Below are 41,422 nucleotides of genomic sequence, written 5' to 3' on the forward strand. Positions count from 1 at the left end.
AATAACTGAGTTAAAAACTGAAAGAACCAAAATCTTCAAAATATAAAAGACCGCCTAAATTGTTTTTAGACGGCCTCATTATTTTTGCTAAATTTTATTGACTTAATGCTATCATTATTAGTGATCATATTTAGGTAAAGATTTGAAAATCGAACGTAGAGCAATCCATTAAAAGTATCCTCTTAAACTCATATAGTGTTTTAGGACGCCACAGCAGCTCCAAACTAACTCGTTAGACAACTATTCTACTACAACAGAATAAGTGTTCTAAAATATGTCCTAAGGGCAAAACTCTTGAGTTTTATTCAAAGGAATTAGATCAACTAATTTGAAGATTCTATTTTGAATATAAAATACGAAGGTGTTATCTAGAAAATAACGGATACACTTTTGAAGAATATATAACCCTTTGTATCGACACCTTTATTTTAGAAAGATATCTTATACTAAAATTAACGTGAGTTCGACATACCTTTTCTTCTTTTTCTCTAGTATACGACAGAATGTAAGTTCTGGGCGAGATGAGGCGGTGGCAATTTCCGTTAAAAAATTTTGAAGCCTTGGAAACGACAAAGCGTGAACTTTAGGCATGGAGGAGCGACGGAGGAAACTCCTTGTAGTTTTTCGCTTTAAGCGAAAGAATACCTAATATGCCGTAAGGTTCTCCATACGGAAAACTTAAAATGATATAAAATAATTACCAAGTTATAAGTTAGTTAACTTCGCTATGAAATGATCTGTATTATTCTAATATGCCCAAGTTCTAGCCCCTTCATTAGTCGCTGTACAAGGACAACTACCTCTGCCTTGAAGAAAGTCAAAACCTATTGTAATAGAATGTGTTCCAGAATTTAACGTTATGAAGTCATTAAGTGTAATTTGATAGGCATACGACACGAAGAAAATTGACCTTTTTACACCTACCATTGGACCTATCCCTAATGGATTTCCAACTTGATCATTAAGGAAACGATAGGTAGCTCCCGCCCAGTAATAATCATTTCTTCTATTATACTTACGGTACTTTAGATTAATATCTGTGCTCGATCTCCCGTCACTCATATATCGTTGATAAAATATAGACGGCTCCCACTGTGAGTAATTATTAGTTTTATAGGTATAGCCTGAATAAACTTGTAAGTTGAATAACAAATTAGGTTCAAAACCAGAAAACTTGTCAATATCCTTTGGGAGAATGTTATTGGCATTTACACTAAGAAAAATCTCTCTAAAACGATACAACGCTCCTACATCAAAGTTTAGATTTGTTACAGCACGATTATCTGTAACAAATGGATCTATAAAAGGCATATCTATGGTAGGTGAAAAATTTTGTATGTCAATACTAAAACTATTTGTATTTACTGATAAGCCAAAAGAAAGATACTGTTGTGTCTTATAATCAAGCGTGAGATGGTGTGCGTATGATATTTTAAATCCTTGTTGACGCGTATTTCCATTTCTATCGTTGTATAATGACACGCCTAAACCAGATCGATCCGCAAAACGCAAATCTGCATAAAGAGCTTGGTTATCTGGCGCATTAGCAATACCTACCCATTGTGTGAGTGCATTGAGACGTATACGAAAATTATCACCTATACCCGCAAAGGTAGGTGCTACTACAAAATTACTATCTGCTAGGTATTGACTAAAAACAGGTAAATTAAGTTCCTGAGTAAAACCTTGCGTAGTACTACACAGAAATAGCACATAAAGGATGTATTTTATTAATGTTTTCATAGGTTAAGTTTTTAAGTTGCTTCGGTATTATCTATACAGCGTAAAGTGACCAACAAATTGTCGATCATTCTCTGAAAGACCCAGGGTTACTACATACCAGTAATCACCAGAAGGCAGTTCTTTGCCATCATATTCTCCATTCCAAGTGTAGCCAGGGCGTATAAATGCAACCACACGTCCATAACGATCAAATATTTTAGTTTTAAGGTTCGGATAGTTGTCTACGCATCCTGGGGCCCAGGTATCTGCTACTCCATCATTATTCGGGGTAAAATAATTTGGGATACATACATCAACAAATTCAATAAAAATTTCTGCTTCAGCAATACATCCAGCTTGATCAGTTACCGTCACCCGATACGTACCTGTTTCAGAAATAATAAATACGTTCTCACTACCTGTGGATATATCATTAAATGTATACTCATAATTACCAAAACCTCCTGTTGCAGTCGCTATGATTTCATTATAATTCCCCTCTACAACAAAAAGTGATAAAGGATTGATCAGATCAATATCAAAGAAATCTGTGCTCTGGATACATCCATTAGCATGTCTAACCAAAATATAATTTGCCACGCTAAAAGGAATATCTGTAAACACATTACTGCTTTGATAAGGACCTCCATTTAGCGAGTATTCCAAAAGTGTTAGATCTGTTATACTGTCATCTACCGTTACGGTAACGACATTACTTGGAAGATTATCAATACATAAATATTCAACGTCAACTAATGGATTAAGGGTTACAGATTCTGGAAACGATATATTCCAAACAGATTCACATCCCTGATTATCTCGAATATAAACTATGTGATCCCCTCCCGAGAGATTAGTAAATGTAAATACAGTTTGCAAAGCTTCTCCTGTAGTGTAAGGACCATTTTCATTGTCAAGACTTACAGAATACGGAAGTGATCCTCCTGAAATGTCTACACTAAATGAACCGTCTTGTTCTCCTGAACACTGTTCTGGAAATATAGAATCTGCGACGATGCCAAGTATAACTGCTTCTGGATCGATCAATGTAAATTCTAGGGTTAAGAAACACCCTAATTCATCTTGAACAATTACAACATAATCTCCAGGTTCTAAATTTTCAAAGACATTAATGTCAAAAAATTGATCTAAATTAGGCGAAATGGCATATTGAATCATTCCAGTTCCTCCAGTTGTGGAGATTTCTAGTATCCCATCATTTGCACCTCTACAGGTTATTTCGGTAATATCTAATGTAGCATCCAGTCCGTTTTCAGGCTCAGTAATTTCTATAGTTTCAGAAATCGCTTCGCAATCTCCACTTTCTACAAGTACTATATAAATACCAGCTGAAAGTCCTTCAAAAGTGCCAGGTGGATTTTGACTTATTGGAATGGTAGCACCTGTACTATCCTGTAACGTATATATATAATCCCCTACTCCTCCTTGAGCTGTTGCAATTATACTACCAGTGCTATCACCAACACAATTTATAGCTGGATTCAAAGAATCAAAATTAACTTCTAAGGGTAGTAAAGGATCTATTGTTATCTCATTAAAAACACCATCGATACAACCATTTGCATCTCTTATGTAGTATTGATACGAACCTACAGGTACAGTAAAGCTAACGCTGCTTGTAAAGGTTCCTAAAGGATTACTGAAATCACTAGTTTCACTATAAGTGTAAGGCGCTATACCACCAGATGCTGTTAATGTAAGTGTTGCTTCAGTAGCGCATGTCTGAGCTGTATTTAAAACAAGACTTGCTTGAATTTGATCTGGTTCGGTAATGGTAATATCATCAGAAATAAGTTCACAACTATAAGGATCTTGAATCGTAACGGAATACAGACCTGCACCTAAATTTGTGAACGTATTGGAAGTTTGAGGACCAAATGTACTTGGGTTAGGAAAAATTCGATTAAGTGTGTAATTGTAATCAGCTCCTTGACCTCCAGTAACGTTAGTAATAGTAATAGAGGCTGACTGATCTCCAAAACAAGTAACTTGAGTAGTACTTGGAACAAAAGTTGCATCTATAAGGTCAGGAACTTCTAATAATATAGTTTCACTATGTAGACATCCATTTGCATCACGTACAGTTACATCATAAGAACCAGCGCTTAAGTTTTCAAATGTTCCATTACTTGAAAAAGGTACAGTGCTCGCTCCATCAAGTTCATACTCATAAGGTGGTGTTCCTCCAGAACCAATTGCTGTTATAATTCCTTGATCATTCGTACAAGTTACATTGAAGCTTTCTGAAGCACTCAAGGATAAGGCCTCGATAGGGGTTGCTATATTTTCAGTATTTGAAGTTGCAACACAAAATGGACTTTCAGTAGCTGTGACACTTATTGTATAATTGCCTGCCTCTAATCCAGTAATGAGTTGCGGATTATTGCTCGTATTAGAGGTTTGTATTGGGCCGACCGGTGTACCTGTACTATCTAATACTTGATACTCATAATCGCCTGTATAGCCACTTACCGTAAGTTCCATCTGACCAATAGTATTTTCAAAACAATCAATGTCCTGAATAGTGCTTATTGTTGCCTCAATAGTATCAAAAGGATCTATCACAAATGGGTCTGTTAAGAAATAACAATTCGTATCCAAGTCATTTACCTGAAAGAAATAGGTTCCTGGATTAGCTAGAGCAAAAGTATTTGATGTTTGAGGTGTTCCATCAGGAAGCAACTGGTAGTTAAAGTTTCCAGAACCTCCAGTTACATCTATTGTTACCTCACCAGTGCCATTACAATCGATCGGATTGATTGTTGCTATTGCTGCGGCTGTAATTGTAGGTAAAGGATTAATAGTTACCGTATTTGATCCTGTACAACCATTAGCATCGGTAACAAATACATCAATTGTTTGAACACTACCCGTATCTAAAATTGTAAATGTATTTGTAGTGGAGTAATTAGTTCCATCTATACTATATGAATATGGAGCGGTACCTCCAGACCCTGTAATAGTTACCATTGAAGAATTTACAGAATTATCTGGTGCACACATAAATTCGGTAGCTATAGCAGAAGCTTCTAAAAGAGAGGGTTGATCTATAGTGATGTCTGCCATTTCAAAACAACCTCTTCCAGAGTTCACTTGTACAGTATAAGTGTCTGCTGGAAGATCAAGGAAAATATTTGAATTTTGAGCAGGTACAATAATAGGCGCAATAATCTCGTATGTATAGATTGGATTGTCATTTCCAGCTAATAAAGTCACTGTAATACTACCATCGTTTCCAGCAAAACAACTTACATCAGTTACGTCAGTTTCAAAAGTTACAGGAGTAGGCGCATCGAGAGTTATTTCTATTGTCGCTGTACAGGTACTTAATGGATCTGCATCTCCTACTGTGATGATGTACGTTCCAGATGGGACTCCAGAAAATATGTTGCCAGTGAGTGTCACTGAAGCAGGATTTGGAGCAATTGTATACGTATAATTTCCAGAGCCACCACTAGCATTCACTTCGATTTCACCATCATCGTCATCACAAGATGACAATGCTATCACTTGTACACTCGGGGCAAGTGGAGCTAAAATATCCAACGATATGGAATTACCACATCCGTTTGCATCTTGAACTTCTACCGTATGCGTTCCAGAACTTAGTCCTGAAAGCGTAAAAGGAATTGTTTGTACTTGAAAAGCGCCACCATCAATACTAAAACTATAAGGTGGAGCTCCAGCCGTGGTTAGTGTTACATCAATTTCAAAATCACCTTCTGGTGTGTTACAAGAATTTGCTACAACTGCGTTTACCACTGGAGAAGGATCCATATCAACTATTTGAGCTGGACTCGTCACGATACACCCATAGGCATCTTGTACGTGTACATAATAGGTTCCTGCATCAACATTAAAAACACTCTGATCAGCCCAGGATGGATCTGTTGCCAAAGGAGCAGTAGCAGTTGTAGTAATTTGATATTGGTACGGTGAAGTTCCATCTTGACCTATTGCAGTAATAATACCAGAGGCTAGATTACAATTTGCATCTTGATCAATATTTACAGATAAGTCGAGAGGTATTTGTGACTCGTTGATATTAAACGATGCCGTAATGACACCACAACCTGAGTTAGATCCAGAGGTTTCACTTACCAATACATAATAGTTTCCTACTCCTAAAGGACCTAAATCAGAAACGGTTATTGAAGAATTAGCAGAAACTGTATCCATACCTGAGACTCCAGTGGTAATTTGATTTAGAGAATTAAAAATCTCATAATCAATAGCTACATCGGTACCATAAATGCTGGTTACAGTAAAGGATACATCACCGTCACCATTTCCTGTACAGGTAATATTATCAATATCTGGTGCAGAAACTGATAGCGTTGAATCTGTTGGTATAGGAATATCTGCTGTTTCAAAATACGTACACATGGTCGCGGCATCATAGACCATAAATGTATACGTAAGTCCTGGGGTTAGACCTGTAAATATTACGCTTCCTGGAGACGATTCTGGAAACCAATCTCCAACAGGATTAGGATATACTGGAACAGGATCTGTATATATAGCAAAGAAAAATGGTCCTGAACTACCTAAAACGGTACTCACAGAAACCTCAGTAGTTCCGCCAGCTGTACAATCTACCGTAGAATTAACTATAATATCTAAATCGTTAGGTGGCGATGCAATAAGTATATCTTGAGTCAATAAAGAACAACCGTTTTCATCAATAACATTTACTTGATAAAGACCAAACTCAATAACATCAAAACTGATAGCAGTGGTTCCTGTTACATCTAGTGCTTGATCCATATAACCGCTTGCACCTGTAACATAGATGTCATACAGTCCTGTACCTCCTATAATGCTATTTACGCGAATTTCACCGAGTGAAATTCCTCCTGCTTCACATGTGATATCAAAAGGTTCAATGTCTACGATAATAGGATCTGGTTCACTTATAGTAATTGTCTCTATATCCGTACACTCATTCCCATCTGTTAATGTAATGGTGTAATCTCCTGCAGGAAGTCCCGAAGTCTGGGTACCGTAATCCGTACTTGAAGTTGTGTTGAAAACATTAATAAGAAAAGGAGGTGTTCCTGCGGTCATATCAATAGTTACATCAATAGTTCCATTTTCATCACCATTACATCGTATTGCTTGCGCTACCACAACAAGGTCTATTTCGGGAGGAGAAAGAGGATTAACAACCACAACATTTGATTCTGCGGTACATCCCTCATCATCAGTAATTCGAAACTGATAACTTCCAGCTGCTGCTGTATTGTAGGTAAATGGAGAAGGAGTCGACCCTTGGTTGCTATAAGGATTCCCATCCACAGCAACTTCATAGCTAAAAGGTGGCGTACCTCCGCCTACTGTTACTGTTATTTCAGCATCTGTAGATACTGTACAATCCAAGTTATCACTTAATACTGCAGAAACAGTAATCTCTGGTGCTATAATTGAAGCTGGCAAAGTGACGGTACATCCATAAGCATCACGTACTACTATGGTATAACTACCAGGGATTAAATTGTTAAACACATTGCTTGATTGGAAAGGTGCACCATTCATACTGTATTCAAAAGGTGCTACTCCAGAATTCACTGTCACTTCTATAGTTGCAGCGTCGGTACCATCATAACATAAATCTGAAACATTACTTATCTCAGCTTCAACATCTTCTGGGATGGTTAGATTAAAAGTTGTCGATTCTTGACAACCGTTAATATCTTCTACAGTTACCGTGTAAAGTCCTGCGAGACTTAAGCTGGTAAACGTATTATTAGATTGGGGTCCTACTATGGAGCTATCTGGTTGTGTAAGCGTGAATGTGTATCCTCCCCAACCTCCAGAAGCAGCTAGTAGCACACTTCCACCATCATTACAAGTTATTGGATTTTCATCTGCAGTAAGTTGCAGAGGTGTTACTGGCTCATCAATAGTCTCAATGTTACTGGTCGCTTGACAATTTGTTAGTAAGTCCTGAATGACAATAGTGTAGGATCCTGCAGCAAGTCCTGTAAGTAATATAGGAGAGGTTCCAACTATTGAAGGAGCACCATTAACGCTATACTCAAAATTTGTAGTTCCTGAAACGGTTACTAAAATCGCTCCATCAGAACCACCCACACAAGTCACGTCATTTTGAGTTTGAGCACTTACACTTATTACAGATAAAGCATCAATAACATGTTGCTCACTGTAGATACATTCATTAGCATCTCTAACTTCAAAAGTATAGATATCTGGTGATAGTCCAGTAAATATATTAGACGATTGATATGCTGTAACTGCCGATACGGGCGCAATGATTCTAAATTCCAACGGACTCACACCACCCGTTGCAGTGATCGTTACATCACTTGTATTTGATGGACAAGTGATCGGCGTATTTGTAAAATCCAAATTTGTTGGAGGATCCAATGGTAATACAACTACCGCCTCAGTGGTAAATGTACATCCATTGGCATCTTGAATGACGATGGTATATGATCCTTCTGTCAATCCAGAAAAAACAGTTCCCGATTGAAAATTAACACCGTCAATACTATATGTATATGTTGGTGTTCCGCCACTTACATCGGTTACTGTGATCTCAGCAGCACCAGTTGTACAAGTAAAGTTTTCTGTAATAGATACATTACCTATAATAGGATCTGGAATTTCTATAATTACAGATTGAGGGTCTGTGGTACACGATGAAGGACCAAAAGTATAACGAATAAGCGTTTCATAAGTTCCAGGTGCAAGATTTACAAATACTGAAGAGTTAGAATAACTTATACCATTATCAATACTATATTCCAAACTACTTCCATTTGTATTGGTTACCATAAACTCAATAACTCCACTATTGCCAGAGTCAGAACATAGAATATTAGTAGAAGATACAGTAAAATCTGGAGGTAGAATTTCTTCAACTTCCAAGGTGGTAGTCGCCTCACAATTATTTGCATCTACAACTGTAATATTATAAGTTCCTGCACTGTTTATTAAATAAACGGGATCACTTTGAAAAACAGTCGTACTATTTATAAAATATACATAGGGAGGCGTTCCACCATTTGCATTCATATTTATCTCCCCTTGAGCCTCTTCATATACTGGGTTGTCGTCCTCATCAAATATTGGGTTTCCGTTACTGTCTACGGCCTGAATCAAACAATCTATAAAAGGAGCAATGAGGTCCGCTGTTAACGTGAGTAGGGGCGGTTCAATAATCGTAACTTCTTGAGTATCTATACAGCCGTCCTCTGTTTCTACAGTAGCAGTGTAAATACCTGGACCTAAGTTTTCAAAATTATAATTATTCTCGATTATAGGACCAACAGTATTCACTAAAACACCCCCTTCGAAGATAGAGAAAGTATACTGTGGTTCTGCATCAATAGCTACTACTTGAATACTTCCCAAATCTCCATGACATAAAGGTTGAATGATCCCCGCGTCAAAAGTAAAATCTCTCTCACGCACAAGCACATCGAGCACGGTAAAAACACAAGCATCTACAGGCACATTTATTTGTCTTATATACACAGTATAAACTCCTGCGGTACTCACATTAAATACATTACTATCTTGATAATTAATACCGTCCAAACTAAACTCATAATTACTAGGAACATTATTTACAGTTATAGTTCCTAGGCTATCACACAAAATATCTGTGACTACGACAGTTGGGTCAAGTATATTTTGGTATACATTAAAAAAGAATTGGTTAAAACATCCTCCATCATAATTAACTGTCAGTCTAAATTGTCCAGCAGTATTTACCGTAAAATCTGAACCTGTGGCTACTTGATTCCAAACACATCCTCCATCTTCGTTTGCACAATCAATGTCGCTTACGGGAGGACAGCTTGTTTCATCAAGTTGCTCCCAGATAATCGAATTTGAGTCTGTTATATCTGCTGTTAGTTCTCTAAAATCATTTAACCCACATAAAAAAATGTTAGGCAAAAGCTTGCCATCATCAGGACAAGTAACGATTTCGTCTGCTTGCGGAAGGATCGGATTAGTTTGATCTTCACCATACGTTACTACATTGAATATTTGTATAATTGATCTACAAGGCGCAGGTGCTGTATTGAAAACATAATAGGTCCCACTTTCTGTAACAGTTAGTGATTGGGTAGTTGCAATGACTGGTATACCTGATGGGTCGGTTGACCAAGAATATGTGGCATATCCATCTGCTGCAGTTAAGACTGTACTTTCTCCACATAAAATGGCATTTTCCTCAAACTCACAATCATCGATATCTGCTAAAAAATTAGTAGCTTGTGGAACTAATAAACACCCCGTATTTGAGCTTACGCTAGGATCATCTGTAATGACAAAATCAGGATTAATAGTTCCTATATAACTTCCAAAAGCTTGGTTTTGAATAAGATTTGAACACGCTTCGACTAAATGGCTACAAGTATCAACAACGTTAACTTGAATTCTAAACTCGACAACAGGATCATTTTCTTCAATTAAATAATCTTCAACAGAAAGTATGAGTTCACGTGTTGTAGGGTTGTAACTTACTGGGTTTACACCTGCTGGTAAATCCAAGCCCGCAGGATAATCGAATACTATATTTATGGGTAAGACATCTCTAATAGTAAATTCTCTACCATCATCATTCCCAACATTTTCAAAGGAAATTACATAATTAAGTTCTTGCCCTAAATTGACCACTTGGTCGCTAATGTCATTTCCAAATTCATCTTCTACTAATTTGGTGAGAACTATTTTTGGTTCAATTATCTCTACAGCAAAAGCGAAAAAATATTGCAAAAAGAAATCACTAGTAGTGGTGAGACTCATAATAGCAGAAGTATCTCCATTTGCAATCACATTATTGCCTGGGTTAGGTACACTAATGACCCCTGTATCAAAACCCAAAGTGTTAGAACTGTTTGGAATTCTGTTATCAACAGGTTGTGCATCAAGCTGTGTTACAAGACTTCTGAAGAAATTTCCAGCTGGTCTGTCTATAGTTGAAAGATCAGTTCCATTAAGACTCATTCTATCACCACCAAGTGACAAATCACCTTCTAAGGTTGCAAAAGCTAAATTAGCTCTTACAGGTTGAGGAAAGGGTAACGTGCGAAACCCATCAATATTAATATCTACAGCTGCTTGATCTCTAAAAATTGCACTAAAACCATCAAAACTAGTAATAGATTTACTCGGTAAGGTAGGATCTTCATAAACTATAAATAAAGACCATCCAGCAGTGTAGCCATTTCTATTACGTGGCGTAGCATTATTACCTACGCCTGTTTTAGTTGCAATATTTGCCACTGTATAATACCCTAGATTTGAAGGGTAGGATTGTACAATGTCTGTTACATCTGCGACACAAGCATACGGATAAGCCGAATTGAGATCTGTGCTTTCATCTCTATAAATGATATCTCCAGTGATGTCTATATAGCCACCTGAGGGTCCTTTAAATTTTACTTGTCTAACGGTATCATCGCTAGTATTATCTTCTGGCTCTACAGCTCCCCAATAGAGTGTCGCTTCTCGGATTACGTAACAATTAGGATTTGGGATAACAAGTTCTGCGCTTGAGGAATTGAATGTAGAACTATCGCTATCAATATCAATATTGAGCATATTAACATTACTGTTGTTACCTATATCTGTATTCAGCGGATCATTACTAGGACCTAAGACAGTGTTGCCAATGGTTAGTATATCTCCTTTTAAATCGTCGTCAAATCTAGGCGTAAAAGGGACTAGATTTTGAGCGAAAGCTTGAAAACTAATGCTGCTCAGCATTATTAGTAGTAATACTCTACAAAAATTTGCAATATTCATAATCAGTTTGATTTGGGGGGAATCCTAACTAAAAAAAATTATATTCAGGTTCTACATTTTTAATTCTCTATTTTAATAATCGACATTCTTGATGTATATGGGGTATTATTCATATTCTCTAATTTCTTATTTGCTGCTTGGAGGGAACTAGTTTTATCTGAGTATATATAATAATTACTTGTATTTATATCATAAAAGAAATTTACATCCGAATAACCAGAGGCAATAACTTTCTTTACAAAATCATCTCTTTTTAGAGTATCGCCATGAACTGCCAATACTATGTAATATGCATTGTCAGTATTCTTAACATTTTTTAAAATTTGAATGCTATTACTTCTTTCTTCTCCAAAGTCAAAATCTTCAACTTTAAGTGGTACACTACTTAATGGTGTATTTTGCTTTAAAATATTAAGCGCTGCCTGATCTTCTTCATACCTATCGTCTTCATCATTAAAAGCAGCTCGTTTAATTCTTCTTGATCGCTCAAATTGAGTAGCTATCTTAATACTTTCAAGAAGAGATATTGCCGATACCTTCGCATTTTTCGTCTCCTCACGTTGCTTTTTTAGAGATGTAATCGCATCTCTGAAATATTGATTAATTTCATCATTACCTCGTACTTTTTTAGTTCTTTGGATGTATAGATCTTCTAGTTCTTCAATCTTTTTATTTTGTTTTTTAAGAGTTTCATCTAGTTCTAGCTTTAGTGATTCTATCTTCGCATTTTCCTGAGAAACACTCTTAAAAGGTCTTGGTTCTACAAATATTCCTTGTTCGCTAAGATCATTTTCGTTCTTAAGAGCCTTAAGGTCACTATCCTTACTATTAATGGCTATTGTAAGACTTTCCAAAAGGGTACTTTGAGAGCTTTGTAATGCTTCTGTTTGAGTTGTTAATATTTGAAGTGAGCGCCCTAATTCATCATTAGGAGTAGGAATATCCATTTTTTCTTCGATATCTCCTTTTTCTATTTCTGTTGCTGCAAGTCGCGCTTGCTCTTCGGCTGCTTCCTTAGCAATTGCTTCTGCCTCTATTCTTGCTTGTTCTTCGGCTTCTAAACCTGCTTGTTCTAATGCGGCAAGTCGTGCTTGCTCTGCTGCTGCTTCCCTAGCAATTGCTTCTGCCTCTATTCTTGCTTGTTCTTCGGCTTCTAAACGTGCTTGTTCTAATGCAGCAAGTCGTGCTTGCTCTGCTGCTGCTTCCCTAGCAATTGCTTTTGCCTCTATTCTTGCTTGCTCTTCGGCTTCCAAACGTGCTTGTTCTAATGCAGCAAGTCGTGCTTGCTCTGCTGCTGCTTCCTTAGCAATTGCTTCTGCCTCTATTCTTGCTTGTTCTTCGGCTTCCAAACGTGCTTGTTCTAATGCAGCAAGTCGTGCTTGCTCTGCTGCTGCTTCCCTAGCAATTGCTTCTGCCTCTATTCTTGCTTGCTCTTCGGCTTCCAAACGTGCTTGTTCTGCTGCGGCAAGTCGCGCTTGTTCTTCGGCTGCTTCCCTAGCAATTGCTTCTGCCTCTATTCTTGCTTGCTCTTCGGCTTCTAAACGTGCTTGTTCTGTTGCGGCAAGTCGCGCTTGTTCTTCGGCTGCCTCCCTAGCAATTGCTTTAGCCTCTAACCTTGCTTGCTCTTCGGCTTCCAAACGTGCTTGTTCTGCTGCGGCAAGTCGCGCTTGTTCTTCGTCTGCTTTCTTGGCTGCTGTTTCTGCATCGATTCTTGCTTTATTTTCGGCTTCTACACTTGCTTTTTCTTCTACAATAGCTTGTTTTTGCTCTTTAATTTGTTGCCCAGAAGTACTTTCGGCAACTTCTGATTCGACATCGTTAGATGGTAAAGTACTCTCTACAGGTTTTGCTGACTCTTTTATTTTGTTTCGCGCTAAGCGACTACGTCTACTATAAGAACTTTTTCTTTTCTTTTCAAAGTTTAAAAGTCCTGTAATTCTTTCTTGTTTAAAACTAGAAGCATCCTGTGTTGGAAGTATGAATGCTAGTGTTAACTCGTGTGAAGATCCTAAGTCAAGGAAATTACCTAGAGATTTTTCATAATTATATTCTAATGCAATTTTTGAAGTAATATTAAAACCAGCACCAGCAGAGCCTCCGTAAAGTGTGTTGTAACCGCCTTGTATCCAAAATCCTTTAGGTACTCTAAGCATAACTAAACCCGAATAAATTGAAGTCTCTTCTTGAAATTCGGCACGTCCTAATACAGAAAATTTACTATTATCAAAAAAGCCATAAGAATCGATATACCCTGAATACATTAAGTGTCCCTGAATTCCTCTTTGTGTCTGCTCTTTTAATATTTGTGAAGTACTCACATCGTAGCTTACTAAATTATTTATAGTTAATCCAACATCTATAAAACCACCACCATAGTTTATTCCAGGACTTATTGTTGTTATTAGGCTAGAAGGCAAGTTATTAATCAAGGGATCTGTAACTGTTGTTACTATTCTATCCATATTAATACTACTATTATACACCAAAAGATTGAGACCAAACGTTAGATTGCTTTCTGGTGCAAGTTGGGCGTTGTATGCAAAATTTACGATACCTCCAAAAGTAGTGAATACTCCGAAGTTTCTTTGAAACAGACCTACTCCTCCACCAATTTTTTCAGAGAATCGACCAGAAAAACTTGCTAAATATGTTTCTGGAGCATCTTCTATTTGAAAAAATTCGCGTTTATTATTAATTGTAATATGCCTATAATCTTCTCTTGCATAGCTTAAGGCGGGGCTAAGGATATATTTATTAAACATTAATGAATTCCGTGCCGGCAAATCCAATGCAATAGCACCTGTGCTTTCCTGAGCTTGAGAAAGAGCAGTACAACAGATAATCAAAATTATATGTGCTACGATTTTTTTCACTTTATCTCACAACTGTTATGGAACCGGTTATCACTTCTTTATTTGGAGGAGTAATCATGTAATAGTACACTTGATTTGCATTGCTTAACTCCTGAGTATTGTCTGGCCAATTATTTAAATAGTCACTAGTACTAAGAGCGGCAGTACCGTTGCTATTAAAAATGACTATCTCTGTATCGGTACCACTTAAATATTCTGCTGGTATCATCCAAGTATCATTGAGACCATCACCATTGGGACTTATGACATTAGGGATAGTATCTGTATTAACTTCTATTTTGATTTCAAAAAATAGTTCTATACTAAAATCACACACACCAGTCGCCGTTACAATAACTTTATAGTTACCAGCCTGAGAAGCAATTAATTGACTTTCTGTAGCATTTTCAATGATTTCATCATTAAAATACCATTCGTACTGAACATCATCTAGCGTAGTTTCTACAGTAACCGTAAGAGACTCTCCCATCTCAATAAAGTTTACTGCAGGTACATCGATGGTTATAGGATCAGCAAGACTTTCAAGTAGGATACTTCCTACAGCAACACAATCTCCAGCTGTCACAATAACTGCATAATTACCAGAATCATTCGTCTGTAGTGTATTTTGATTTGCTCCTTCTATAGGTTCATCATCTTTAAACCATTGGTAATTTCCACCTGTCACCGTTGTAAGTATTGTTCCTTCACCATTGGAACAAAATGAATTTCCGAGACTTGAAGTGATCGTTGCATTAGCTGGCTCTTCACTAGACGCTTGGGAAATAGTAACTCTATTAGAAAATGATTCTGAAGTACAGCTACCATAATCTGTCTCAGCAAAGTAAGTCCCTTCCTCAGATACCTGCAATGTTTCGCCTTGAGCGATTAAAATAGAATTTGTATCGTCTATAACCTTATACCAGTTATAGTTTAGGTTTTCAAAAGTGAGAGGTGATATAGCGCCATCAAAACCTGGATTATCGATCGTAAGCAAGTAAGCTATTCCTGGACAAAAAGTCCCAGTATCTATAAGTCCATTAATCGTAAATGGAGTGTCGTGTAGTTTAAAATAGGCAGGAAAAGCCGATGAAGGGGCACTTGTCGCAGCTGGGGACGTACTCTTTATTCTAATCTTATAATTTTCTCCTGCCGCGTCCGTAGGTAAGGAAAAGGAAATAGTTGCTGGAGAGGTGGTAATCTGGTTAGGATTTGAAACAAATACCTCAACCGCCTCTACAAATTCACCACTAGAATCAGAAAGTTCCACAATAAACTGGTTGGAATCGTTTAAGGAAGAAGGAGGATTAAAAACAAAGTTCGTCTCAAACGTATTAAATGACTCATTAGCACATGCTTTACTAAACTCTAATCCTGGCTGACCAATAACTAGTTGAGCCGTAGCGGTAAGCGAAGTACTGACGGCAAAACATATTAGGAATATGCCCTGAAAAATGATTCGGGTAATGTAAGCCATGATTTGGGGGAATTATGGTTAGTTGTGACGAATGTTCAAATAGGCTTATTAACCTATGACTTTATGACTTATTGAAAATAATATTGTTTTATTTAGTTAGAACTACTTGATGCTATGATTTTATTAATACGTAAGCGAAAGTCTGGATCTCTTAAGTTTTTGTGACTTATGAAGGTTTCAACATCTTCTCCTTTTGAATATACATTTTGAAAACTACTGTTTCCATACCAGTTCTCAAGATCTTCATTGTTCTGAGAAAATTCAATAAAAATGTTTCCTTCACAACTATTAAAGTACATATTAGTAAATCTAATTTGTTGTAAATTTTTGTCATTTAGAGAAATTTCACGGTTAAAAATAACTGCTGGATTAAATCCAGATATTACGCTCTTATTCATTGTCAACAAAGTGTTTGCATCTACATAGATAGCCTCGTGTACTAATCCCACCTCAATAGCGCTTTTTAAATTATTGCTAAAATTAAGAAGGGTAAGATTACTTGCCATAACAGACGTTTTCACTTTTGCAAAATTTGATTCGTCTTCATTACTATTCGTTGTAACGTGTATACTTGCAGCACCTTTGGATGCAGAGTCATAGGGCGATCTTACGGCTAAAGAGTTTGAAATATTAACTTGTGTCCCTGAATCAAACATATAATCTGAATGTCTAGCCTTAAATGACACAAGCTGCTCCAAATCTATCTCACCGCCGACTACATATAAGGAGTTTCCTTTACTGTAACTCATCATGACATTAGAAATCTCCGTTTGATTACCCACAGCATAGAGGCTCAAGGCATCAAAGAATCCAAAATCTTTTGTTCGTTTGCCAGCATATTCTATTCTCACGTATTCCATCACTCCAGAATTGCTTTCGGGATTCGTACCTCCGTAGATTAAATTATCTGGAGTATAAGAAGTAAGACCTTTTTTAAGAAGGTTCTTTTCACTGATTTTATTACTAGGAGCATCACCTAGTATGAAAATACCTCCCCAATCTCCGGCTAAAGGAGCATCCTTGGATGATGTAAATACTATAGGATCTGTCTGATTCCCTTTTGCGTCAATAGTGGAACCTGAAGTAATTATAAGAGAAGCTTTTGATTTATGATCTGCTAGAATAAGTGTTCCTGGTTCAATAACTAATCGTGTGCTATCGGTAACAAATACATCTCCGAGCAAGAGATAAATCTCTTTTTTTCGTAAGGTTACGGTATCACCTTTTATCTCCCCGCTTAGAATTTGAGTAGGCTTTGGCTTCGTTTCTGGCTTCGCTTGAAATTTAGTCCAATAACTCAACCAGTTATTTTGACCAACAATTCCCTTCTCTTGTTGCGCAAAAGTAGAACCCGTCGTACAGAAAAGAGAAATAATTAATAATATGAGTACATTATTTTTTTTCACAACCATCTTTTTTATTCAAACTCAATCTTTTTTAAACTCTATTAAAAAACTAATCTACAATATGTAAGCTGAAATACCAAATAACATCGGCAATCTACACATATTTGTAATTTTATATGCCTCTTTATACCTCACAGTGCTCTTTTATGTATCTTTTCAGGTTATTCTCATCCATAGTTTATGAAATTAAATAACCTGAAAAGATACACAAGGTATCACTCCTGATTATTAGTTGAAGTCATTGTAGGTATGTAAAGATTTCAAAGTCTGCTCATAAAATAAAATAGCCGACAATAAACTCGATTTATCAGAATACGGCAGTACTAATTTTTGAAATGCCACGGTGTCTTCAAAATAAGAAGAGGTTGCCTCAATATTTTCCAGTAAAGCCTTTCTATGCTCTTTTGTATCAGGAATACCCAAATCGCTCATAGTCACTCCAGGTTTTGTTGTGAAGGCAATATTTGGTAAAATCTTAATGATCACATCAATACGTTGTATGTACAAATCAAGAAGTTGCCCTTTGTTCATCGCAAGTAATTCTTCACGATCATGGTATTTATCGATCCTCACATTTTTGCTAATAATTTCCTGTTCTTTAGCTTGGGAAAAAGCTTCTTGGACAAACCCAAACAGCAATAAAAATAAGATTGTAGGACGCAGAATCAGTTTGATAGTCATAGGTAAAATTTTTAAATCAGTCTTTATTTTTTTTAACGGATCGAAAACTACGAATAAAATCGATGAAAAACAACAAAACATCGATGAAAAGCGATATTTTTATTTTTTTAGAAAAAAACTCATATATAAATATTAATGTTTATAAAATATTAAGCACCCTAACCTACTCTTTAGACCCTTCCTTTTGGCTATAAATTTTACACGATTATCATAATGGATTGAATAATGTCCTAAAAAATTAAAAAGAGAAAAGAAATTTTATTCCTCAAAGTTACCTTTATTATGTTCCATAAAGCAAATTTACTTTAATCAATTTCGCGGTAATGAGTACTCCTTTGAATTTTAAATCTTGGTTACATTACAAAAGTGGTGTAGGTACTTGTAGAGACGAAATTCAAATCAACTCCTCTAATTCAATGAATTAATTCAACTCTTATATATATTCCTAAAATTTGAAAACCATATAAGTTTTAAAGCCTACATGGTTTTTTGCTATTTGTAATAGCTTTAAATGACCGCGAAGGGATTGTTTTTGATCACCAAAAGCGGAACTTTGAAAATATAAAATGTACTCTTACAAATTCAAGCAAGCTTGACTAAATCTCTATATATTAGGACTACCTCGCCGCGCTCGGTGACTACGAGAATCGAGAGTTTAAATTTTTTAAGTAATGATTTAATTAAAATTGAAGATTTCATATGAAAATCATATTTGGAATTAATGTGAGTTCGATTTGATTTTTCTTCTTTTTGTCCATAAGCTGTGACAAAATGTAAATTATTTTTTTGAATTGGTTGGACAAATGTGCAACACTGCCATAAATTAATTTATAAGATATTTCAGTTAGATTTAGTCCGTCATATAAAATAAGTTCTTGGGCTCTTTCTATTTTATGTTTTATGATGAAATGTTATATAGTAATCCCTTTAACTTCTGAAAATAAGTTAGATATAGGTGTAGTCATAATTTAATTTTTCACTAACATAATCGGAAAAATTGACTTTGGGTATCTCATCTTTATAAAGTATCAATATAACTTTCTAAAATCTATGTCAAGATTTTAAATCTAAACGAATACTATAATTATATAGCAATACTCATACTGAGCTTTTTTCGATAAAATGAAGCTAAATAAACCAAAGCGATACCCCTTATCCCAATAAAACATAAATATTCGCTATATTCACGTGTGCATAACGCTTTTATTATGATCACCGTAAATCAAGCCTTACAATATGTCTGGAAGCAACCGCTCCCCTCCGTTAAAGAGCAATCACTCCAAGTAGAGGATGCCTTGGGTCAAATCCTAGCGCAAGACATAAACTCCCCTATTTCCCTTCCCTCGTTTAAACAATCGAGTATGGATGGTTATGCTGTACGCTTTCGCGAAAAAGAAAACACACTTTACAACCTCATTGGAGAAATAAAAGCAGGGGATTCAGCAAATCTTAGAATGCAACCTGGCGAAGCAGTGCGTATTTTTACAGGAGCACCTGTTCCGCAACATGCAGATGCCGTAGTGATTCAAGAAAAGTCTATGGTTTTAGGCACGCAACTGACGATCCAAGATACGCCCACAAATGGACAAAATATACGACCCATCGGCAGTCAAATTGAAAAAGGAAAAATAGCATTGACCAAGGGTCATTACATCACTCCTGCCTCCATAGGTTTGCTAAAAAGTCTGGGGATTGAAAAATTACAGGTATTCCAGCCCCCTAAAGTTGCGATTGTCATCACTGGCAATGAATTGGTCTCCACGGGCAAACCACTAGAAGAAGGGCAAATCTACGAAAGCAACAGCGCCGTCCTCAAAGCAGCACTCTATCAGCAAGGAATTGATGACGTATCTATAGTGTATGCCAAAGATACCTTGGAAGAAACAGAAACTGTTTTAAATACTGTTTTGTCCCATTCAGATATGGTATTGATCTCGGGAGGTATTTCCGTTGGTGATTATGATTTTGTAGGCAAAGCATTGAAGAATCTTGAAGTAGAAGAATTATTTTATAAAGTCTTACAAAAGCCTGGAAAGCCTTTATTCTTTGGTAAAAAAGAAAACACGTTCGTCTTTGCCCTTCCTGGAAACCCTGCCTCCACGCTCACTTGCTTTTATGTCTATGTCACACTCTTACTTGACCGATGGAGAGGTTCAGAAAATCCTGGCTTGTTACGCGTACAATTGCCTATCTCTAAAACTTTTGAAAATACATTTGGTCGTGCCCTTTTTCTTAAAGCACGCATTAAAAATAATAAAGTAGAGATGTTGGATCAGCAGAATTCGGCGACAGTTATTAGTTTCGCGAAAGCGAATGCTTTGCTATATATCTCAGAAGACACACAAAAAGTTGCCGAGAATGAACTCGTAGAAACTCTAATCCTGCCTTATGGAAGTTCAAATTAGAAATCGAATCTGGATCGAAATAGACGGCGCCAAGTGGATGGGCAAAGGGCATGTCCAACTACTCACCGCTATTGAAAAGACAGGCTCATTATCGGGTGCTTCCAGGGAGACGGGCATTTCTTACCGGAAAACATGGCGATTGATTAATCAAATCAACGAACTCGCCAAGCACGAAGTCGTTCACCTCCAAAAAGGCGGTGTGGGTGGCGGTGGTGCTGTAGTCACACCCTACGGTAAAAAATTACTTGGTTTTTTTAAGGATTTAATGGTACAAAGTGAACAGCTTTTACAACAACAATTAAAAGCAAATCCCGACTTATGGAAATAGAAACCTCCACATTGATGATCTTCCTTTTCATACTACCCGTGCTGTCCTTCTTATATGCCAGCGTTGGACACGGCGGAGCTAGTGGGTATCTTGCGTTGATGGCACTTTTTAACTTTCCGAATACAACCATGAAACAAACTGCACTACTACTTAATCTATTTGTGGCAGGCATCGCCTTTTATCATTATTACAAAGCGGGACATTTCAGAAAAAAACTATTCATTCCATTTGCTATCGGCTCTATTCCCACTGCTTTTATAGGAGGCTCGATGCAGGTTGAGCCATTGGTTTATAAAAAGATTCTAGGCGTGCTGCTGATTTTTGCCATTGGTCGAATATTTTGGAAAAGAACACGTAAAGACAGTGCCATAAAAGATATAAAATGTACACAAGCCTTGATTCTCGGACTCGCTGTAGGATTTTTTTCAGGGCTTATCGGTATCGGTGGAGGGATTATTTTAACACCTATTATTTTACTCTTGCATTGGGGAAATATGAAGGAAGCAGCGGCAGTTTCGGCATTGTTTATATGGGTCAACTCATTTTCTGGACTGCTTGGTCAGTTCAGTAGTGGTATTACATTACTCCCCATCTCAGGCGTTATGGTAGTAATCGCCATTTCAGGGGGGCTAGCTGGAAGTTATTTAGGGAGCCGCAAATGGAATAATCGCATTTTAGAATATTGCCTGGGCATCGTCCTCATCAGTGCTTCAGTCAAATTATTACTTTTTTAGCATGGAAATTACATTCAAATATCACGGTCGCTTCACAGATCTTTTTGAAAAAAAGAAAGAAATTCTTTCGGTAAAATCTAGAACGGCAGAAGCTTTAAGAAAAGAACTTGAAGGAGTAGATGTACGCTTTCGCGAAAGCGTATACCAGCTCGCACAAAACAATAAAATAATCACTGGGAATGATCCGATCACCGCGGCCGAAGTAGACGTTTTCCCACCATTTTCAGGCGGATGATGAACGAGCGATACGCAAGACATATCACCCTCGCCGAAGTAGGCAAAGAAGGACAGGAAAAACTCACTGCAGCCAAAGTGCTTGTGGTGGGCGCTGGTGGTCTTGGTTGTCCCGTATTACAATACCTCGTTGCCGCAGGCGTGGGAACCGTAGGTATTGTAGATTTTGATACCGTATCACTATCCAATCTCCAACGACAGATTTTGTACACCGAAAACGACATCGGAAAAAACAAAGCCCTTACCGCAAAAAGCCGACTAGCAGCTTTAAATAGCCATGTAGAAATTAAGGCTTACCCGATTCCGCTGGAATTAAATAATTGTCTAGATCTTCTTTCAGACTATGATATTGTGGTGGATGGTACCGATAATTTTACTACTCGCTATCTTATTAACGACGCCTGTACGAAGCTCCAAAAACCTATGATTTATGGTTCGTTATACAAATTTGAAGGTCAGGTTTCGGTTTTCAATTACAACAACGGTCCCTCCTATCGTTGCCTTTTTCCTCAACCTCCGACAGCTGGCGAAGTACCTAACTGCAATGACATCGGAATTTTAGGTGTACTTCCTGGACAGATCGGAATACTACAAGCAACCGAAGCACTCAAAATCATATTGAAAATAGGAGATGTATTAAGCGGTAAATTACTATATATAAATGTATTAACAAACGATACGCGAACGATAGAGATCACAAAAAACAAACAAATCATACAATCCATTCGATCCAAAAAACTCGAGTTGGTCAGTACTCAGGATTGTACTTTTATTGAAACAATCTCTCTGTCTGATATCCATTTCCAAGAAGATCTAGTGTGGATTGACGTTCGCGAGGAAGATGAACTACCATATTTAGAATTCTCTCAATTAAAAAAAATACCGCTATCTACGCTTTCGCGAAATGTGGATACCATCCCAAAAATGGATAAAAAAATTATATTCTGTCAATCTGGAATTCGAGCTAAAAAAGCGATAGTACTTTTGGAAGCACAACAAATCACAAATTGTGTTGCTCTCAAAGAAGGAGCGGCTCAATTACAATCTTGGATACATCAACAATTATGAAAGAGCAAAAAATCAAAAACATATTCATCGAAGGTCCCATCCCTCCAGAAAAAATTGCAACATCAATCGCCAATCATCAATCCAAAATAGGAATAGGCGCTCATAATATTTTTTTAGGGCAAGTACGCGCTGATGAAATTGAAGGTAAAAAAGTAACCGCTATTGAGTTTTCAGCACAACAGGAAATGGCAAATGCTGTCGCCCATGAGATCCGTGAAGCGGTGTTTGAAAAATATCCCGTACACTGTATGCATGTGTATCATAGTATCGGAAAAGTCGGTGTAGGAGAACTCTGTTTCTTTGTCTTCGTATCTTCCGGACACCGTGATGGCGTTTTTGAATCACTCCCATTTCTAGTGAATGAAATCAAGGCAAAAGTACCGATTTTTGGCAAGGAGATTTTTGAAGACGAAACACATCAATGGAAAGTAAATAAATAGATATGATCGATATCACACATAAAAGTAATACCCTCCGTATCGCAACAGCACAAGCAACGGTTACCGTTAGTTTGCAGGAAACGATTAAAGCTATTGAAAACCATACAGTTCCCAAAGGGAATGTCTTTGAAATGAGTCGGGCGGCAGGACTTTTGGCAGTCAAAAAAACGCCCGACATCCTCCCCGATTGTCATCCGTTGCCAATTGAGTTTACGGGAATTACTTATGAAATAAATGGATTGAATATTATTATTTCTTGCACCATCAAAACCATTTATAAAACAGGCGTCGAAGTTGAAGCGATGCATGGTGCAAGTGTCGTAGCACTCAATCTGTATGATATGCTGAAGCCTATTGACAAAGGCATTGAAATAAATAACATCAAACTACTTTCAAAAAAAGGCGGAAAATCAGATTATAAATTGAAGAACACCCATCTCACGGCAGCAGTCATCGTCTGCTCAGATTCGATTTCTAAAGGTCAGAAAGAAGACCGAGCTGGAAAAGCAATCATAGAAGAACTGGAAAAACACCAAGTTGAGATAAAAGAATATTTCATTATACCTGATGAAATAGAAACCATTCAAAGGCATCTCAAAGCACAAGTCTCTGAGGGTACCTCAATGGTTATTTACACTGGTGGCACGGGACTTTCACCGAGAGATCAAACCCCTGAAGCCTTAACACCACTTTTAGATAAGACCATACCTGGCATTGAAGAAACCATACGTCGCTATGGTCAAAATCGTACTGCCTACGCCATGTTATCGCGAAGTGTTGCCGGAATGATGGGAGACACTTTGGTTCTTGCTGTTCCAGGCTCAACGGCTGGTGCTCGAGAATCCATCCAGGCGATTTTCCCTGCGGTGCTACATCTTTTTGATATCATTAAAGGAGCCAATCATTCATGAAACAAACACAAAACATACTCGCTGATACTTTTGGAAGAACACATAATTACCTGCGTATCTCACTTACGGAGCGTTGCAATCTGCGTTGTTCTTACTGTATGCCCATGGATGGTGTACCACTTACACCCAAACCACATTTAATGACTGGAGAAGAACTGTTTGAAATAGCAAAACTCTTTGTTGATGCAGGTGTCAATAAAATTCGATTGACCGGTGGTGAGCCTTTAATACGTAAAGATTTTCCAGAAATACTAACGCATCTTTCTACGCTTCCCGTTTCCTTGTCTATTACAAGTAACGGTGTAAACATCGATCGGCATATAGCTATTTTGAAATCTCATCACGTTTCAACCATCAATTTAAGTCTGGACACTTTGGATGCTATCAAATTCAAGAAAATTACCTTCCGGGATTATTTTGAAAAGGTGTATGCCAATATTTTCAAACTGATCGATGCTGGTTTTAAAATCAAAATTAATGTGGTCTTAATGAAGGGAATTAACGACAACGAGATCAACGACTTTATTGAATTTACCAAAAACCACCCTGTCAACGTTCGGTTTATTGAGTTTATGCCATTTGATGGCAACAATTGGAACCGTGAAAAGACCGTATCTTTAAAAGACATTTTACATCGATTGGATACCGCTTTCGCGAAAGCGGAAATTTTAAGACTCCCAGATGCGCCAAATGACACCGCTAAGAATTATAAGATTGCAGGATACACAGGCGAATTCGGCATTATTAGTACCGTAACCAATCCGTTTTGTGATAGCTGCAATAGAATACGTTTAACCGCTAATGGTCAACTTAAAAATTGTCTTTTTTCAACAACTGAAAGTGATTTACTTACCCCCTTTCGGGAAGGAAAAGATATCAAACCGATTATTCAAAAGGCCGTTTTAGGCAAGCATGCCATGCGCGGCGGATTGAGCACTCCCGAACAGTTTAATGATCCAAAAGAGCACTCTGACAACAGAAGTATGATTCGAATTGGAGGTTAGTATTTTCTTAATTCCCTTAAAGCTTCTGGTGTATCTGCATCTTCCATAAAGACTCCGAGATGAACAAAAGTAACGACATCCGTATACTTTTTAGTTAGATTTTTGGCACCATCATCACCGTCTTGTTGCATCAATTCGTTAACATAAAAGGAGTCAAAGATGATGGGAGGTCCTGACCATCCCTCATCAGACTTTGAGCAAATAATTTGATTTTGACCAGGTGTAAAAGTATTGATCAGCTTTTTAAAATGTGCTGTGGTAAGTAATGGTTGATCGACCAAGGCAATCAATATGCCATCTATATGTTTATTCTTTTCTATAATCTGCTGCACTCCAAAAGCAAGTGAATTACCCATTCCTTTTTCCCAATTAGGATTCATACTTATGGTAATTGGCAAATCTTCTATTTGCGGTTGAATCTCTTTCGCGAAAGCACCTAAAACTACATGTACTTTCAGCCCTGTTGTAAGTAGCGTTTTTAATTGATGCTCAATAAGAGAGGTTTCATTCCACGGTAAGAGTTGTTTGGTTTTACCCATTCGGCGAGATGCACCCGCAGCGAGTAGCAATATCATCATATTATCCATGAATGGTTCCTGCTTTTTCACGTAAGGAAATAGGCTTTTGATTTCGGATCACTGTCAGAATTTCAGCAATGATAGAGATGGCGATTTCTGAAGCACTTTGAGCGCCAATATTTATTCCAGCTGGCCCGTGCACCTTCTCTATAAACTCAGGTTCGGTATCTGGAAAACGCTCTAAAAACTCAGCAAACAGTCGTTCCCTGCGATGAGTAGGTCCCAATAGTCCGAAATATGCTGGATTCGTTTCGCGCAAAGCGATCAGGTATTGCACATCTTTATTAAAACTATGTGTCATTAGGACCACAGCGGTATTTTCATCAATTCTGGAGGTATCCAAGTTATCAAACGTGGGAGTGCTTAAACTACTTGCGCCTGTAAAATAATCTATGCTTTTTTGCTCATCAGGCGGAGCGATGATGTGTACGTCCCATCCCACATTACTAGTCATTTTTGACAGTTCGACGGCATCGTGTTCTGCTCCAAAAATATAAAGTTGAAAAATGGGAGAAAACGTTTGCAAAAAGCTTTCTAGGGATGTGTCTATTTGAGCATTAGGAAACATAGGAAATTTTTGATCCTTCATTTCGATGATGGTACCCATTTGAAAACTTTTGGATTGCTCAAGGGCATCAAAGCTGTAATAACTTTGACAGTGAAAAGTTTCCCGAGTTTGTAATGTGGTTGAGAACGCTTTCGCGAAAGCGGAATCCACATAAAAAGGTTCTAGTAAAATATAAATAATACCCTCGCATCCTAAGCGGAATCTGCCATCATAAGACATTATTTTTGGTTGCTGGCTCTTAAAAATAGACTGCGCTTGACGCGCCACTTCTTTTTCTACACAACCACCACTCACAGCTCCCTGCCATTCTCCACGGTCACTGATAAGCATACGAACTCCAGGCTTTCTGTAAGACGAGCCCTCCAGAGCCACGACCGTTGCCAAGACTATTTTTATGCCTTTTTGTTGCCAATGCAAGGCTGTGTTAATAAGTGTTTTGAATTCGTGGGTCATGTATTATCTTAAAAAAATCTTCCTCAAAGACAAGCTTCGAGGAAGATTATGATGTAAACTCGTTTATAATTATCCTTTAAGTTCTTGGCTCGCCATAAATGGCTGATGATAGTGTCGCTTTCCTGTCGCTTTGTACAAGGCATTTGCCACGGCACCCATGATAGGTGGAAAAGGAGGTTCGCCCAGTCCTGTTGGATCTGTGTCACTTTGCACGAAATCGACTACAATTTTTTCTGGCGCCTCATTATGACGAATTAATCTATAGGTATCAAAATTCTTTTGTTCAGGTTTTCCTTCCTTAAACGTAATGGCACTGTACATCGCATGCCCTATGCCATCTACGATACCACCTTCTACGAGGTTAGTTGCCGCATCTGGATTTACCACAATACCACAATCTACAGCGCAATAGACATCCTTAACTTTAGGCTGGTTGCCTTTCATCTCAAGATCAAGGACTTGTGCGACATAAGAATTATGACAGAAATAGGCAGAAACACCACGGTTTTTTGAGGTACTCGTATCCCAATTGGATGTTTTTCTTACCAATTCGAGAACTCCTATATAACGAGACGCATCGTAATCATTATTTTCTCCAACGGGATTATTTTTAGCTTTTTCAAGAAGTTCCAATCTTAAATCGATAGGATCTTTGCCCATTTCTTCGGCAAGTTCATCTAGAAAACTTTGCTCTGCACCTGCAATAAAGTTAGAGCGTGGCGCTCTGAAAGCCCCTGTTGTAATGTTTGAAGGAACTTCCCATGTTTCAGCAAGGTAGTTATCGATCGCTCCAGCTGGGAAGCGATTTGCTGCTAGCGGACTTTCAGGGATTCCTCCTGCAATGACATGAAAACCTATCAGATTATTATTGGCATCAAGAGCTGCTTTATAAGTGGCATGATATGCGGGACGATAGACTCCATTTGTCATATCGTCTTCACGTGTGTAGACTAATTTTACAGGCGCGTTAATTTCTTTAGAAATCACCGCCGCTTCTACTAAGAAGTGACCATATAATCTACGACCAAAACCACCGCCCATCCTGGTCATCATAATATCAATATTCTCTAACGGAATGCCCAGACGTTCTGAAACACTCTTTTCCATGATTTCTGGAGTTTGGACAGGTCCCTCAAGTTCTGCACGATTTTCTGTCACATTTGCGAAGAAATTCATTGGTTCCATTGTATTGTGAGCGAGAAACGGACACGAATAACTGCGTTCGATCACTCTATCAGCATTTTTGAACGCTTTTTCAGGATTTCCATCCTTTCGCGCAAGCGTAGCTTTATCAACACCTATTTCTTGCATCATTTTAATATGCTCACTGGTATTTTCTAATCCCGCTGGACGGTTTACTGTTGAGGTACGACCAAAAATATTCATCTCTCTAGAAATTTCTGGTGCCAATTCCCATTCGGCTTTTAAAGCTTTTTTAGCTTGCATTACTTGCCAAGTAGTATCTCCGACAACCACCGCTAATTTTGTAAAAGCGGCTTGATCAAAGTAGCTCAGTTTTTGGTCTTCTGTATAGGAATCAATAATTAAAACGTCTGTAATGCCTGGCATTTGCTTTATTTCAGCATCATTAATAGATGTGAGCTGCATTCCAAAGGCTGGAGGTTGCACTATCATCGCAATCTTCATTCCTTCACGCTGGGTGTCCAAACCAAATAACGGTTGTCCTGTTACGATTTTTTTACCATCTACATTCTTCCTTGAAGTCCCAATGATCGAAAAATTAGACTTTTCTTTTAAGGTTACATTTTCTGGAACTTCCAATTTTGCAGCGATAGATGCCATCTCTCCAAAACCTACTTTTTTATCACTAGCCGTATGAATGATGAATCCTTCTTTGGTTTCTATTTCACTTACAGGTACTTGCCAAGTATTGGCAGCAGCTTGCTTGAGCATTTCTCTTGCTGTTGCTCCTGCGGTACGTAAAGGTTCCCAACCTGCACGTATAGACTGGCTCCCTCCTGCAAGTTGACGGGTAAATATATCTGTATTTAAAGGCGCCTGCTCTACGATTACATTTGCCCAATCTACATCTAACTCTTCGGCGACGAGCATAGGCATCGAGGTTTTGACATTTTGACCTATTTCTGGATTAGGGGACATAATAGTTACTACACCATTATCGCCTATTTTTAAAAATCCGTTGAGTTCGAACCACTCCTTAGGCATTTCCATACCCAGCGCCTTGGCTTCAGGAGTTTCCTTACAAGAGACTAAATAATTAAAACCTATAACCAATCCTCCTCCGGCAAGGGATACATTCTTGATAAAAGAACGTCTTCCTAATGTTTTCTTTGTTGTGCTCATCTGTACTGTTTTTAGGTGAAACTCCTTAGCTAAGGTTTTGGTTAGATGCTGTTTTGATTGCTTTTTTGATACGAGTATAAGTACCACAACGACAAATATTACCGCTCATCGCATCATCTATATCTGAATCAGAAGGCGAAGAATTTTTCTTTAGTAAGGCCGTAGCGCTCATAATTTGTCCTGCCTGACAGTATCCACATTGTGGGACATCATGCTCCAGCCAAGCTTCCTGAACTGGATGGTCTCCATTTTCTGAAATACCTTCAATGGTCGTTATGGCATAATCGGCAGCTACAGAAACGGGAGTAATACAAGACCTAGCCGCATCCCCATCAATATGAACGGTACAGGCGCCACACTGAGCGATTCCACATCCAAATTTTGTTCCTACCAGCCCGAGATGGTCGCGTAATACCCATAACAATGGGGTACTCTCTTCGACATCTACTTGATGTTTTTTACCGTTTACTTTGAGATTATATGTTGCCATAACGTAATGCTTTTTATCTAGGTTAGACGCTGCTTTAAAGTTAGTAAAAAAAGACGAGTCTGTTTTTATTTGATTACTTTTTAACTTAGACCGTCTTTATTAGTTACAGACCGAATCCACTCCAATAGGATATTATTAACTGTCTTTGATAGCTACCTATTTGAATGTATGTTATTTGCTGTCGTCGCAGGAGTGTAGCAGATTGAAAGAATTTTTATGATATTGTCCATGTTGAGAAAGTATTTCTTTTCAATAGTTCTTAAAGGTTTTTAGTAGTTTATAATTTAGGTTTTGAGTTGTTACTAGTAAATAAAAAATATAACTACAATGGTAGATGCAAAAATGGATTATCTGATATGTTTTAGAATGATATTTCTGATATACGCTTTTGTACTTCAATCAGGCTCAGTATAGACTTCTACCTCAAGATGTTCGTTGAAAGCGTACAGATCTATCCAAAATATAGAAGTAACCAGATAGTATCAAATACGTATTCTATCATTTTAAGAGTATTCCTAAAGACTGATGAATATCATCTTTTAACATACAAGAACGCACTACATTTGGGTACATATTATGCTTAATAATCGTACATGAAATTTACCGCAGAAGACCTTACGCAAGCAAAAACGAGAAAAGATCTTATTGCTATTGCTAAAAAAAAGAAGATTCTTATATCAAAAGCTTTAAAAAAAATCAGATATGAAGCCGAGCTTTTAGAGTTGCAGGCGGAATTTGTAAATCTTCAAAAACATATTGCTGAGAAGAAAATTCGAGTAGCCATCATTTTTGAAGGTAGAGATGCTGCTGGTAAAGGGGGAACTATAAAACGTTTTAAAGAACATCTCAATCCGCGTGCCTCACGTGTAGTAGCACTTACAAAACCAACAGAGGTTGAAAAAGGACAATGGTATTTTAGACGATATATAAAAGCATTACCGAATCCTGGAGAAATTGTCTTTTTTGATCGTAGTTGGTACAACCGTGCTGTAGTGGAACCCGTTATGGATTTTTGTAGTAAAGAACAGTATGAGAAGTTTATTGTACAAGTACCAGAATTTGAACATTTGCTTTATGAAGACAACCTAAAGATTATAAAGTTTTGGTTTTCTATTTCAAAATCTGAACAGAAAAAACGTTTTGATTCTAGATTGAAAAATCCGCTGAAACGTTGGAAGTTTAGTCCTGTAGATATGCAAGGACAACAATTATGGGATCAATACACGCATTACAAAGAGCAAATGTTTAGTAAAACGCATACTAATTTTAGTCCTTGGATCATTGTCAAAACCAATAATAAAAAACAAGCGCGATTAGAAAGCATGCGCTATGTATTGTCATTGTTTGATTATAAGGGCAAGGGAACTTCTAAAACCTCCATCTTACCCGATCCCAATGTCATCATGCGATACCACCGCAGCGCTATTCAAATTGATATCTAAAAAAAAGCTATGAGTACTACAACACTATCCAAAGAAGATATCACCCTTCTCAATTCCAAAATAGGGTTAGAAACACTTTTGAAAAATAAAAAGGTAGACATTCCAAAAACATTGGCCGAATTAAAATACATCACCACACTTCGTAAAAAGCAAGAGGAATTGATTAAGCTTCAAAACTGGGTCATTGAAAAAGAGAAAAAAATAGTGATCCTATTTGAAGGACGCGATGCCGCTGGAAAAGGAGGAGCAATCAGGAGAATTACAGAATATATTAATCCGCGTCAATTTCGTATTGTGGCACTTAACATCCCAACAGAAGATGAGCGAAAACAATGGTTTTTTCAACGATATATCAATCAGCTTCCCAAACCGGGGGAGATTGTTTTTTTTGATTGAAGTTGGTATAATCGTGCTGTAGTAGAACCCGTAAACGGATTTTGTTCTACGCATGAATATGAAATCTTTATGTCGCAGGTCAACGAATTTGAAAAAATGCTGATACAATCGGATACATACTTAATTAAATTCTATTTTTCTATTACAAAAGAAGAACAAGCAAAGCGTTTTAAGCAAATAAAAAAAGATCCTAAAAAACAATGGAAAATGACGGCTGTAGACGAAAAAGCACAAGAGTTATGGGATCAATACACCACCTATAAACAACGAATGTTTGCAGAAACAAATTCGCAAATCGCACCTTGGGTAATTATAGATGCGGATAAGAAATCACCCGCACGTCTAGAGGCGATTTGTCATGTTTTAGAAACTATTCCGTATTCATAGACCTCTCATTGAATATTTCACGAAAGTAAACATTCAAAAAAGAGCATAAAAAATGCTTACATCAATCTATAGTGTCGATGTAAGCATTTATTTTAATATTGTTCTAGATGATAATTGATCAGGTCTGTAGTAGTCACAATACCCATCAATTCTCCTTCATCAACGACAGGTAAAGCGTGAAATTCCTTTTTAGAAAGTATCTCTGCTACTTCTTTTATAGTGGTATCTGAGTTGACACTTACTAAATTTTTAGCCATTACTTGTTCTATAGAAAACATATTATATACCGTAGTATCTACTTCTTGTTCATCATCAAACACTGCATCGGCAAAGCTGATACGTAATAAATCGGTATAACTCAACATCCCTATAATATGAGATCCACTTACCACAGGAATATGCCGTATGTTATTTTCTTTAAAAAGCTTTTCAGCTATTTCGAGGGTATCTTTTGTATTCAGTGTTACCACGTTTTTGGTCATAATACTTGAAACAGGTGTTCTTTTTTTCATAATCGTTACGTTTAATTTGTTACCTAAAAGTAGATCAATTATCACCTAAAAAAGATGATAAAAGTCAGTGTACAGAAAAAGATCCTCCCTGATATTTAAAGACTGTTTTGGGGTGTTGTGCGCTTTCGCGAAAGCATAGTGAGGAATAAGTGTATACTGAACCTAGTCGGAGTACAAAAGCGTATAAAAGAGCTTTACAATACTAAAGAATAGTATTACTAGGAATTCTATTTTTGATGGCCATAAAATATATTTCTAGCCAAAAAATAGTTTACACGAAATTTCATTAGTTTTAACCAGATTTCATGCAAACCAACAAGTAAAAAAGAGGTAATCATCTGATATGAAAGAAAAGCTACATATAGAATTTGGACTAGAAGCATTAGAAATAGGGAAGCTAAATGGCTATGACAATTCTAATTACCTCATAAAAACTAGTGGGAAGAAGTATATTTTCAAAACATATCCTGAAAAAGAGGATATCTATGATTTGATTGAAGCAGAAAATAAAACGCTTTTACATCTTCTCCGTGTTAATGGAGAGACTTTTCCAACCCCGATCCCATTTAAAGATACGTCTTATATAAAAGTACTTACCATTGACGGAAAAAATAAAATCTGTAGGATGTTATCCTTTCTTGAAGGTACGTTTTGGGGTGATGTTACACCGTCAAAAACAAGCTATAAATCCTTAGGAACTTTTCTTGCCAAACTAGACCTTTCCCTTCAAAAATTTACCAATTATACCATTAAGTCTAGAACATGGGAATGGGATATTGCATCGTTAGAATTGAATGCTAGCTATATCGATGATATTGCAAATGCTAAGGATCGGAATCTTGTCCGTTACTTTTTTCAACAATACAAAGAGATCGTACAACCTATCTCACAAACGTTAAGAAAGCAAGTAATTCATAATGATGCCAATGAGTGGAATCTACTCGTAAAAGATGATCAGGTTTCTGGTATCATTGATTTTGGTGATATCGCTTATTCATATCTTATCAACGAATTAGCCGTAGCCATCACTTATGCCTGTTATGATAAAGAAGATCCAATTCCTTGGGCATGTATTATTTTAGAAAGTTATCATCGTATACTTCCGCTAGAAGAAAAAGAAGTTAGCGTTTTATATTACCTCATTGCTGCACGACTATGCATCAGTGTTTGCAACTCTGCCCATGCAAAAAAAGCAGATTCTACAAATACGTATGCTTCCGTAAGTGAAGTAAACGCTTGGAAAATGCTGTACCGTTTACTAAAAATTAATCCAATTTATGCGGAGAATACATTTAGAAAAGCTGTTGGCTTCGCCATAGAAAAACCGATATCTATAAATGAAGCTGTGCACCAAAGAAACCAACATATCAGTGCTATCGTATCCACAAGCTATCATCGACCTATATATATGGTTCGGTCTGCTTTTCAATATATGTATGATGCGTATGGGAATACGTTTTTAGATGCCTACAATAATATCCCGCACGTAGGACATTCGCATCCTCAAGTTGTAGAGGCTGGACAACGGCAAATGGCAAAACTAAATACAAATACACGATATCTTTATGACCAATTACCCGAATATGCAGCACGGTTAGTCGCAAAATTTCCCGAATCATTAAGCAAAGTCTTCTTTATCAACTCAGGAAGTGCCGCTAGTGATTTAGCTATTCGGCTGGCAAAAGCACATACTGGATTTGAAAAAATTATGGTGATGGAATCAGGCTATCACGGCAATACACAAACCTCTATTGACATCAGTGATTATAAATTCAATAACCCAAAAGGACAAGGACAAAAAGAGTACATCATTAAAACTCCAATTCCCGACACCTATAAAGGAAAATATACCGCTGAACATAAAAATGCAGGACAGATATACGGGCAAGAAGCGGTGGCACAAATACAAAACACCACGGATCCTGTTGCAGCATTTATCACAGAGCCTGTGGTAGGATGCGCTGGTCAGATTCCTTTAGCAGAAGGCTATTTAGACGTTGTTTACAAAGCCATTAGAGCACAAGGAGGTGTTTGTATCAGTGACGAGGTTCAAACGGGTTTTGGACGTTTAGGAGATCACTATTGGGGATATGAAGCACATCAAGTGATTCCAGATATTGTGATAATGGGAAAACCGATTGCCAATGGACACCCGATGGGAGCTGTCATTTGTACCCAAGAAATAGCTGCCTCTTTTGACAAAGGGGTTGAGTTTTTTAGTTCCTTTGGCGGGAATCCCGTTTCTTGTGCGATTGCGACTGCAGTACTCGATGTGATAGAAGAAGAAAATCTACAAGAGAATGCAAAAATAATAGGTGATTATTATAAATCCTGTCTTCAAAAACTGAAGAAAACATACAGTTGTATTGGCGATGTGAGAGGTTCTGGTCTCTTTTTAGGGATTGAAATTGTGCATGACAACACCTTAAAACCGAATACAGCTTTAGCCGATCGTATTAAAAATGAATTACGAAATCAACATATTCTCATAAGCACCGATGGTCCTTACAATAATGTGCTAAAAACAAAACCTGCGCTTTGTTTTACCAAAGAAAATGTGGATATGGTGATACGTGCTTTGGATGGAGTGTTGCGGAAGCACTAAGTGTAGGAATGGAAGTTGGTGTTGGTATTTTGGTAGTATATGCTTTCAAGGAACATCATGACGCAGAAGTTTATGCTGAGCACTTCGGCAAGATCAGTGTGACACTTGTCGAAGTACGAAAGATACCTCAACCTAACAGTACACTAATAAGTTGTTTTTCTATTTATCTTGGCTTTCATAAACCAAACCTATATATAATTCTAAATTTATAGTGTGTGTATGATACCTATTACCATTTAAAATGCACCGCCTTTTTTGGGATTTGGGATTTGTTTTTTTTGGAATTTGATGCCTCGTATGCTTGTATAGAGAGAATTCATCTAAAATGTCCTGGAACTTATTTTATAAATGCAACTCGTATGTATAAAGAAAAAATAGCGACACGTGATGACGTCTTACTTTTTAATTTACAAGGCTCTTTACAAAACAAATTAAAAATAAAGAAAAAAGCGAGTCTAAAAACGCACTAATGAATACTAATAATGAGTGTTTAAATAATCAATTAAAACTTTACTGTTTTCTAGATTCATTTTTTTACTTATCCTATATCGCTGGCTCTCAATACTCCGAAGTGATCTATTAAGAAAAAATGCAATATCTTTATTTTTAAATTCTAATTTAAGGTAATAGCATATTAGGAATTCTGTGTCTGTAAGACTTGGGTGGTCTTTTTTAATTTTCTCGAAAAAAGATAGATTTAGCTGTTTTAAAATAGTAATATGATTCTCTTCACTATTAGTCAGATTTGAGGCTTCTGCATTAATTGTTCTAGACAAGTCTCTAATTTTATTTTTTTGTGCATCATAATCCTCTATAGAAGCTATCTGCCTCACCTTATCCCTAATATCTGTTATGTAATGCTCTAGTTCTTGTCTCCTAACTTTGAGTTTCTCATGTTTTGTTTCAAGTTGAAAAAAATTTTCTTTCTTAAGAGAGAAATTCTTCAATCGTGATTTGAACTTTTGATATCTAAAAATAAACAGGGCTATGAGTATCACTAAAACTAAAACCAGTACAAGTATCCAATTTTGACTTTCACGTTTTTTCTGTATCTCATCTCTGAGTGTTTCTTCAGAATTTAATAATACAGTATTCAGTTCTAAACTTGCACTTACCGTATTATCTAATACTTCCTCTTGAAGCTGCTGAAGGGAATCTAAGTATGTTTTACTTTTATCATAGTCTCTTACCTGTTTATAAGCTTCAGTAGAGAATGAAAAATATTTTCTAGTAGATGGAACGTCCATAAAATTGCGAGATTTACTAGCAACAGAAAGATAATATAGCGTTGAATCTATTTGCTTTTTGTCTAAGTGTAATTTTGACATACAAATAGTAAGACTTACTGCATACGTATTATAGTTATATGAATCAATTGTAGAGTTAGATTTTAAGTTGTGAAATTGCTTTAAGTACGTATGAGCATTTGTAAGATCATTCAAATGTATATAGTTAGATGAAAGCATATAGTTAGCAAGCAAATAATAATAAGCATCATCCTTAATATTCCGATACAGGTCTAAATTTTCTAAAATAAGTTGATTACTCTTTTCATAACGCTTTTCAGTGAAAGCGACATAAGCATGCATTAGCTCAACTTCTAATAAGCCTATAGTGTTATTTGAAAGTGTATAGAAATTTTTAGCTTTTTCTAAATAGGTATATGCAGAAGTATCTTTTTTTAGAAAAAACATATTTGAAAACAGTTCTAAACTTGCGTCAGCAGCTGTATCAAAATCTTTTTCTTCTTCAGCATATCTTACAGACAATATATAAGATTGAAATAATTTTGAATCTTGTCGTGTGCGATCATAAGCAATACCCTGCAAAAAATAATACTGCCCAATACTCCCGCGTATTTGTTCATTTAAAGGAGTAGGAATACTATCTAGAAACAGTAATGCTTTCTGAGCATCCTCGCTCAAAGCAATATCCGCAGAATCAATAAATCTCTTGTAATCATGTTGGGTTTGAGTGAACGCTATAACTATTTGAAACAATAATAAACACGTACAGATATATTTCATTAAAAAAATTATTTAAACTTTAAATAGATACAAAGCAGTAAAAATCAATATTAAAACTGTAAAATAATAGCAAATAAAAGGCTAGGTCGTGTTCGCGTAGTATTTGCGTAGTGTTTTAAATTGAAATTTAACGTCCTTCCATTCCATCAACTTTTAAAAATAAAATACTTTTGCCATATAAAATAATTTTAACACTTTATTATGAAATTAATTTACCTCCAATTTAAACATTTAGCTCTTGTTTGCATTTTGTGTTTTTCAGCTTTAGGTGTAGCACAATCTACCAAAAACGGAAATTACAAATCTAAAGTTACAGATGAAAGTGCTAACTTTTATGAAATTGTAGCTCAAAAAAGAGCTGAGTTTGCTGCAATGGATCTTACCATTAAGGCAAATAACAAAGCAATGAAACAATTTGAACGCTGGGCTTATGTATGGCAAGATAAAATAAATGCAGATGGTTCTTTTCCTAAAGCTTCAAATGAACGTGTATCTAAAGAAACGTATATTAATATATTGATGGAAACTCAGTTTCAAAACAGGTCGGCTACAAACACTTGGACCCAAGTAGGGCCAGTAGATAGGCCGGTACCAAATGGTTATGTGGGGTATCCTGGAAAAGGGAGGGTTAATGTAATTGCAGAAGACCCTACGAATACCAATATTATGTATGCAGGTTCTGCAGCAGGTGGTATCTGGAAGACTACAAATAATGGAGCGCTTTGGACACCAAAATCTGATTTTCTTGCAGGATTAGGAGTAACAGACATATTAGTTGATCCATCCAATACTAATATTATTTATATGGCTACTGGAGACGAAAATGCACAACACATTTCATCTATTGGTCTTTTTAAATCTACAGATGGTGGTGATTCTTGGAATCCTACAGGTCTAACCTTTTCTTTAGATGTAAATGAGTATATCAAGGATATTGCTTTTGCTCCAGGTAGTTCAACGACTATTTTTGCCCTCACTAATACAGAGGTAAAAAGAACTACAGATGCTGGTGCTACTTGGACTGACATGTCTGTTATGTATCCTTTTGACCCATTCACAGAAAATTTTCAAACGATAGTTTTTGATCCTAATGATGCTATGAAGGTTGTCGTTTCTGATGCTTTTGGTGCATTATATTTTTCTACAGACGGCGGTGCAACTTTTAATATGCATGATACGATACAAGGTCTAGGAAGTGGTCAACAAAAATTGAAAATTACGAGCTCTGCAAATGACCCAGATTTTTTCTATGGTATTCTTGAAGATCAAAGAGACGGCAGTACAATCACCGAACAAGCAACATTCAGAAAGTACAGATATGCTTTTGATAATACTGCAGCAGATTTAATAAGTTCAACACCTATAACAGGGTTTAATACACAAGGAGGTTATAACCAATGTATTACTGTTTCACCTACAAATGAAAATAATATAATAGTGGCAGGTGTAAATGGTTATAAATCTACAGATGGAGGTGCTACTTTTACTATTTTTATGGATGCTTATGAAGATGAAACTTCGGGGTTATTTGATAGCTTTTATGTACATGCAGACCATCATCACGTATCTTTTTTAGCAGACGGTGAGACGGTATTAAATGGACACGATGGAGGTGTCCATAAAGGACCTTTTAGTACAACAGAAATACATCCAGCTACACCCTGGGCAGACCTTTCAAATACGTTGGTAATTACACAACCTTATAATATAGCAGTGACCCAAGAGGCAAATGGGGATAACTTTATGATGGCAAACCAAGATAATGACGGTTTTTCAAAAATCTTACAAATAGGAGGTACTAATGCAAGAAATTGGCTTTCTGCAATTGCTGGTGATGGCACTTCTGCTGGTATTGATATTTCTGACTCAAACCAGCGATATCTTGGTGGAACCAACGGTGGTCTAAATTATGCAAATTTAGGCTTTGCTGATGGTCATGATCAATCTGATGAGATATTGACTGCCAAAAGTGACGGTACAGCTGCATTTGTTTCTCCTATATCAGTACACCCTACAGATGCTCCCACGATTTATGCCTGCTATGGTACTATAACAAAATCCACAGATAGAGGTATTAACTGGACACCATTTAATACAGGACTCATTCAAACTAAATTTATAGATGTTACTGAAAATGCTTCATCAATAAGAATCTTCACAATTGGAAATTCTGGGACTTTACAGGAGCCAGTGACAACTGCTAAGCGTACTGTTAATGATGGTGCTACTTGGACTACAATAACACCTCCGTCAGGACAAATCTTTAATAGCTTTGCTGCTGTACCCAATTCTAATACGGTTTATGCAACTGTAAGTGGGTATAATGCGGGGAATAAAGTGTATAGGTCTACAGATAATGGTTCAACTTGGACAAATATAAGTACGGGACTTCCTAATATTATTATGAAAAAAGTTATTGTACACAAAACAACAGAAACCCTTTATTTAGGGACAGAATTAGGCCCTTACTTTATAGAAAATACAGTGGGCGCTACTTGGGCAAAAATTGGATCAGGATTGCCTAATGTTAGGGTAGATGATTTGGAAATAAATTATACAGATAACATACTCTACATTGGAACTTTTGGCCGTGGTATGTGGGGTGTATCTATTGAAAATAGTTGTACGGGAATTACAAAAACCTGGAATGGTAGTGAATGGTCCCCATCTGGCGCACCTGGAAATACAGATACTGCGGTACTAAATGGGACATATAACACAATGACTCATGGAAATTTAGATGTTTGTACACTTACTGTTTCTGGTACAAGTACACTTACAGTTCCTACAGGAACCTTTGTATCGGTTCAAGGCAATGTGGTTGTAGATACTGATAATTCTATAATTGTTGAGCACGAAGGAAGCTTTGTTCAAGTGGGAGAAGATGCCATAACAACAAATAATGGTACTATTATCATACAAAAAACAACCCCTACAATCGCTGCTCGTAATTTTGTAGCGATGAGTAGCCCTATGAGCTCAGAAACGAGAGATGGAGTGTATGGAATGTCTAGAGCTGTTTTTGGTATCATTCCAAGTAATTTTGTGCCTTTTGCTATTGATTTAACAGAATTTCCTGAATTTACAGATGCAGAAATCTTCTTAGATGATAATAATGATTTCTTATTACCATATACAGGAAGTACAGCGTTACCAACAGCAGGAATAGGGTTACTTGTTTTTCCTCAGCCTGACGCTTCTGTATCGCCAGACACGTATGATCTTGAATATATGAAAGGAACACTAAATTCTGGAACGGTCTCAATACCCATTAATTATAATGGTCCTGCTACCATAAATAATTATAATATTCTAGGAAATCCATATGCATCTGCAATAGATGTAACTGCATTTATAACAGCTAATGATGCTGTAAATGAAGTATATTATTGGGAACATATTACAAACCCAGTAGCTGAACTCCCTGGCCCAGGAACAAGTAATTTCTCTATGAACGATATTTCTATACGTAACGCAATGATGGGTACTGCTGCGGTAAACGGAGGCACTGCTCCTGGACAATACATGGCATCTGGACAAGGATTTGGAATCAAAGCAGATCAGGCAGAAATGGCAAGTAACACGCCTGTTGTATTTACAAATAGCCTGCGAGTCACTGGAAATAATGATGATTTTAGAACAGTTAATTCTACTTCTAATGTTGACAAAATATGGCTAAGCCTTAGGTCTTCCTCATTTGAAAGAAGTGTACAAGCTGCTATAGGTTTTACACCCAATGCTACTGCCGACTATGACAAAGGATATGACAGTAAGCGACTAGCCACATCTATTTCTTTATTTTCTAATCTACAAGGAGCATACCTAGCGATTCAAGGAAGAGAAATATTTAACGACCAAATGGAGATTCCATTAGGAATGTCTACGATAATAGACAGAGAAGAAAACTACACAATTAGTATTGATCGATTAGAAGGAGAGTCCATAGAAAATACACCTGTTTTCTTAGTAGATCACCTACTTAATACGGAGACTAATTTAACTGACGAAGATTACACACTAGTCACTAGCAAAGGTATTCAAGCAGATCGCTTTACCCTAGCCTTTAGAAGTAGAGAACTATTAAATACGGATAGCTTTGAGCAAAATGAAGTCCTTGTGTATCCTAACCCAAGTAAAAATATCATTACGGTTCAATTATCAAATCCTTCGGAAATACGTGATATGAAAGTATATGATATGCTAGGAAGAGAAATTCAAGTAGATTTTCAAAATAATGAAGTAAATATATCTTCTTTAAATACTGGGATATACTTGTTAAAAATAAGCACTGATTCAGGAACATTGACGACCACATTTATAAAAAAATAACTACAGATAGCTATTAATAAAAATACATGGATTTCTATTTTTTGTCTTATGTAACTAAAGAATAAAAGGTATTAAACCCCAGGGCAAGCCCTGGATCCTGAAAATCGACCCAAGGGTCGAGATATTAAACCATAGATCCCGCCGAAAAGCGGGATTAGTTCAACTAGCTATTTTGAATACGTCTTTCAGACTTTACAAAACAGCGTTTCACTAATAAAAACGATGTATCCGCTTTCAAGGAACA

At 36.9% G+C, this 41,422-nt stretch carries 23 protein-coding genes and 2 pseudogenes; 12 read left to right on the forward strand and 13 right to left on the reverse strand.

Annotation, left to right across the window (positions count from 1 at the left end; all coding sequences use genetic code 11):
- Positions 1-747: 747 nt before the first annotated feature.
- The 7 genes and pseudogenes from Q0505_RS10060 to Q0505_RS10090 all read right to left on the reverse strand — a co-directional run.
- On the reverse strand, positions 748-1,743 hold the full coding sequence (locus tag Q0505_RS10060; RefSeq protein WP_299212336.1) for a type IX secretion system membrane protein PorP/SprF: 996 nt from the start codon (positions 1,741-1,743) through the stop codon (positions 748-750).
- A 27-nt stretch (positions 1,744-1,770) separates the two neighbouring features.
- Complete coding sequence (locus Q0505_RS10065) at positions 1,771-11,526, reverse strand: T9SS type B sorting domain-containing protein (protein WP_299212339.1); 9,756 nt, start codon at positions 11,524-11,526, stop codon at positions 1,771-1,773.
- Positions 11,527-11,585: 59 nt separating this feature from the next.
- A complete protein-coding gene (locus Q0505_RS10070; RefSeq protein WP_299212342.1) occupies positions 11,586-14,399 on the reverse strand; it encodes a PorP/SprF family type IX secretion system membrane protein in 2,814 nt (937 codons plus the stop codon).
- 1 nt (position 14,400) lies between these two features.
- Complete coding sequence (locus Q0505_RS10075) at positions 14,401-15,855, reverse strand: gliding motility-associated C-terminal domain-containing protein (RefSeq protein ID WP_299212345.1); 1,455 nt, start codon at positions 15,853-15,855, stop codon at positions 14,401-14,403.
- A gap of 92 nt (positions 15,856-15,947) precedes the next feature.
- Complete coding sequence (locus tag Q0505_RS10080; protein WP_299212348.1) at positions 15,948-17,261, reverse strand: hypothetical protein; 1,314 nt, start codon at positions 17,259-17,261, stop codon at positions 15,948-15,950.
- A 228-nt stretch (positions 17,262-17,489) separates the two neighbouring features.
- Entirely contained in the window at positions 17,490-17,942 is a 453-nt protein-coding gene (locus Q0505_RS10085; RefSeq protein WP_299212351.1) for a hypothetical protein, read from the reverse strand.
- A 779-nt stretch (positions 17,943-18,721) separates the two neighbouring features.
- Positions 18,722-18,980: pseudogene (locus Q0505_RS10090) on the reverse strand (AraC family transcriptional regulator); the annotation flags it as partial.
- A gap of 170 nt (positions 18,981-19,150) precedes the next feature.
- On the opposite strand from Q0505_RS10090, the gene glp reads away from it, so the two are divergent.
- Genes glp through moaA form a run of 8 tightly spaced genes read left to right on the forward strand, consistent with a single transcriptional unit; the run spans position 19,151 to position 25,066 of the window.
- Positions 19,151-20,347 (forward strand): gephyrin-like molybdotransferase Glp, encoded by a 1,197-nt coding sequence (gene glp / locus Q0505_RS10095; RefSeq protein WP_299212354.1) that lies wholly within the window; start codon positions 19,151-19,153, stop codon positions 20,345-20,347.
- Positions 20,331-20,675, forward strand: a complete 345-nt coding sequence (locus Q0505_RS10100) for a LysR family transcriptional regulator (protein WP_299212357.1) — start codon at positions 20,331-20,333, stop codon at positions 20,673-20,675. Before glp ends, Q0505_RS10100 begins: the two co-directional genes overlap by 17 nt.
- Positions 20,666-21,409: a sulfite exporter TauE/SafE family protein gene (locus Q0505_RS10105; protein WP_299212360.1), complete on the forward strand. Its 744-nt coding sequence runs from the start codon at positions 20,666-20,668 to the stop codon at positions 21,407-21,409. The genes Q0505_RS10100 and Q0505_RS10105 overlap by 10 nt, the downstream gene beginning before the upstream one ends.
- Before the next feature lies 1 nt (position 21,410).
- Positions 21,411-21,644 carry a hypothetical protein gene (locus tag Q0505_RS10110; protein WP_299212363.1) on the forward strand — a complete coding sequence of 78 codons (234 nt, stop codon included), beginning with the start codon at positions 21,411-21,413 and terminating at the stop codon, positions 21,642-21,644.
- Positions 21,641-22,711 carry a HesA/MoeB/ThiF family protein gene (locus Q0505_RS10115; protein WP_299212367.1) on the forward strand — a complete coding sequence of 357 codons (1,071 nt, stop codon included), beginning with the start codon at positions 21,641-21,643 and terminating at the stop codon, positions 22,709-22,711. Before Q0505_RS10110 ends, Q0505_RS10115 begins: the two co-directional genes overlap by 4 nt.
- Complete coding sequence (locus Q0505_RS10120; RefSeq protein WP_299212370.1) at positions 22,708-23,151, forward strand: molybdenum cofactor biosynthesis protein MoaE; 444 nt, start codon at positions 22,708-22,710, stop codon at positions 23,149-23,151. Before Q0505_RS10115 ends, Q0505_RS10120 begins: the two co-directional genes overlap by 4 nt.
- 2 nt (positions 23,152-23,153) lie before the next feature.
- Complete coding sequence (gene moaCB, locus Q0505_RS10125) at positions 23,154-24,062, forward strand: bifunctional molybdenum cofactor biosynthesis protein MoaC/MoaB (protein WP_299212372.1); 909 nt, start codon at positions 23,154-23,156, stop codon at positions 24,060-24,062.
- A complete protein-coding gene (gene moaA / locus Q0505_RS10130) occupies positions 24,059-25,066 on the forward strand; it encodes a GTP 3',8-cyclase MoaA (RefSeq protein WP_299212375.1) in 1,008 nt (335 codons plus the stop codon). Before moaCB ends, moaA begins: the two co-directional genes overlap by 4 nt.
- Here moaA and Q0505_RS10135 read toward each other — a convergent pair.
- The 4 genes from Q0505_RS10135 to Q0505_RS10150 form a co-directional block, all read right to left on the reverse strand.
- Positions 25,063-25,653 carry a nucleotidyltransferase family protein gene (locus tag Q0505_RS10135; protein WP_299212379.1) on the reverse strand — a complete coding sequence of 197 codons (591 nt, stop codon included), beginning with the start codon at positions 25,651-25,653 and terminating at the stop codon, positions 25,063-25,065. The genes moaA and Q0505_RS10135 overlap by 4 nt on opposite strands.
- Complete coding sequence (locus tag Q0505_RS10140; RefSeq protein WP_299212382.1) at positions 25,646-26,665, reverse strand: XdhC/CoxI family protein; 1,020 nt, start codon at positions 26,663-26,665, stop codon at positions 25,646-25,648. Before Q0505_RS10140 ends, Q0505_RS10135 begins: the two co-directional genes overlap by 8 nt.
- Positions 26,666-26,734: 69 nt before the next feature.
- The gene (locus Q0505_RS10145) at positions 26,735-28,990 is read right to left on the reverse strand and encodes a molybdopterin cofactor-binding domain-containing protein (protein WP_299212385.1); all 2,256 of its coding nucleotides are present in this window, start codon (positions 28,988-28,990) and stop codon (positions 26,735-26,737) included.
- Between the two features lie 25 nt (positions 28,991-29,015).
- Positions 29,016-29,480 carry a (2Fe-2S)-binding protein gene (locus tag Q0505_RS10150; protein ID WP_299212388.1) on the reverse strand — a complete coding sequence of 155 codons (465 nt, stop codon included), beginning with the start codon at positions 29,478-29,480 and terminating at the stop codon, positions 29,016-29,018.
- Positions 29,481-30,073: 593 nt separating this feature from the next.
- Here Q0505_RS10150 and ppk2 (Q0505_RS10155) point away from each other — a divergent pair.
- Complete coding sequence (gene ppk2, locus Q0505_RS10155; protein ID WP_299212391.1) at positions 30,074-30,922, forward strand: polyphosphate kinase 2; 849 nt, start codon at positions 30,074-30,076, stop codon at positions 30,920-30,922.
- A 9-nt stretch (positions 30,923-30,931) separates the two neighbouring features.
- A pseudogene (gene ppk2 / locus Q0505_RS10160) lies at positions 30,932-31,705 on the forward strand (polyphosphate kinase 2).
- 92 nt (positions 31,706-31,797) lie between these two features.
- Here ppk2 (Q0505_RS10160) and Q0505_RS10165 read toward each other — a convergent pair.
- Positions 31,798-32,217, reverse strand: a complete 420-nt coding sequence (locus Q0505_RS10165) for a CBS domain-containing protein (protein WP_299212394.1) — start codon at positions 32,215-32,217, stop codon at positions 31,798-31,800.
- Between the two features lie 343 nt (positions 32,218-32,560).
- On the opposite strand from Q0505_RS10165, the gene Q0505_RS10170 reads away from it, so the two are divergent.
- The gene (locus Q0505_RS10170; protein WP_299212399.1) at positions 32,561-34,822 is read left to right on the forward strand and encodes an aminotransferase class III-fold pyridoxal phosphate-dependent enzyme; all 2,262 of its coding nucleotides are present in this window, start codon (positions 32,561-32,563) and stop codon (positions 34,820-34,822) included.
- Positions 34,823-35,298: 476 nt separating this feature from the next.
- Here the strand turns inward: Q0505_RS10170 and Q0505_RS10175 are convergent, their stop codons facing one another.
- Positions 35,299-36,849 carry a hypothetical protein gene (locus Q0505_RS10175; RefSeq protein WP_299212402.1) on the reverse strand — a complete coding sequence of 517 codons (1,551 nt, stop codon included), beginning with the start codon at positions 36,847-36,849 and terminating at the stop codon, positions 35,299-35,301.
- A gap of 201 nt (positions 36,850-37,050) precedes the next feature.
- On the opposite strand from Q0505_RS10175, the gene Q0505_RS10180 reads away from it, so the two are divergent.
- The gene (locus tag Q0505_RS10180; RefSeq protein WP_299212405.1) at positions 37,051-41,178 is read left to right on the forward strand and encodes a T9SS type A sorting domain-containing protein; all 4,128 of its coding nucleotides are present in this window, start codon (positions 37,051-37,053) and stop codon (positions 41,176-41,178) included.
- Positions 41,179-41,422: the final 244 nt, after the last annotated feature.

This window comes from uncultured Dokdonia sp., from assembly GCF_937910895.1.
Lineage (GTDB): Bacteria > Bacteroidota > Bacteroidia > Flavobacteriales > Flavobacteriaceae > Dokdonia.

Excerpts from the sequence above, each read along its gene's own strand:
- Q0505_RS10060 (WP_299212336.1), bottom strand. The coding sequence starts at position 1,743 with ATGAAAACATTAATAAAATACATCCTTTATGTGCTATTTCTGTGTAGT.
- Q0505_RS10065 (WP_299212339.1), bottom strand. The coding sequence starts at position 11,526 with ATGAATATTGCAAATTTTTGTAGAGTATTACTACTAATAATGCTGAGC.
- Q0505_RS10075 (WP_299212345.1), bottom strand. The coding sequence starts at position 15,855 with ATGGCTTACATTACCCGAATCATTTTTCAGGGCATATTCCTAATATGT.
- Q0505_RS10085 (WP_299212351.1), bottom strand. The coding sequence starts at position 17,942 with ATGACTATCAAACTGATTCTGCGTCCTACAATCTTATTTTTATTGCTG.
- glp (WP_299212354.1), top strand. The coding sequence starts at position 19,151 with ATGATCACCGTAAATCAAGCCTTACAATATGTCTGGAAGCAACCGCTC.
- Q0505_RS10100 (WP_299212357.1), top strand. The coding sequence starts at position 20,331 with ATGGAAGTTCAAATTAGAAATCGAATCTGGATCGAAATAGACGGCGCC.
- Q0505_RS10105 (WP_299212360.1), top strand. The coding sequence starts at position 20,666 with ATGGAAATAGAAACCTCCACATTGATGATCTTCCTTTTCATACTACCC.
- Q0505_RS10110 (WP_299212363.1), top strand. The coding sequence starts at position 21,411 with ATGGAAATTACATTCAAATATCACGGTCGCTTCACAGATCTTTTTGAA.
- Q0505_RS10115 (WP_299212367.1), top strand. The coding sequence starts at position 21,641 with ATGATGAACGAGCGATACGCAAGACATATCACCCTCGCCGAAGTAGGC.
- Q0505_RS10120 (WP_299212370.1), top strand. The coding sequence starts at position 22,708 with ATGAAAGAGCAAAAAATCAAAAACATATTCATCGAAGGTCCCATCCCT.
- moaCB (WP_299212372.1), top strand. The coding sequence starts at position 23,154 with ATGATCGATATCACACATAAAAGTAATACCCTCCGTATCGCAACAGCA.
- moaA (WP_299212375.1), top strand. The coding sequence starts at position 24,059 with ATGAAACAAACACAAAACATACTCGCTGATACTTTTGGAAGAACACAT.
- Q0505_RS10135 (WP_299212379.1), bottom strand. The coding sequence starts at position 25,653 with ATGGATAATATGATGATATTGCTACTCGCTGCGGGTGCATCTCGCCGA.
- Q0505_RS10140 (WP_299212382.1), bottom strand. The coding sequence starts at position 26,665 with ATGACCCACGAATTCAAAACACTTATTAACACAGCCTTGCATTGGCAA.
- Q0505_RS10145 (WP_299212385.1), bottom strand. The coding sequence starts at position 28,990 with ATGAGCACAACAAAGAAAACATTAGGAAGACGTTCTTTTATCAAGAAT.
- Q0505_RS10150 (WP_299212388.1), bottom strand. The coding sequence starts at position 29,480 with ATGGCAACATATAATCTCAAAGTAAACGGTAAAAAACATCAAGTAGAT.
- ppk2 (WP_299212391.1), top strand. The coding sequence starts at position 30,074 with ATGAAATTTACCGCAGAAGACCTTACGCAAGCAAAAACGAGAAAAGAT.
- Q0505_RS10165 (WP_299212394.1), bottom strand. The coding sequence starts at position 32,217 with ATGAAAAAAAGAACACCTGTTTCAAGTATTATGACCAAAAACGTGGTA.
- Q0505_RS10170 (WP_299212399.1), top strand. The coding sequence starts at position 32,561 with ATGAAAGAAAAGCTACATATAGAATTTGGACTAGAAGCATTAGAAATA.
- Q0505_RS10175 (WP_299212402.1), bottom strand. The coding sequence starts at position 36,849 with ATGAAATATATCTGTACGTGTTTATTATTGTTTCAAATAGTTATAGCG.
- Q0505_RS10180 (WP_299212405.1), top strand. The coding sequence starts at position 37,051 with ATGAAATTAATTTACCTCCAATTTAAACATTTAGCTCTTGTTTGCATT.